We start from the raw sequence: 55636 nt of genomic DNA, 5'->3' as shown, positions 1-55636 counted from the left end.
GCCAGCTTCTCGCGCACTAGCTTGAGGAACTGCATCGAATCGAGTTCTTCCTCACCGCGCGCCTTGCGCTGCGCGTTAAGTGCGCTGCGCAGGAAGTAGGTGTTGTTCACGCCCGGAATCTCGACCGGATACTGGAACGCGAGGAACACGCCGGCCGCGGCACGCTCTTCGGGTTCGAGCGCCAGCAGATCCTGGCCTTGGAATGCGACCGTGCCGTCGGTGACCTCGTAACCGTCGCGACCGGCGAGCAGGTTGCCCAGCGTCGACTTGCCGGCGCCGTTGGGCCCCATGATCGCGTGGACTTCGCCCGGCTTCACGTGCAGCGAAAGACCCTTGAGGATTTCGCGCTCGTGGATGGAGGCGTGCAGGTTGTCGATATTGAGCATGGGTGTCGGTATTCGAAGAAGAGAAAGAGAACCGGCGCGATGACGCTGCGTCGAAGAACAGGTGCGTCGCCGGCCCGTGGGCCGGCCGCGGTGTCAGCCGACCGAACCTTCCAGCGACACGTCGAGCAGCTTCTTGGCCTCGACGGCGAACTCCATCGGCAGTTCGCGGAACACCTGCTTGCAGAAGCCGTCGACGATCAGGCTGACCGCGTCTTCTTCGCTGATGCCGCGCGTGCGGCAGTAGAACAGCTGGTCGTCGCTGATCTTGGAGGTGGTGGCTTCGTGCTCGACGGTCGCACCGGGGTGCTTGACCTCGATGTACGGGAACGTGTGCGCGCCGCACTGCTTGCCGATCAGCAGCGAATCGCACTGGGTGTAGTTGCGCGCACCCTCGGCGCCCGCACCGATTTTGACCAGGCCGCGATAGGTGTTCTGCCCGCGACCGGCGCTGATGCCCTTGCTGACGATCTTCGACTTGGTGCGCTTGCCGACGTGGATCATCTTGGTGCCGGTGTCGGCCTGCTGGCGGTGATGCGTCAGCGCGACCGAATGGAACTCGCCGCTTGAGTCGTCACCGAGCAGCACGCAGGACGGGTACTTCCAGGTGATCGCCGACCCGGTCTCGACCTGCGCCCAGACCACGCGGCTGCGATCGCCGCGGCATTCCGCACGCTTGGTCACGAAGTTGTAGATGCCGCCCTTGCCGTTCTCGTCGCCGGGGTACCAGTTCTGCACCGTCGAGTACTTGATCTCGGCGTCTTCCAGTGCGACCAGTTCGACGACCGCTGCATGCAGCTGGTTCTCGTCGCGCATCGGTGCGGTGCAGCCTTCGAGATAGGACACGTAGGCCTTGTCCTCGCAGATGATCAACGTGCGCTCGAACTGGCCGGTGTGGCCGGCGTTGATGCGGAAGTAGGTGCTCAATTCCATCGGGCAACGCACGCCCTTGGGAATGAACACGAAGCTGCCATCGGAGAACACGGCCGAGTTCAGTGCGGCGAAATAGTTGTCGCCGACCGGCACCACGCTGCCGAGGTACTGCTTCACCAGCTCGGGATGGTCCTGGATCGCTTCGGACATCGAGCAGAAGATCACGCCCTTCTCGGCGAGTTCCTTCTTGAACGTCGTGCCGACCGAGACCGAATCGAACACCGCGTCGACGGCGACGCCGGCAAGACGCGCGCGCTCATGCAGCGGCACGCCGAGCTTGTCGTAGGTGTCGAGCAGTTCCTTGGGCACATCGTCGAGCGAGGCGTACTTCGCCTTGGGCGCGGAGTAGTAGCTGACCGATTGGAAATCGATCGGTGCGATCGACAGCTTCGCCCAGTGCGGCACCGGCATGGTCAGCCAGTGGCGATAGGCGGCGAGGCGCCAGTCGGTCATCCACTGCGGCTCTTCCTTCTTCGCCGACAAGGCACGGACGACGTCCTCGTCGAGGCCGGGCGGAAAGCTGTCGGACTCGATATCGGTGACGAAGCCGGCGTCGTAGCGACGGCCGAGCTGCTCGTGGATTTCTGCGTTCGCAATCGGTTCTGCGATGTCGGTGGCCATGGGGGCTGCCTACTGTCTAAGCGCGGGCGAGACGGGCGTCGATGCGCTTCGTCCCACCGGCGGTGGAAATGGGTTGAGGACGCGGCGCGTCGTCGAGCATCTGCGCCAGGCTCACGGCGCGCAGCGCATCGGCCACCACGTCGTTGATCCGGCGCCAGTTGCCGCGCACGCCGCACTGCTCGGAAATGCCGCATTGACCGTCGTGCAGGCTGCACTCGGTCATCGCAAGCGGCCCTTCCATGGCCTCGACGATCTCCACCAGGCTGATGGCCGCGGCCTCACGTGCCAGGCGATACCCGCCGTTGGCGCCGCGGAAGCCTTCGACCAGACCCGCCTGCGCCAGCGGCTTGAGCAGCTTGCTGACCGTCGGCGCTTCGAGGCCCGATTGTTCCGCCAGATCGGCCGCACTCATCACCACCTGCGGCCGTGCGGCGAGCACGGTCAGAACGACGGTGGCGTAATCAGTGAGCTTGGTGACACGGAGCATTGCGGGCGGGGGCGACCGGGGGAGCGTCGAAGGAAAGCGGACCAAAATTGTACGCTTTTGCGTCCGGCAGCTCAATGTGGTGGGCGGCGGGCGTTCATCGCAAGGCGTTGCCGCGATGCGCCTGCGCTGGCGGCTCGACGGGTTGTTGGACACAATGCGGGCTCACTCTGCCGTGGAATCCGCAATGCCCAAGACGCCGAAGAAGCCCAAGACGCCGAAGAAGATCGAGGCGCGTCTGTCGAGCATCCACGGCAACGGTGTGTTCGCGACCGAGGCCATCGCCAAGGGCGAGCGGATCGTTCGCTACAAGGGTCTGCTGCGCACGCACGACGACGTCGATTCCCAGTACGGCGACATCGACGAGGACGGCCACACCTTCCTCTTCACGCTCAACGATGACTACGTCATCGACGCGAACGAGGACGGCAACATCGCGCGCTGGATCAACCATAGCTGCGCCCCGAACTGCGAAGCGGTGGTACAGGAAGATCCGAAGGAGCGCCGGCACAAGGACAAGGTCTTCATCGAAGCGACGCGTGACATCGCGGCCGGTGAAGAGCTGGCCTACAACTACGGCATCACCCTCGCGGAGCGGCATACGCCGACGCTCAAGAAGCTGTGGGGCTGCCGCTGTGGTTCGAAGAAGTGCACCGGCACGATGCTGCAGCCCAAGAAATAAAGCGGTCTTCCGTCGCAGGCGGAAGACACCAATGCCCCTCCACCTCAGGGAGACGGGAGGACCATCGGCGGATGCCGATGGTGGGGTGAGGGAAGGGGCTTTGCCGAGAGCACTTGCTTTCAGGCTTGGGCTCAGGGGCACGGGCAAAAGCAACCCTCACCCCAACCCCTCTCCCAGAGGGAGAGGGGCTCAAGAGTCACGGCGCCAAAGACACTTCCCGCAGATCCGCCGACGCGATCCGCCATGCGCGTTGCGCGTCGCTGGCGCCGTCGACCATCGCGCGGCGCAGGACGTAGCGTCCTTCGAAGCGGCGGCTGCTGCCGTCGGTCTGTTGGGCGCGGAGCGACACAGGCACTTCGATGAAGCGCGAACCGGCGGCGGCTTCGACTGCGCCCGGTGCGCCGATGTCGACCATCACCACCGAGGTGTCGCCGAAGCCTGCCGCGAACTGTTCGGGCGATTGGCCGCTGGCGCGGCCGCCGTCGGACCACAGTGCGTAGGCGCGCGCGTAGTCGACCGCGTTGATCGCGGCGTAGTAGGTGCGGATCACCGCGGAGGCTTCTTCGGGCGTCGGCTCGGGACCGGCGACGGCGGCTTCGCCCGGTACGCCGGTGAGGCCGGTTTCCGGATTGTCTTCGAGTGGCAGCAGCGCGCTTTCCTCGATGCCGGCTTCGGGCAGCGGCTGTTCGCCGCCGAGCGGAATGTTGCCGGGGCCCGGCTCTCCGCTCAGGCCGGTAACGCCGCCCGCGTTCTGTTGCGGCTGCGGCAGCGGACCGTCGGCGGCCTGGCCGGACGCCGCAGCATCGGCGCGTGCCGCGTCGCGGTCGCAGGCGCCGAGTGCGCACACCAGAGCGAATGCGATCGCCAGCGTGGCGCCGCGACGCACGAAGCCGCGATCAGCGCGCAAGGTGCACCACCACGCGGCCATCGGTGATGTCGACGTTGCCGATGCGCTTGCCGGAAGGCAGCTTCGACAGCAGGTCGTCGTCGAGGCGATAGACCGGTTCGCTGCGCGCGTACTCCGACAGCAGGCTGTTGACGATGCCGCGCGCACCGCCCTTGAGCAGGGCATTCGACCCGGGCAGGTCGAACTGCAGCAGTTCGGGATCTTCGAGATGCAGGCCGCGGGTCGCGGGGTCGTAGCGCAGACCGCTCAGCAGGGCGAGACGGCCCGGGCGATCGTCCGCGGCCACGCCGCCAACGCCGAGATCGAAGTCCAGTCGCAACCGGCGATCGCCCTGCGGAATCGTCAGGCGCGGATTGTCGAGCGTGACCGACACCAGCCCGCCGAGCTTGTCGAAGGTGCGCGGAAACCGCGTGTCGAGCTGGCGCTGCAACTGCGGCGTGGTGAACGCGACCTGGTCGTTGAGCCAGGCCGAGACAACACCCAGCGAGGTACAGGCAGTGACGATGAGCAGCAGCAGGGCTGCGGCGGACAAGTACAGGGGACGGCGCATGGCACGCTCCGGAACGACGATGGAGGCACCCTACGCAGGCGCCGTGAATACGGGATTAGCGGCGCGTCAGTCCGGCGCGGGTGCCAGCGGCCGGCGGTGCGGCTGCAGCCACGCGAGCAATAGGCCGAGCAGCAGCATCGCGATCACGTCGAAGGCGACCTGCTTGAGCGACAGCGCCAGCGGGAACGGCTGACCCGCGTGCGCCAGCAGATGCCAGGGCACGAACGACACCAGCGCGATCGCCAGGCCGAAACGCGCGCCGTGCCAGCGCTTGCTGCGATGGGGCGGCGGCAGCCAGCGGTAGAGCCAGGTCATCGCAAGTCCCAGCGAGACGTAGGCCAGAAGGATCCAGCCGACCTGCGCGTTCGCGTCGGTCTGCGGGCGGAACAGGTGGGCGAGGGCGAGATAGTCGTCTCGCAGCAGCAGACCGTGCACGAAGAAGCCCAGCGCCAACGCGGTGGCGGAGATGGTGAAGCCGCAGATCCAGAACCGTTTGTCCATTGCAGGGTGTCCGAAGAGGCGTTTCGCGTGGACCAGATTAGCGTTGCGCGGGTGACGGATCGATGGACGCCGCGGTGATCCGCCAGGTCTCGCCGTCGCGGCGCAGATCGTAATACCCGCTGTAGCGACGCAGCGGTCCCTGTCCGCCGATGCGCAGATGCACCGGAATGCGCAGCGCGGTAGGGACCGGCGTGGCATCGAGTGGCTGCGGCCGTTCGTTGTCGACGCGCAAGCCGGGCACGTCTTCGAGCGTGCGCAGGTCCGCTTCGCCCTGTGATGCAGGACGGCCGTGGATCCACAACGCGTCGGCTTCGCTGCGGTCGTCCTTGAACAGTGCAGCGAGATAGGCATGCACGGCCGAGACGGCGTCCTGCATCGCGGTATCGTGCGCTGCGCGCAGTTCGGCGTTTCCGGCAGCAATCGCCGCGGCAGGCGATGCGTCGGACGAATCTGGCGCGGTGGCGCCCGGCGCATCCGGCGACGACACGTCGTCCGCATTGCGACGCAGGCCTTCCTGCACCGCCACGGCGATGCCGAGCAACACGATGGTCGCGATGACCAGCCACCACGCGCGATGCGACATCCGGCTCTCCCCAGCGCCGCAAGCGCGGCATCAATCGGATGCTAGCGCGCCGCGTCGCCGTTGTCGGCACTGTGCCCGCGCAACAGCGGCAGCGGGTCGAACGCACCGTCACTGGCGTAGACGCCGTAATGCAGATGCGGTGGCGTGCCGCGTGCGTTGCCGGTATCGCCGACGACGCCGAGGGCATCGCCCGGCCGCACCAGATCGCCGACCTCGAGCAGATCCGCGAAGCCGTCGAGATGCGCGTAGTAATGGCGCTGCCGGCCGGGACCCATGACCCAGACCTGTTTGCCGCCGAGACCGCTTTCGCGCACGCCGACGACGAGGCCCTCGGTCGTGCTGCGCACCGGCGTACCGCGCGGCGCAAAGATGTCGACGCCTTCGTGCTGGCGGTCGCGCCCACGCGGCGCGCCGTAGGTGTCGGCGACGCGCGATGCACGTACGCCATCGACCGGCATCGGCAGCGATTCCGGCGCAGGGGTGGCAGACAGCGTGGCAATCGCGCGCGGCTTGGCCATGAACGGCTGGTGCCAGGCCCAGTAGCCGACGGCCGTGAACAATGCGGCCCAGAACACGAAACCCAGCGTGGCGCGCAGCTGCGGCGTGTAATCGCGGCGCGGCTTACGTGCAGGTTTCGGTGCGGCCGGTGGGGTGGAACCGGGTGTGGGATCGGGCTCGGACATGACGTCAGCGTCGCAGACCGTGCGCGAAGCCGGAGTCAGTGCAGCGGGTCGCGCAATGCAGAACGGCCTGCGATCGGCAGGCCGTTCCGGGCACGCGCAGCAGGATCAACGCGCCTGCGCGTTCTCTTTCACTTCCTGTTCGAGCCGCGTCTTGAGCTCGGGCGCGAGCTTGAGCTGGCGCGCGAGTTCGTCGAGATAGCTGCGTTCCATGAAGCTGGTCTCGTCGGCGACGAGCACGCTTGCCAGATACATTTCCGACGCGATTTCGGGCGTGGTCGCAGCGCTGGCGACTTCGGCAGGATCCAGCGGCTTTTCCAGTTCCGCGTGCAGCCAGCGCTGCACGTCGGCGCCTTCATCGATGCGCTTGAATTCGCCTTCGATGACTTCGCGCTCGCGCGCGTCGATATGGCCGTCGGCCTTCGCGGCGGCGACCAGCGCCTTGAGGATCGCCTGGCTGTGGATGTCGACCTGCGGCGCGGGCAGGCGGTCGACGGTCTGCGGGGCAACGGTGGACGCACCGGCCTGCTGCTTCTGGTAATCGCCGTAGGCCTTGTAGGCCATGACGCCGATCGCGGCGAGACCGCCGTAGGTCGCGACCTTGCGGGTCTTCTTGTTCTTGCCGAGCAGCAAGCCCAGCGCGCCGCCGGTGGCCGCGCCCTTGCCGAAATCCGCATTGAGCAGGCTGCTGCCGGGCTTGCCGCCGGCCTGCGAGGTGAGCAGATGATTGAGGAAGCCCTGGAAGCTCATCGTTCGATATCCATCGGTAGGGAGAAAACGGCGCCGAGCATGCGGCGGCAAACGTTCACCGGATGTGCACGGTTTGCGTCGCCGGGCAAAGCGTTCAGAACCGGGTGAGCATCGCATTCGAAGAAGACGGGGGGAGGCGTCGCATCGCGCACGTCCCCCAACCGAAATCGGGACGGCCCAGCCGTCGAGGGAACCCTGAAACGAAATCGGGACGGCCAAGGCCGTCCCGATCGAAAGACACGTGGCGCCTGGAATCAGGCGGCGGCGTCCTTGAGCTTCTTGAGCGGGCGCACCTTGACCTTGACCGAGGCGGGCTTGGCAGCGAACCACTGCTCTTCCTTGGTGAAGGGGTTGATGCCCTTGCGCTTCGGCTTGGCCGGCACGCTGACCGACGTGATCTTCAGCAGGCCGGGGAGGGTGAACGAACCCGCGCCCTTCTTGCTGACCGAGCCGTGCACGGCGCCTTCGAGCGCTGCGAACACTGCGCGCACGTCCTTCGCCACGACGCCGGTGGATTCGGCGATGTGTGCGACCAGGCCCGACTTGCTCAGGGCTTCCTTGATCGGCTTCGGTGCTGCCGGCTTTGCGGCGGCGGCCTTCTTCGGCGCAGCAGCCTTCTTGGCCGGGGCTTTCTTGGTGGGGGCCTTCTTCGTTGCCATGAGCGTGTGGTTCCCTCGTCGAGTAATGATTGAGTTGTCCGGGCCGAGCGAGCCGGCAAGCGGAATGTAGGGCATCGTGGCACGTGCGCCAATAGGAAACCGCAAAAAAACAGGGCTTTTGCGTTTCCCGGTCCTATCGCGAACTGCGGCGACGTGGCGGCCACAGCATCCAGGCGCCGGCGACCACCACTGCGAGCACGCTGTAGGCGGCGACGAATGTCCACCAAGGCGCCTCGAAAAACAGCACTTTCGACAACCAGTAGGCGACGAAGGACTCGTCATAGGTCTGCTGTCCGGCGCGCGTGCGCAGCCACTGTTCCCAGATCGTCAGCGGGCACAGGCGCCCGAGCCAGGCCTGCACTGCGATCACCACGACCAGCGCGACGTGCAGCCAGCGCAGCCACTTTCGGCGCACCCAGCGCCAGCCGAGCGGGCCGCCGACCAGCAGCGCGAGCGTCATGCCAACAACGAATACCGCGATGCCGACATGGACTGCGAGCACCGCGTCGGCGAGCACGGCGGCGAGGGAGGGTGAGAGTGCCATGGCCGGATCATCGTGCATCCAACGTCCATGCGCAGGTGCTGCGTCGCATCACAGGGACGCGCGCGTAACGGACGGAGGTCCAACATGCACAGTCCAACTCTCGAGGAGCACGCATATGGGTATCGCCCGTCACGCCACCGCCCACTGGACCGGTGATCTGAAGTCCGGCAAGGGCACGTTGTCGACGCCGCAGAGCGGCCTGCTGTCGGATACGCGCTACGCGTTCGGCACCCGTTTCGGCGACGAGAAAGGCACCAATCCCGAAGAGCTGATCGCTGCCGCGCATGCAGGCTGCTTCACGATGGCGCTGTCGGCCAAGCTCACCGAAGCGGGCTTTCCGCCTGAATCGCTGGACACGCGCGCCGACGTCGACCTGTCGATGGACGGTGGTCCGCAGATCAGTTCGATCCGCCTGAAGACGCGCGCCAAGGTGCCGGGCATCGACGCGGCGAAGTTCCGCGAACTCGCCGATGACGCCAAGCAGAACTGCCCGGTGTCGAAGGCGCTGTCGGCAGTGCCGCTGTCGCTGGACGCCGAACTCGAAAGCTGAGTGATGAACGCAGAAACGCCGCGTCGGCTAACCGGCGCGGCGTTTTCGTGTCTGCGGTGTGCTGCCGGCGTGACGGTGCACAGCAGCGCGTGATTCTCAGCGCCAGTCGATCGTCCCGCGCACGACGGTCTGCACGCGACCGCCGGACCAGACGTCGCCGTTGCCGTCGACGTGCAGTTCGATGATCGCGTCGTGGCCGACTTCGCGGCCCTGGCTGATGCGGTAGCGGCCATCGCTGCCGGGGAGGGCGTCGCGATCGGCCAGCCACGCGGCCAGCGTCGCGTTCGCGGCGCCGGAGGCGGCATCCTCGAAATGGCCGGTGGAGCCGACGAAGGCGCGCACTGCGAGGTGATGCACCGGGTCACTGGAGCGCGCAAATGCGCACAGCCCCATGCTGCCGGTCGCCTCGGCGAGTGCGCCGATCGCATTCCAGTTGGGCGTCGCCGCGCGCAGGTCGGCCTCGCTCGCGAGCTCGGCCAGCCACCAGCGGCGACCGCCATCCATCAGCACAGGCGGCAGCGCGCCGAGTGGCATCGCCGCAAGCACGTCGCGCAGGCGCGGATCGTCCGCCGATGCGGTCTCAATGACCGACGCGCGCGGCGTACGCACGGCGATTGTGCGCGTCACGCCTTCGCCGACGACTTCCAGCGGCAGCTTGCCGGCGATACCGTCCTGCACCAGCAGGCCATCGCGTGGCGTCGCGAGTCCGGCTTCGAGCACGACGTGCGCGGTGCCGACGCTCGGATGACCGGCGAACGGGACTTCGCGGCGCGGCGAGAACATGCGGATCCGATAGCTTTCGTCGTCGGACGTGGCCGGGAACACGAACGTGGTCTCGGGCAGACGCGTCCAGCGGGCGATGGCCTGCATCGTGGAGTCGTCGAGGCCGTCGGCATCGAGCACCACGGCCAATGGATTGCCGGCACCGGGCCGGTCGGCAAATACGTCCACCTGGACGAAACGGCGGGTAGTCATGGCGGGGGGCGTCACGCGGCGCGACAGTGTAGCGGTCCGCTCACCACTCGAATGTTCCGCGGATCACCGCCTGCACCGCGCCGCCGATCCAGACCTCGCCGGCCGGGTCGATTTCGACCTCGACACGCCCATCGCGCCCCAGTTCGCGCCCCTGGCTGGCGACGTAGCGGACGACGCGGCCGTCCTCGGCCCGGTCCATGTGCAGCCACGCGGCGATCGCGGCGTTCGCGCTGCCGGTCACCGGATCTTCCGGCACGCCGTCGGCAGGGCAGAACGCACGCACCACGAGCGCGTGATCGGCGGCCTCGCTGCGCCCGCAGACCGCGACACCCACGGCGTCGCTGGCCAGACACAGCGCGGCGATCTCCGCCAGCGGCGGCGCGAGTGCGCGCACAGCGGCGGACGAGCTGAGATCCACGCACCACCAGCGCGGGCCGTTGTCGAGCAGCGCATGCGGCGCATCGATCGCGCCGAGCGCCTGCAGCACGGCGTCGAGCTGGGACTCGATCCCGTCAGGGGAGGCTCGGTGCACGGCGCGCGGGGCGCGCACGCTGGGCAGCGTGTGGCCGTCGCGCGTGTCGATGCGTACCGGCAACAGACCGGCTGCGCATTGCTGCACCAGCGCACCGGAGCGCGGCGTCGCCAAGCCCTGATCCAACGCTGCCCAGGCCGCGCCGACGCTGGGATGGCCGGCGAACGGCAGTTCCTGGCGTGGGGTGAAGATGCGCACGCGATAATCAGCGTTGGCATCGGGCGGCAGCAGGAAGATGGTTTCCGAGAGATTCGTCCAGTTCGCGATGGCCTGCATCGCCCCGGTGTCGAGTCCGTCGGCATCGACGACCACGCCGAGCGGATTACCGGCGCCGGGCCGGTTGGCGAACACATCCAACTGCAGGTAACGGCGATCCATCGGGGTCTCTCGTGCGGCGGGGGGTTGCTTTAGAATCGCCTGTCATCGCGCGCGTTGTCACCGCATGCCGGTCTTCGCGCTGTTTTTCGCCCCATCCGAGACCCCACCTCGATGTCCTCACCCCCTGACGATCGCTGGATCGTGCTCAAGTTCGGCGGCACTTCGGTGTCGCGTCGCCACCGCTGGGACACCATTGGCCGACTGGCGAAACGCCGGGCGCTGGAGCAGGGCGCGCGCGTGCTGGTGGTGGTCTCCGCGTTGTCGGGCGTCACCAACGAACTCACCGCGATCGCCGATGGCGCGGCGGATTCGCCTGCGCGCGTCGCCGCGCTGGTCGAGCGCCATCGCGCGTTCGTCGCCGAACTCGAACTGGACGTCGATGCGGTGCTCGGCTCGCGTCTCGCCGCCTTGCAGGCGCTGGCCACCGACGCACGCGCAGCGACGCGCACGCTCGACTGGCAGGCCGAGGTACTGGGCCAGGGCGAACTGCTGTCCTCGACAATCGGCGCGGCGTATCTCGCGGCGCAGGGTCTGGATTTCGGCTGGTGCGATGCGCGCGACTGGCTGGACGCGGTCGCGCTGCCGAACCAGAGCGACTGGGCGTTGCGGCTGTCGGTGAACTGCCAGCGCGAACCCGATGGCGACTGGCGCGCGCGGTTCGCTGCGCAGACGCCGCGGATGCTGCTGACCCAGGGCTTCATCGCCCGTCATGGCGACGGCGGCACCGCGATTCTCGGCCGCGGTGGCTCGGATACGTCGGCGGCGTACTTCGGTGCGCTGCTCGGCGCACGCCGCGTCGAGATCTGGACCGACGTGCCCGGTATGTTCAGCGCGAATCCGCGTGACGTGCCCGACGCACGTCTGCTCGCACGGCTGGATTACGCCGAAGCGCAGGAAATCGCGACCACCGGCGCCAAGGTGCTGCATCCGCGTTCGATCAAGCCCTGCCGCGACGGCGGCGTGCCGATGGCGATTCTCGACACCGAACGTCCCGATCTGCCGGGCACCGCGATCGACGCGAGCGCCGAGCCGGTGCCGGGCGTCAAGGCGATCAGCCGCCGCAACGGCATCGTGCTGGTGTCGATGGAAGGCATCGGCATGTGGCAGCAGGTCGGCTTCCTCGCCGACGTGTTCGAACGTTTCAAGCGCCACGGTCTGTCGGTCGATCTGATCGGCTCGTCGGAGACCAACGTCACCGTGTCGCTGGATCCCAGCGAGAACCTCGTGAGCACCGACGTGCTCGCGCGATTGAGCGACGATCTGGCGGAAGTCTGCCGGGTCAAGGTCATCGCGCCCTGCGCGGCGATCACGCTCGTCGGCCGCGGCATGCGCTCGCTGCTGCACAAACTCTCGGATGTATGGGCCACGTTCGGCAAGGAACGCGTGCATCTGATCTCGCAGTCGTCGAACGATCTTAACCTGACCTTTGTCATCGACGAGGCCGACGCCGACGGACTGCTGCCGGTGCTGCATGCCGAGCTGATCGACAGCGGCGCGATGCCGGTGCATGACGAGACCGTGTTCGGCCCGAGCTGGCGCGAGATCGCCCACGGCCGCCGCGAACGTGCGCCGCAGTGGTGGCAAGGCGCGCGCGAGTCGCTGTTGGCGCTGGCCGAGCCGGGCCGGCCGCATTACGTCTATCACCTGCCGACTGTGCGCGAACGCGCCGCTGCGCTGTCGAGCGCCGATGCGATCGACCGCCGCTTCTTCGCGATCAAGGCCAATCCGCATCCGGCGATCCTGCACACGCTGGTCGATGCCGGTTTCGGGCTGGAATGCGTGTCGCAAGGCGAGCTCGAACACGTGTTCGCCGTGCTGCCGGATCTCGATCCGTCGCGCGTGCTGTTCACGCCGAGCTTCGCCCCGCGCAGCGAGTACGCGGCCGCTTACGCGCGCGGCGTCACCGTGACGGTCGACAACGTCGAAGCCCTGCGCCACTGGCCGGACGTCTTCCGCGGCCGCGACCTGTGGCTGCGTCTCGATCTGGGTCGCGGCGACGGCCACCACGCCAAGGTCGTCACCGGCGGTGCAGCGTCGAAATTCGGCCTACCATTGGGCGCGTTCGATGCATTCCTGATCGCGGCCGAAGAAGTCGATGCGCGCATCACCGGTATCCACGCGCATCTGGGCAGCGGCATCGAAACCGTCGCGCACTGGCGCGAGGTCTACGCGGAACTTGCAGGCTTCGCCGATGCGGTCGGTACCGTCGACACGATCGACATCGGCGGCGGTCTGCCGATTCCGTATCGCCCCGACGATGTGCCGTTCGACATCCCGGCCTGGGCCGCAGGCCTGGCGGCGATCAAAGCCGAATACCCGCGCTATCGCCTGGCGATCGAGCCGGGCCGCTACCTCGTCGCCGAAGCCGGCGTGCTGCTGACGACCGTGACCCAGGTCGTGGACAAGCTGGGCACGCGCCGCGTCGGTGTCGATGCCGGCATGCACAGCCTGATGCGGCCGGCGCTGTACGACGCCTGGCACGGCATCCACAACCTGACGCGTCTCGATGACACGGTCGAGGCCACGATCGAGATCGTCGGCCCGATCTGCGAATCGAGTGACGTGTTCGGCACGCGCCGCCGCCTGCCCGCCGCGACCCGCGAAGGCGACACCGTGCTGATCGCCGACGCCGGCGCATACGGCTTCGTCATGGCCAATACCTACAACCTGCGGCAGCTGCCGCAGCAGGATGTTCTGGAATGAGTGTTGTTTTCGACCGCAATGCAGTCCGCAGTTTCCGTTTCATCGATTGCGACCTCGACGCCGCCACCGGCGTCGCGCGCCTGCGCTATGCCTTCGACGACGGCCCGGAGCTGATCGAAACCGTCACCGTGCCGGGCGCCCCGTTCGTGCTCGACGGCGCGCGTGCGCAGGCCGCGACGCAGGCGCTGCGCCTGCTGCACCTGATCGCCGGCGTCAGCTACTACAAGGCTGCAGTGCCGGCGGACATCCGCATCGAGGGCTACGCGATCGATGCGCAGACCGCGGCGCTGCTCGAGGACGTGTACGTGCACGGGCTCGGCGAGTTCGCGTATCGCAACGGGCTGGATCTGCACGGGAAGATCCGTTTTCCGCATGACGCAGTCGCGACTGCCGGAGCGCCCGCGCTCGGTCTACGCACGCATGCGTTGGTCGCGATCGGCGGCGGCAAGGATTCGCTGGTATCGATCGAAGCGCTGCGCGCGCTGGGCATCGAGCAGACTGTCAGCTGGATCGGCGGCTCGCAGCTGATCCGCGTCTGCGCCGAGCGCACCGGTCTGCCGACGCTCAACATCGGCCGCCAGATCGCGCCGGAACTGTTCGAGTACAACCGCCAGGGCGCGTGGAACGGGCATATCCCGGTCACCGCGATCAACTCGGCGATCCTCGTGCTGGCCGCGGTGCTGCACGGCGTCGATCAGGTGGTGTTCTCCAACGAGCGCTCGGCCAGCTACGGCAGCCTGATCAAGGACGCGTCGGGCGGCGAGACGCGTGAAGTGAATCACCAGTGGTCGAAGGGCTGGGCGTTCGAGCGCGCGTTCGGCGATCACGTGCAGGCGCGCGTCGCGGCGGACCTGCATTACTACTCGCTGCTGCGCCCACTGTCGGAACTCGCGGTCGCGCGCCAGTTCGCCAAGACCGATCGCTACGACGCGCATTTCTCCAGCTGCAACCGCAACTTCCATCTGCTCGGCGAGAGGCCGGTGAACCGCTGGTGCGGCATCTGCCCGAAGTGCCATTTCGTGTTCCTCGCGCTGGCGCCCTTCATGCCCAAGCCGCGTCTGGTGTCGATCTTCGGACGCAATCTGCTCGACGATGCGTCGCAGGTGCCGGGCTACGACGCGCTGCTCGAGTACCAGGACCACAAGCCTTTCGAATGCGTCGGCGAAGGTCGCGAATCGCGCGCGGCGATGGCGGCGCTGGCGAAGCGTCCGGAGTGGCGCGAGGACGCGATCGTCGCGCGCTTCGCCCGTGAGATCGCGCCGCAGCTCGACGCGGGCGAGCTGGATGTCGCCGGCTTGCTGGCGGTCGAACACGACGCACACCGCATTCCCGAGGTGCTGTGGGACCGCCTGCGTGCGCATCTCGCAGCTTGAGGCGATCGCCGCCAACGGCGGCCGCATCGCGCTGTGGGGCTGGGGCCGCGAAGGCCGCGCAGCCTGGCGCGCGATCCGCAGTCGCGCGCCGGCACTGCCGCTGACTCTGTTCTGCAACCCCGATGAAGCCAGCGATGCGGCGACGCTCGGCGATCCGCTGTTGACCTGCGACACCGGCATTGACGCCGCACGGCTGTCGGCCTGTGCGGTCGTCGTAAAGTCGCCGGGAATCAGCCCGTACGCGCGCGATGCGATGGCGGCCGCGGCGCAGGGCACGCAGTTCGTCGGCGGCACCGCGTTGTGGTTCGCCACGCGCGCCGCGCCGGGCGAAGTCGCGGCCGGCACGGTCTGCGTCACCGGCACCAAGGGCAAGAGCACGACGACCGCGCTGCTCGCGCATCTGCTGCGCGCGCACGGCCTGCGTACGGCACTGGCCGGCAACATCGGTCTGCCGCTGCTGGAACTGCTCGATGCGAACGCCGATGCCTGGGCAATCGAACTGTCGAGCTACCAGACCGGCGATGTCGCCACCGGCGGCGTGCGGCCCGACATCGCAGTCGTCACCAACATCTTTCCCGAACATCTCGACTGGCACGGCAGCGAGGCGCAGTACGTCGACGACAAGTTGGCGTTGCTGAACCGCGCGCGGCCGCGCATTGCCGTGCTCAATGCCAATGATCCACGCCTCGCCGCGCTGGTGTTGCCGGACAGCGGGATCCACTGGTTCGGCACGCCCGAGGGCTGGCATCTGCGTGGCGAGGTCCTGTATCGCGGCGACACCGCCGTGATGGACACCTCGGGCCTGCCGCTGCCGGGCCGGCACAATCGCGGCAATCTCTGCGGTGTACTGACCGCGATCGAAGCCTTGGGCATCGATGCCGCGCCGCTGGCCGCGGCTGCGGTCGATTTCGTGCCGCTGCCGCACCGCCTGCAGCCGCTGGGTACACGCGATGGCGTGTTGTGGATCAACGATTCGATCAGCACGACGCCGCATGCGAGTCTCGCCGCGCTCGATGTCTACCGGGATCGACGCGTCGCCTTGCTGGTCGGCGGCCACGACCGTGGTCTCGACTGGCAGGCATTCGCCGACGCGATGCGCACGGGCGCGCCGCACGCGATCGTGACCATGGGTCAGAACGGTCCGCGCATCTTCGATCTGCTCGCACCGGTCGCACGCGAAGCCGGGTTCGCGTTGTCGGCGGCCGAAGATCTCGAATCGGCGATCGCGCAAGCACGCGCGGCGTTGGACGGCGTCGGCGTGTTGCTGCTGTCGCCCGGCGCGCCCAGCTTCGGCGCCTACCGCGACTACACCACGCGGGGCCGCCATTTCGCGGCGCTGGGCGGTTTCGATCCGGATGCGATCATGGCGATTCCGGGGATCGGAATCGCCTGAGGCGAACTGCTTGGTCGGGCGCCAGGTCCGGTCCGTCGCCGGCGTTTCGTCTTCGGTCGGATTGCTGCATCTGCGCGCTTTCAGACTGCGAGACTGGACGCCGATCGAACAGGACGTCGACATGGATCGCAGCGAACGCAACGCACGCGCTTGGCAGGACCCCGGCAACTGGATCGGCCAGCGCTGGCTCGGTCTTTACCGGTCCGCGGACGATGACCGGCTGTGGGTGCCGAAGGTGCCGCGCGCGCTGGGCTGGACGGTCAATCTCGCCCGGCCGGTCGGCGTGATCATCCTGATGGCGCTGGTGGTCGCGGTGCTTCTGTTGGCCTACGCCGTGGTCGGCGCCTGACGGCGCCATCTCGCATCAGTGCCCGCGTTCGACCGCGTAGCGCGCCAGGCCGCGCAGTGCGGCGACGGCAGCGTTGTCGCCGAGTCCCGCGAGTGCCCGTTCGGCCGCTTCGGCGTACTCGAGCGCGCGGGCGCGGCTGTAGTCGAGGCTGCCGGCGGCGTCGATCGCGGCCAGCACTTCGGGCAGCGCATCGGTATCGCCGGTCTCGACGATGGTCCGCAGACGCGCGCGCACATCCGGCGTGGCCTGCGCCATCGCGTGGATCAGCGGCAGCGTGGCCTTGCCTTCGGCGAGATCGTCGCCGAGGTTCTTGCCCAGCGCGTCGGCGTCGCCCGAGTAGTCGAGCACGTCGTCGGCGATCTGGAATGCGTAGCCCAGCTGCATGCCGTAGTCGTACAGCGCCTGCTGCGTGGCCTCGTCGGCGCCGGAGGCCAGCGCGCCGAGCTTCGTGCCGGCGGCGAACAGCACCGCGGTCTTGCGCTCGATGACGTTGAGGTAGGCGGCCTCGTCGGTGTCCGGATTGCGCACGTGCAGCAGCTGCAGCACTTCGCCTTCGGCGATGCGGTTGGTGGTGTCGGCGAGGATGCGCATCACCGGCATGCGGTCGAGTTCGACCATCAGCTGGAAGCTGCGCGAATACAGGAAATCGCCGACCAGCACGCTGGCCGCGTTGCCCCAGATCGCGTTCGCCGTGCTGCGGCCGCGGCGCAGGTCGGATTCGTCGACCACGTCGTCGTGCAGCAGGGTCGAGGTGTGGATGAACTCGACGATCGCCGCCAGCTGGTGGTGTTCGGCACTGATCGTGCCGGTCGCGCGGCCGGCCAGCATCACCAGCATCGGCCGCAGGCGCTTGCCGCCGGCCGAGACGATGTGTTCGGCGACCTGGTTGATCAGCACCACGTCGGAGGCCAGCCGGTCGCGGATCAGCGCGTAGATGGCGGCCATGTCGCCGGCGGCGAGGGCCTGGATCGCCGGCAGATCGAGGCGGGCGGCCGGGTGGGCGACGTTGTTCATGCAGGATCCGGGACAGGCAGGCCCGGAATTATAGGCAAGGCCCGACGGCGACGTGCGGCTGCCACCCAGCGCCGCATGCGGACCGCGCGGACGGCGGGGGCAGGGCGCTTTATACTGTGATGTCGAAATCCATCACGCCGGCCCTCAAGCTGGCGCAATCCAAGGAATTCCCATGGCCCGCGGCGTCAACAAAGTCATCCTGGTCGGCAATCTCGGCAACGACCCCGACACCAAGTACACCCAGGGCGGCATGGCCGTGACCCGCATCAGCCTGGCCACCACCAGCGTGCGCAACGACAAGGACGGCAACAAGCAGGAGCGCACCGAATGGCACCGCGTGGTGTTCTTCGGCAAGCTCGGCGAGATCGCCGGCGAATACCTGCGCAAGGGCAGCCAGTGCTATGTCGAGGGCGAGATCCGCTACGACAAGTACACCGGCCAGGACGGCGTGGAGAAGTACACGACCGACATCGTCGCCAACGAGATGCAGATGCTCGGTGGCCGTGGTGACGGCGGTGGAGGCGGTGGCGGTGGCAATTACGAACGCGGCAACCGTCCGCAGCGTTCGGCCGGTGGCGGTGGCGACGCCCCGCAGCGCAGCGCCCCGCCGCAGCGTCAGGCACCGCAGCAGCAGCGCCCCGCGCCCATGGACGACTTCTCGGACGACGACATCCCGTTCTGATCGGATATCGCGTCGCCTGATGTGCTGCACGACCCCCCGAGCAATCGGGGGTTCCGCGTTTCAGGGAACGCTGTTCCGGATGACCGCGAAAGGCGCGCCTCAGCGCACCCCGTGCATCCAGCGCCGCACCAGCGGCGACAGTACGAAGTAGGCGATGCCCGAGCCCACCCCGATCCACAGCATCAGCTGGAACAGATCGGCGTAGCGCGTGGCCGCGACCGCCATGTCGAAGGTTTCGCCTTCGAGCACCTCCATCGAGGTCAGCTTGCCGAACTGCGCGGCCAGCACTTCCGAATACGCGGTGGCCAGCCAGAACGCGCCCATCATCAGGCCGACGACGCGCGCGACCGACAGCTGGGTCACCGCGGACAGGCCGATCGGCGACAGGCACATCTCGCCCAGTTCCAGAAGGAAATACGCCAGCACCAGCCACCACACGCTGGCGAGCACGCCGCTGCCGGCGGACTGCGCGGCCAGCATCAGCGGCACGAAGGCGAGGCCGGCGAACACCAGGCCGATCGCCATCTTCGCCGGCTTGCTCGGATTGAGTCCGCGGCGGTCCAGCCACGGCCACAGCCACGAGAAGACCGGGGCCAGCACGACGATGAAGAACGCGCCGAGGAAGGTCAGCGAGCCCGCGGTCTGCGGCACCAGCACGACGTCGTGGGCCAGCGCGATCGCCAGCGCGACGACCATCGCGATGACGGCCGTCTTCGCCAGCCCGCCGTTGCCGCGATCGCTGGCGCGCAGCGCGGTGACCATCAGAAACGGGCTGATGGCGAGCGCGAAGATCGCCCACGGAATGCCCGGCCGGTAATCGCCGGGCGTCAGGCCGAACAGGTCCTTGGTCAGCATGCGGTCGGTGAACGTGACCCAGGAGCCGTAGGTCTGCTCGTAGAGGGTGAAGAAAATCAGAACGCCAATGATCAGCAGCACCAGCGCCAGCATCTGTTGCCGCTCGACTTTCGTGCAGTGGCGCACGAGGAACCAGACGAACCACACTGCGAGCGCGACGGCGATCAGGTGCATCGCGCCATGGACGGTCCAGGTGCGCTGGATCAGCTGCCAGACCAGCAGCGCGCCGACAACGCTGCCGGCATAGATCCACCACTCGCGCGACAGCGGACCGACGCGTTCGCGTAGCTTCGCCGGGTCGTTGGGTTCAGCCAGGCCGTAGAGATACTTCTGGCCCCAAATGAAGACGATCAGCCCGGCGATCATGCCGATGCCGGCCGCGCCGAAGCCGTACTTCCAGCCGTAGGTCTCGCCGAGGAACGCGCACACTAGGCTCGCGAACAGCGCGCCGACGTTGATGCCGGCATAGAACAAGGTGAACCCGGAATCGCGCCGCGGATCCTCCGGCGCGTAGAGCTTGCCGACGATCGTCGAGATGTTCGGCTTCAGGAAACCGACGCCCATGATGATCAGCGCCAGCGACAGGTAGAACACCTGCAACGCGGCTTCGTCGCGAACGACGACGCCATCGACGATGCGCGCCTGCTCGCCCTCGTAGGCCATGCCCAGATGCCCGAGCACCAGCAGCACGCCGCCGAGTACCACGGCCTTGCGCATGCCCAGATAGCGATCGGCCAGCAGTCCGCCGATCACCGGCACCGCGTAGACCAGGCCGCCGTAGGCGCCGAGCAGATCGAAACCCGCGTCGTCGCCGAACAGGTGGTACTTGAGGATGTAGAGCAGCAGCAGTGCCTTCATCCCGTAGAACGAGAAGCGCTCCCACATCTCGGTGAAGAAGCAGACGAAGACGCCTTTGGGGTGGCCCAGGAAATCCGCGTGCGACGCGGCGGAGGAAGCGGTGACAGCGCTCAATGCCGTGATCCGGGCGGGCGAAGGCGCGAGTATAGGCCTGTCCGATCGCCTTGGATCGCTGATCGGCAGCACGCCGATTGCCGGGCGGGTGCCCGCCCGCTACCCTCCGCGCACCGACCACCGGAAGACCGCCTGCGCGGCGTGGTGGGGCCGGTATCCATGGACGCGAAAGGGGAAGGGAATGGGGGTTCGCAAGAGTCTGTTGTGGGGCTGTCTGGCGTTGACGTGTGTCTTTGGCGCGGCCGCGCAAGCGCAAGTCGATCTGGCGCCGTTCGTGCAGGACGACAGCATCCAGAGCATCAAGATATCGCCGACGGGTGAGTACTTCGCAGCCACGCTGCCGAACGAGGATCGTTCGATGATCGCCGTGCTCAACCGCGCGGACCAGAAGATCGTCGCCAGCTTCCAGCTTCCGAAGAACACCCACATCGCCGACTTCTGGTGGGCCAGTGACGACCGCCTGCTGTTCGGACTCGCCGAGCGTTTCGGTGCACGCGACTATCCGCAGCCGACCGGCGAGCTGTATGCGATGAATGTCGATGGTGGGCGCGCGCAGTTGCTGGTCGGCTACCGCGTGGAGACGAGAACCGTCGGCACCAACATCCGGTCGGGTCCGAAAGAGGAACGCGTCTACGCGTGGCCGATTGACATGCTCAAGGACGACCCGCGCAACATCCTCGTGGGTATTTCGCCGTTCACCGGCGATCCCTACACGCGTGTCGACCGCATGGATGTCTACACCGGGCGTCGCACCACGGTCGCGACGGTGCCGGTCACGCGCGCGGACTTTTCAACCGATCACTCCGGCGAAGTGCGTTTCGCGGTGGGGGCGGGCAGCGACAACCAGAGCCAGCTTTACTATCGGACCGGCCGCGGCAGCGACTGGCAGCTGCTGAATCACGAGGGTCAGAGCGGCCGTGTCGAAACGCCCCTGGGCTTCTCGGATGACGAGCGCACCGCCTATCTCCGCGTCACCCGGCCGAGCGGCCCGGACGCGATCGTGGCGATGGATATCGCCACCCGCGCACGCACCGACGTTTCGATCGACAAGGTGCTCGATCCGGAAGTGCTGTACCGGCCGGGCACCGAAGTGCCGGTCGGCGCACGCTATCCCGGGCCCGACGCGCGACAGGCGTTCTTCGACGCGAGTTCCGACGACGCCCGCTTCTACACGATGCTGGACGAGGCGTTTCCGGCGCATGCGGTCGAGGTCGCTTCGTCGACACGCGATGCGCGGCACAAGCTGCTGCTGGCGACCAGCGACGTCGATCCGGGCAGCTTCTACACCTACGACGCGGAGCAGAAGCGTGCGGCGTTCGTGATGGCGCGTCGCAGGACGGTGGATCCCGAGCGCATGTCCACCATGCAGCCGATCGCGCTACAGGCCCGCGACGGCCTTGCACTGCACGGCTACCTCGCCAGGCCACGTAGCGCATTGGCTGGACAGGCATTGCCTCTGATCGTGTTGCCGCACGGCGGCCCGTTCGGCATTGCCGACGAATGGACGTTCGACGAGGACACCCAGTTGCTCACCCAGGCCGGCTACGCCGTGTTGCGGCTGAACTTCCGCGGCTCCCGGGGCTACGGGCGTTCGTTCCAGCAGGCCGGCGCCCGCCAGTGGGGCGGCACGATGCAGGACGATCTGACCGATGCGACCCGCTGGGCGATCGCGCAGGGGCATGCGGATCCGCAACGCATCTGCATCTACGGCGGCAGCTACGGTGGCTACGCCGCGCTGATGGGGGTCGCCAAGGAGCCGGACCTGTATCGCTGCGCAGTCGGCTATGTCGGCGTCTACGATCTGCAGCTGATGCGCAGCGAGGATCGTCGCGGCGGCGCCTGGCTCAGGACGTGGATGGACCAGTGGGTCGGCAGCGATGCCGCCGCGTTGACCGCGGCATCGCCGAACCGCATCGCGGACCGGATCAAAGCGCCCGTGTTGCTGGTCGCCGGCGGTGAGGACGAGATCGCGCCGATAGAACACACGCGGCGCATGGAACGCGCACTGCGGAGCGCAGGCGTTCCGGTCGAGACGATGTACGTCGCCAACGAGGGTCACGGCTTCTACAAGGCGGACAACAAGCGGGCGTATTACACGAAGCTGCTCGACTTCTTCGCCACGCATCTGGGCGGACAACGCGCCGCCCAGTGACGCCCCGCCGGCGCCGCTTTGCCAGCATCGCGGCGCCGGCCTACCATTCGGGCTCTTTGTATGGAGCCCTGCCATGTCCCTGCGCCTCGCGCTGTTGCCGTTGTGCCTGCTCGCCGCATTGCCGGCCGTTGCTCAGGAACGTGAGGCCGCGCGCGGACTCGACGTTCGCGATCTGGTCAAGCTGGATCGCGTCTCCGCGCCGCTGTTGACCGCCGACGGTCGCCAGCTGGTGTTCGCCCAGCGCACGCTGGACTTCGATTCGGGCAAGGCGGAAACCGCGCTGTACACGCGCAACCTGCTCACGCGCGACATGGCCCCGCCGAAGCGTCTGACCCCGGCAGGCTGGAACGTGAATTCGCCGTCGCTGTCGGCCGACGGCCAGACCGTCTTCTTCCTCAGCGGCAAGAACGGCAGTTCGCAGCTGTTCTCGATGCCGCTCGCCGGTGGCACGCCGCGCCAGCTGACCGACGTCGCGGTCGACATCGGCAGCTACCAGCTCTCGCCCGACGGCGCGCGCGTGGCGTTCAGCGCCGACACCTTCGGCGAGTGCGCCGCCGATCTCGGGTGCACCAAGCGCAAGTTCGCCGAGACCAAGGACGCCAAGGCCAGCGGCGTGGTCTATGACCAGCTGTTCGTGCGCCACTGGGATACCTGGAAGGACGGCACGATGAGCCGCCTGTTCGTCGCCGACCTGCCGGCCGCCCGTGCCCGCGCGGTCACGACCGTGCGCGCGCTGGGCCATGCGCTCGACGGCGACATCCCGGGCAAGCCCTTTGGTGGCGCCGAGGACTACACCTGGGCGCCGGATGGCCGCTCGGTCGTCGCCAGCGTCAAGGTGGCCGGGCGCGAGGCGCCGTGGTCGACCAATTTCGATCTCTACCGCATCGACGCGGTGGGCGAGGCGGCGCCGGTGAATCTCACCAGCGCCAATCCTGCCTGGGATACCGGCCCGGTCTTCAGCGAAGATGGCGCAACGCTGTTCTACCGCGCGATGAAACGCCCCGGTTTCGAAGCCGACCGCTACGCGCTGATGGCGATGGACGTCGCCAGCGGCCAGGCGCGCGAGATCGCGCCGCAGTGGGACCGTTCGCCGAGCAGCGTGACCCCGTCCGCCGACGGCAGCGCGCTCTACGTCGCCGCGCAGGATACGGGCGAGTACCCGCTGTTCCGCGTCGATGTCGCCAGCGGTGAGGTCACCAGGCTCATTGCCGACGGCTCCATTTCATCGTTCGCGATTGCAGGCGACACCGTCGCGCTGACCCGCAACTCGATCCAGAGCGGCGACACGCTCTACACCGGTTCGCTGCAATCGCTGGGCGCCGATGCGCAGTTGCGCCAGATCACGCCGACCGCGGCCGAGCGCCTGCCCGATGTCGCGTTCGGTGACTACGAGCAGTTCTCGTTCAAGGGCGCCGGCAACGAGACCGTCTACGGCTACGTGGTCAAGCCGTGGAACTACCAGGAAGGCCAGACCTATCCGGTCGCGTTCCTGATCCACGGCGGCCCGCAGGGCAGCTTCGGCAACGGCTGGAGCTACCGCTGGAATCCGCAGACGTATGCGGGGCAGGGCTACGCGGTGGTGATGATCGATTTCCACGGCTCGACCGGTTACGGCCAGGCATTCACCGACGCGATCAGCGGCGACTGGGGCGGCAAGCCGCTCGAGGATCTGCAGAAGGGTTGGGCCGCCGCGCAGGACAAGTACGCGTTCCTCGACGGCGACCGCGCCTGCGCGCTCGGCGCGAGCTACGGCGGCTACATGATCAACTGGATCGCCGGCAACTGGTTCGACCGTCGCGGCAACGCGCCCTTCAAGTGTCTGGTCAACCATGACGGCGTGTTCGATACGCGCTCGATGGGCTATGTCACCGAAGAGCTCTGGTTCACCGAATGGGAGAACAAGGGCACGCCGTTCGACCAGCCGAAGAACTACGAGCGCTGGAACCCGGTCAACCACGTCGCCAACTGGAAGGTGCCGATGCTGGTCGTGCAGGGCGAGAAGGACTACCGCGTGCCGGTGGACCAGGGCCTGTCGACGTTCACCGCGCTGCAGCGCAAGGGCATCGAATCGAAGCTGTTGTATTTCCCGGACGAGAACCACTGGGTGCTGCAGCCGCACAACAGCGTGCTGTGGCACGACACGGTCAACGCCTGGCTCAAGCAGCACATCGGCGAGTAAGCGGCTCTGAGCGGACGGCCGGCGCATGCCGGCCGTTCGCGTCTGTGCGTCACCGCAACACCAGGAATGGAGGTCCGCCAAGATGGCGATCGAAACCGTCACACCGTCCACCGCGCTGATCACCAGCGACATCGTGCTCTTCGGCCTGATCGCGGCCACCCTGGGTCTCATCTTCTGGCTCGCCAGCGGGCCCACGCCGTTCTGGAAGAAGTTCTTCGCCTGGGTGCCGGCGCTGCTGCTGTGCTACTTCGTGCCGGCGTTCTACAACACCGTCGGCCTGATCGACGGCGAACAGAACAGCCTCTACAACCCGATCGCCAGCCGCGTGCTGCTGCCCGCGGCGCTGGTGCTGCTGACACTGTCGATCGATCTTAAGGGCATCCTCAGGCTCGGACCGAAGCTGCTGTTCGTATTCGTCGCCGGCACGGTCGGCATCGTGCTCGGCGCGATCGTGTCGTTCCAGATCATGGAGTGGGTGCATCCGCCTGCGGTCGCGGGCGATACCTGGAAAGGCATGGCAGCGCTCGCCGGCAGCTGGATCGGTGGCGGCGCCAACATGGTCGCGATGCGCGAGGTCTACGAGGTCGATGCCACGTTGTTCGGGCAGTTCGCGGTCGTCGATGTCGCGATGGCCAGCCTGCTGATGGCGACGCTGCTGTTCCTCGCCAACCGCTCGGCGCAGATCGATGCGCGCAGCGGCGCGGACACCGCGGCGATCGACGAGATGAAATCGCGCATCGCCGCGCATGAAGCCGCGAACGCGCGGATTCCGACATTGAACGACCTGATGATCATCGTCGCGGTCGCATTCGGTTTCGTCGGTCTGGCGCATGCGATCGCCAATCCGCTGTCGGCGTGGTTCGGCCGGTTCGAGTGGGCGTCGCGTTTCAGCCTGGACTCCTCGTTCGTCTGGGTCGTGCTGATCTCCACGCTGGCGGGTCTGGTGCTGAGCTTTACTAAAGCCCGCAGGCTCGAAGACGCTGGCGCATCGCGTATCGGCACCGTGTTCCTGTACTTCCTGATCGCGTGCATCGGCATGCAGATGGATTTCATGCGGCTGTTCGACCGTCTGGAACTGATCGCCATCGGCGCGATCTGGATGCTGGTGCACGTGCTGGTGATCTGGGGCGCGGCGCGGCTGGTCAAGGCGCCGATGTTCTACATCGGCGTCGGCTCGATGGGCAACGTCGGCGCCGCGGCCTCGGCACCGGTCGTGGCGGCCGCGTTCCATCCGACGTTGGCACCGGTCGGCGTGTTGCTCGGTACGGTGGGCTACGCGACGGGCACGCTGATCGCCTATCTGGTCGGGCAGATCCTGCGGGTGATGGCAGGGCAGTAACGGCGCTACAGCCGACGGAATCACGTCCGCCGGCACGCGTCGGCCGGCGAACGGCAGGCCGACTTTGCAGGATCGATGCATGGCGCGCGACGGCGCTTGCGCAGCGGTTCCGCTGTGGCACGATGCCGCCACGCCGTCGCCGATGACGGCGCCCTTGCCGCGGCAGCCGCCGTCGCGGCCTGCGCGCAGCGGGCGGGCGATAGAAGGCGCCGTCCATGGCCGCAGATCCCGCAACGCCGTCGACGGCGCTGATCACCAACGACATCGTGCTGTTCGGCCTGATCGCCGCGACGCTCGCCGCCGTGTTCTGGACCGCGTCGCGTCCGAGCGGCCCGTGGAAGCGCTTCTACACCTACGTGCCGGCGTTGTTGCTGTGCTACTTCATCCCCGGCATCTACAACACGGTCGGCCTGATCGACGGCAGCGCGAGCGCGCTCTACAACCCGGTCGCCAGCCGCGTGCTGTTGCCGGCCGCGCTGGTGCTGCTGACGCTGACCATCGATCTGCGCGGCGTGCTGCGGCTGGGCCCCAAGCTACTGCTGATGTACATCGGCGCATCGATCACGGTGATGATCGGCGCCTTCGCCGCGTTCTGGATCATGGGCGTCCTGCATCCCGAAACCGTCGCCGGCGATACCTGGGCCGGCATGGCGACGCTGGCCGGCAGCTGGATCGGCGGCGGCGCGAACATGGTCGCGATGAAAGAGGTCTTCGCCGTCGACGAAACCACGTTCGGCCAGTTCGTGGTCGTCGATGTCGGCGTCGGTTACGTGTGGATGGCGGTACTGATCTTCCTCGCTGGCCGCGCCGCGAAGATCGATGCGCGCAGCGGCGCTGACACGCGCGCGATCGAAGAGCTCAAGACACGCCTCGCCAGTTACCAGGCCGAACACGAGCGGGTGACCACGCTGACGGATCTGATGCTGATCGTCGGTATCGCCTTCGGCGCAGTCGGCCTGTCGCATGCGATCGCCGGTCCGGCGTCGGCATGGTTCGGCGCCAATGTCGGCTGGGCGCGACAGGTCAGCCTGCACGAGCCCTTCGTCTGGGTCGTCGTGCTGTCGACGTTGATCGGCTTGGGCCTGAGCTTCACCCGCGTGCGCACGCTCGATGGCGCCGGCGCATCGAAGATCGGCACGTTGCTGCTCTACATCCTGATCGCCTGCATCGGCATGCAGATGGACATCTTCGCGCTCGCCGACCGGCCGTGGCTGTTCCTGCTCGGCCTGATCTGGATCAGCATCCACATCGCGCTGCTGTGGGCGCTCGGCAAGGCGCTGCGGGTGCCGTTCTTCTATTTCGCGATGGGCTCGCAGAGCAACATCGGCGGCCCTGCGTCGGCGCCGGTCGTCGCCTCGGTATTCCATCCGTCGCTCGCGCCGGTTGGCGCGTTGCTCGGCGCGTTGGGCTATGCGACCGGGACGGTGCTGGCGTATCTGGTGGGCATCGGCTTGCGGGCGATGGCGGGGCAGTGATCTGGCTTTGAGTGTTGCTTTTGTTTTTGCTTTTGCTCGGCTCCTGTTTTGCTCTGCTTTGGCTTTATGCCTTTGATCTGAATCGAGCCGTAGAGCGAGCCGAGCATCGCAGGGCGGCGGGGTCGAAGAGCAGCCCATGTCTGAGCGCAGCGAGTTTGGGCTGCGTGCCCCGTCGTCCGAGAAGCGCAGGGAACCGGCGCGGCGCAGCCGTGTCAGATCGCGTCCGGCGAAGGGGGGTTTTGGTTCCCTTTTTGGCCCGTCAAAAAGGAACTCGCACGCGTAGCGGGCGAAAGCTCTGCACTTGCTGTTCGCTTCTCAGCCTTGGCTTCGTATTTTGATGGGCCCCAGACGAAGTGCTTGCAAAGCGAAGATCAAGTACAGGGCTTCCGCGCTGTCGCGCGGCTTACTTTTGTCTTGGCAAAAGTAAGCAAAACCGTCTTCGCCGGACGCGAGCCGATGCGATGAAGCCGCATCGGTCCCCCGTGCTCCTCGCCTGACGCGGCACGCAGCCCAAACTCGCTGCGCTCAGACATGGGCTGCTCTTCGGCCTCGCCAGGCTCCGGTGCTCGGCTCTCTTTACGGCTCGATTCAGATCAAGAGCTGGAAGCCAGAGCCGAAGCCGATGCCAAAGCCGAACCCTAAGCAAGAGAAACAAGTTGGGGAGCGTTGAAGAATCCGTCATTCCCGCGCTTTCAGACGCATGTCTGATAAAGCGGGGATCCATTGGTCTCAGACCACCAGACGGAAGAGCACTGGATTCCCGCCTTCGCGGGAATGACGAACAAGAGCTTCAATCAGCGTTGCCCTGCCAGGAGCTGGCTGCTCAGGCCGCCCTCGCGACGGTGATCCCGATCATCTGCCGTGACATAACGGCATCGCCCAAACGAAAACGGGCGGAACCTTGAGGTTCCGCCCGTCGTCGTGTCAAGTATCGTCCTGGATCAGCAGCAACGGAACCCGTTGCGTCCGCCGAAGCGGGCTTCCTGCCGTTCGCGGAAGAACGTCTTGTAGTCCATCGGCTCGCGGTCGGGATGCTTCTCGAGGATGTGGCGCACGTAGTTGTCGTAGTCGGGGACGCCGCAGCACAGCCGCGCCGTCTGGACGACCCTTCGCCACACACGCTTGTGCGTGGCGAAGTACTCGACGGGAACCAGCGCGCCGGCCATCAGGTCCGCACTCCGGTCACGAGCCGCGCCGTCACAGCCAGGCCTGCTGCTGTTCGGGCGTCAGTTCGACGAACGCCGATTCCTTCGCCGTCGGCGCGGGTGCGCGGCGAGCCTTGAGGATGGCGCGGACGGCGAAGAACAGCACGCTGAAGACCACGAACAGGAACAGTGCCGTCAGGCCGGCATTGACGTAGCCGTTGACGATGACCTGACGCATCTGGCCCGCGGTTTTGGCCGCGCCCAGCAGTTCGCCGTTGGCCAGCGCCGCCTGGTAGTGGCGGGCCTGGGCGAGGAAGCCCATTGCCGGCTTCGGGTCGAACAGCTTGATCAGACCTGCGGACGTGGTGCAGATCAGCAGCCATGCCGCCGGCACGACGGTGACCCATGCGTAGCGGTCCTTCTTCATCTTAAAGAGCACCACCGTGCACAGCATCAGTGCGATGCCCGCAAGCATCTGGTTGGCGATACCGAACAGCGGCCACAGGGTGTTGATGCCACCCAGCGGATCCACGACGCCCTGATAGAGGAAGTATCCCCACAGCGCGACGCAGCCTGCGGTGCCGAGTGCGTTCGCACCCCAGTTGTCGGTCTTGCGCAGCACCGGCACGAAGTTGCCGAGCAGGTCCTGCAGCATGAAGCGACCGGCGCGGGTACCTGCGTCGACGGCGGTCAGGATGAAGAGCGCCTCGAACAGGATTGCGAAGTGGTACCAGAACGCCATGGCGCCGTCGCCGGTGCCGGGCAGGGCGTCATGCAGGATCACCGCGATACCGACAGCGAGCGTCGGTGCGCCACCGGCGCGCGAGATGATCGTGCTTTCGCCGATCTGCTGGGCCTTGAGTTCCAGCGCCTCGGGCGTGATGACGAAGCCCATCTGGCTGACCGCGGCCGCTGCGCTCTGCACGTCCGTGCCGAGCACCGCTGCGGGGCTGTTCATCGCGAAGTAGATGCCCGGATCGAGGATCGAGGCCGCGACCAGCGCCATGATCGCCACGAACGATTCCATCAGCATGCCGCCGTAGCCGATGTAGCGGGCGTGGGTTTCGTTGGCGAGCAGCTTGGGCGTGGTGCCAGAGGAAATCAGCGCATGGAAGCCGGAGACGGCGCCACACGCGATCGTGATGAAGAGGAACGGGAACAGGCCGCCCTTCCAGACCGGACCATCGCCGGTGGAGGCGAACTCGGTCAGCGCCGGCATCTTCAGCGTGGTGACTTCCGGGCTGGCGATGACGATACCGATGGCCAGCGCGACGATCACGCCGATCTTGAGGAACGTCGACAGATAGTCGCGCGGGGCGAGCAGCAGCCACACCGGCAGGGTCGCGGCGACGAAGCCATAACCGATCAGCATCCAGGTAATCTGGGTGCCGGTGAAGGTGAAGGCCGGGCCCCAGTAGGGATCCGCGCCGACCTTGCCACCGAACCAGATCGCGGCGAGCAGGGCGATGATGCCGAAGATCGAGATCTCGCCGATCTTGCCCGGGCGGATGTAGCGCATGTAGATGCCCATGAAGATCGCGATGGGCATCGTCGCGATCACCGTGAACATGCCCCACGGGCTCTCGGCCAGCGCCTTGACGACGATCATCGCCAGCACCGCGAGGATGATGATCATGATCATGAAGGCGCCGAACAGCGCGATGGTGCCGGCGACCTGGCCCATTTCCTCGCGCACGAGATCACCGAGCGAACGGCCGTTCCGGCGGGTGGAGATGAAGAGGACCATGAAGTCCTGCACGGCGCCCGCGAGCACCACGCCGACGATCAGCCACAGCATGCCGGGCAGATAACCCATCTGCGCAGCGAGCACGGGACCGACCAGCGGACCGGCGCCGGCGATGGCGGCGAAGTGGTGACCGAACAGCACGTGCTTGTTGGTCGGAACGTAATCGAGACCGTCGTTGTTGACGTGCGCGGGGGTTGCCCGACGCGGATTGAGCCCCAACACCTTCTCGGCGATATACAGGCTGTAGTAGCGGTAGGCGACCAGATAGATCGAGACTGCGGCCACGACGATCCAGAGCGCGCTGATCTGTTCGCCTTGTCGCAGGGCGACAACGCCCATACAGGACGCGCCCAGCAGCGCGACCGCGCCCCAGACTACGTGATTGATGGCACCCTTCATTTTCAGTTAATCCCCGGGAAGACGCGCACAGGGTCACCCCCGGGGCGCGTGGGGTCAATGCGCAATCGGTCGAATGCGGCGCCAGGGTCTTAAGACTTTCGTCGTAGACGCGCGGAGCGCCTGCTAGCATCGCGCTTCCGAATCCCGTGTCGAGCGCCCATGCAGGCTGTCGCGAACGGCCTGCACAGCAGGTCAGCCCCCAGTTTCAACGCGATCGAGAGCGCGACACGATGACCGACGCGGACGACACGCTGACCCTGCGCGGGCAGCTGCAGTCGCTGATTGCGCGGTTGCCCGATGGCGATGTGCAGGTCGGCCCATTGGTCGACGAGCTCGGTACCCAGGGCATGTTGCTGCTGGTGATCCTGCTGACCCTGGTGTTCCTGATTCCGGTATCGATTCCCGGCGTCAGTACCGTGTTCGGCGCGGTGATCGTGCTGATCGGCGTCGCCCGCATGGCCGGTCGCGCGCTGTGGCTGCCCGATGCGGTGCGGCGTCGCACCGTGCCCGCTGGCCGGCTGCGCGGCGCGCTCGATACCGGCCTGACGTGGGTCCGTCGTCTGGAGCGCATCACAAAGCCCGGCCGTCTGTCGCGACTCACCGACGGCCGCGCGATGGGACTGGTCAACGACAGCGCGCTGGTCCTCGGCGCGGTGCTGCTGATGGCGCCGTTCGGCTTCATTCCCTTCAGCAACACGATCCCGGGCGTCGCCCTGATGTGTCTGGCGATCGGCCTGCTGCAGCGTGACGGCCTGATGGTGCTGCTGGGCCACGTCGCCAACGTGCTGACGATGGTCTACTTCGCGATCCTGATCGGCGGCGGCGGTCTCGCGATCCGCGAACTGTTCGTGCGCTTCTGGCCCGCGTGAATGCGCGGCCGCGCGGTTACAGCCAGCGCGCCTTCTTGAACATCCGGTAGAGCACCACCATCACCACGGCCACGCCGCCGATCAGCAGCGGATACGCGTAGCGTTCGTCGAGCTCGGGCATGTCGTGGAAGTTCATGCCGTACCAGCTGGTGATCAGCGTTGGCGCGGCGAGCAGGGCGGCCCAGGCACCGAGCTTCTTGACGATCTCGCCCTGTGTCAGTGTCACCAGCGCCTGGTTGACGCCCAGCGCGGTGCCGAGGATGTCGCGGATCGCGTCGATGGTCTCGTTGATGCGCACCGAGTGGTCGAGCACGTCGCGGATGTAGAGCTTGGCTTCGCTCGGAATCAGCGGGCTGCTGCTGCGCACCAGCTGCGAAAGCACGTCCTGCAGCGGCGTCACCGCGACGCGCATGTAGGTCAGCTCGCGCTTGAGCTGGTAGAGCCGGATCACGATACCGCGATGGAACTGCTCGCTGATGATGTCCTGCTCGAGCGCATTGAGCGTCGTCTTGAAGTCGTCGACGATCGGCAGATAGTTGTCGACGATCGCGTCGAGCACCGCGTACAGCGCCGCCGGTGCGCCCATCGCCATCAGTTCGGGTTCGCGCTCGATGCGCTGCCGCGCCGGCGCATACGACAGCGACGCGCCATGGCGCACGGTCACCAGATAGCGCGCGCCGAGGAAGATGTGCGTCTCGCCATAGGCGATGCGCTCGTCGATGGCCTGCGCGGTGTTGGCAACGATGAACAGCGAATCGCCATAGGCCTCGATCTTCGGCCGCTGGTGCGCCTTGCCGGCGTCCTCGATCGCGAGATCGTGCAGGCAGAATTCCTCCTGCAGCTGCGCCAGCACGTCGGCACCCGGTTCGTACAGACCGATCCACACGAAGCTGCCGTCGTCGATCGCCAGCACGTCACTGATGTCGTCGAGCAGGATGTTCTGCTTGCGGCCATCCGATCCGTACACCGCGCAATTGACCACGCAGGCTGGGTTGGCGGTCTCGGGTGCCACGGCGGGGACTGGATCGGAAGGGGTCTGCATCGCGCCATCGTCCGCCACCTGCGCGGGCGCGACAAGCGCGGAGATGTGTGGGACGACGATGCGCGCCTCCGCCGTGGGCCGGGGACGCGCTGGGCGCTCAGCGTGCGATGAAACGCACCGCCTGGCCACCGCCCGATGCCATCGCGATCGACAGCGTGTCGCCGGCGCCGACGTCGCGCGATTCGATCGCGATCGCATGCGGATCGGTGCGCCAACCCGCGCCGTCGCCGTCGCGGTAGATCTGCGCGGTGTAGCGACGGTCTGGATCGAGGAAATCCAGCGGCAACGCGACCGTGCGCGCGGTGTCGTCGGTCACCGCGCCCAGATACCAGTCGTCGCCACCGCGCTCGCGGCGTGCGATCACCGCGAACTCGCCGACCGCGCCATCGAGCGCGCGCGTCTCCTCCCAGTCCACCGGCACATCGCGGACGAACTGGAATGCCTCGGGCCGCGACTCGTAGTGTTCGAGCAGGTCGGCCGCCATCTGCAGCGGGCTGTAGATCACCACGTACAGCGCCAGCTGCTTGGCCAGCGTCGTCGCCATCGGCGTGCCGGACTTGGTATCCATGCCGAAGATTCCCGGGGTGAAGTCCATCGGCCCGGCGAGCAGGCGCGTGTAGACCAGCGTCGCTTCGTGTTCCGGCGGATTGCCCGGCTGGCCCCAGGCGTTGTACTCCATGCCGCGCGCGCCTTCGCGCGTGACCAGATTCGGATACGTGCGGCGCAGGCCGGTGTCCTTGACCGGCTCGTGCGGATTGACGCTGATGTGCTGCGCCGCCGCGGCTTCGACGACCTTCTGGTGGTGACGCACCATCGCCTGGCCTTCGTGCCAGGCGTAATGCAGTGCGCCGTCGTCGCCACGCACCTTGGCCTGGCCCGCGTCAGCGACGTAACCGGTCTTGACCGCCTGCACGCCGAGACGTCCGTAGAGCGCCATCGCATCGTCAAGCTGGGATTCGTAGTGCGCGGCGTGGCCGGAGGTTTCGTGGTGGCCGATCAGGGTCACGCCCTTGTCGCGCGCGTGGCGGGTCACGGCTTCGATGTCGAAATCTGGGTAGGGCCGGGTGAAGCTGAAGGTCTCGCCGTTGCCGAACCAGTCGCCGTCCCAGCCGACGTTCCAGCCTTCGACCAGCACGCCGCCGAAGCCGTTCGCCGCGGCGAAATCGATGTGCCGGATCGCGTGCGCGGTGGTCGTGCCGTGCTTCGGCCCCGACGCCCAGGTCTTGCGGTCGAGATGCATCTCCCACCAGATCCCGACGTACTTCATCGGCCGCACCCACGACACATCACCGAGCGCGTTGGGTGCATTGAGGTTGAGGATCAGGCCCGACTCGACCAGTCCGCCAGCGCGATCAGCGATCTGGATCGTGCGCCACGGCGTCGCGAACGGCGTGGCCACTTCGACCTTGGCCGCGCCGATGCCCGGCGTCAGCGCGGCGCGGAAGCGGCGACCATCGACGCGCGCGAGGTTCATGCCCGAGTAGTCGACGAGTGCCGCCTCGTGGATCGACAGATGCAGGCCGTCACCGGTGCGCAACGTGATCGGCGTCTGCGCTTGGCCGACCTGGTCGACCGGCGTGCGGTGATAGATGTATTCCTCGCGATTCCATTCGAAAGCGGGAATCCACCACGCGGTGGCGGCATCGGCGATGTCGAACTCGGTCAGCTCTTCGGCGATCGACAGGCGATCGAGCCCGGGCTGCTTCGGAATGTTGTAGCGGAAACCGACGCCGTCATCGAACACGCGGAACACGACATCGAAGCGGCGCTTCGGTCCAGCCGTCTCGGCCAGCGTGACCCGCAACGCGTTGTGGTGGTCGCGCATCTGCCGGCGCTCGCCCCAGGGTTGCTCCCAGCGTTCGTCGTGCGCCTGCGTGTGCTGATCGACGATCGCCAGATTGCGTTCGAACTTGCGCGTGTCGGTAAACATCAGGCCCAGTCGCGACGGCGCGATGACCGGGCGGCCGTCGCGACTGACGGCGTAGCTGGCGCGGCCCTCGTTGTCGGTCGTGACCTCGACAGTGATACGCGCATCCGGCGACGCGACACGCGCGCTGGTGCGCGGTTCGGCAGCGAGTGCGGTGAGGGTGGCGAGCGGCAACAGTGCGGCCAGTAATCCGACGAGACGGTTCGACATCGTGCGGCGCCCTCCCAGACGCGTGCAATCGTGCGTGCGTCTGGATTCTTGCACGCGCATTCCGCGTGGTCGGGGTGCATACGTATGCAGGCGTTTGTGCCTGAGGCACCTTGCGAATGGCGCAGCGATCGAACTCGCGTCAGTGACGAGAAAACCCGTCATTCCGGCAGCTCTCAACAGACGGAGGTCTGGTCAAGCCGGAATCCAGAGACTTTGGTGAGAGCTTGCGGGTCCCCCGACGAAAGACGCTGGATCCCGGCTTTCGCCGGGATGACGATCAAGAGTTGCGCGTGAGACCCGTCGGCCGCCGCCGCAACACCCAGAACAACCCCACATGCACCGGCATCAGCAGCGACAGCCATGCGGCATTGCGCTGCGGCAACACCGGCAGCCAGTGCAGGAAGAGGGCGACGATGCCGCACACCAGCACCGTGGCCAGCACCCAACGAAACAGAGCGCCGGGCGCGCGTCCACGTGCGATGCGCCAGCCGCCGGGCAGCAGCAGCAGGCACAACGGGTTGAACAGCAGCAGGTTGTGGTTGCGCCAGGCGAAGACGTGTTCGCTGCCCAGCCACAGGAACAACATCACCCCGCCGAGCAGGGCACTCAAGGTCCAGAACGGCAGGGCGATCGCGGCCAGGGCACGCGGTGCGAACCGGCCGACGACGAGAATCGCCGCGCCCAGCACGAGACCGGCCACCAGCCACGGCCACAGCAGGCGAGCGCGCTCGGCGGGTTCCGGTGCCTGCGTATGCGGCACGATGATCTGCTCGCCCGACACCAGCGGACGGCCATCGACGTTGCGCACGCTGCGCAGTGCATCGGCCAGGCGCATCGGCACGAACGCGTCTTCCCACAGGGCATTGGGACGATCGGCGGACGGACCCAGACCGATGTCGAAGCCCAGCCACATCCACAGCGCCGGCGAGGCCAGGCGCACCGCGTCGCCGCGGTAGGTGTTGCCGCGCGAGCGGCCCTGCAGCTGGCCGCGCAGCGCGCCGCCGAGCGCGGTGTCGATCGCATCGCGCACGCGCGTGGAGCAGTTATCGGTGAAGTAGTCGTAGCGGTAGTGCGCGTTCTCGGGCTTCGCGTTTTCGGCCAGCGCGCTGGCGAGCTCGCGGGCCTGCGCCGGATCGAGATCCAGCCACTGGATCGACACGCCGCGGCCGACATCGCGGTAGTAGGCGAGATCGTCGGCGAGCGGCAACGCGGCCAGCATGTAGCGCATGTCGCCGCGGATGAAGCGCGGCACGAAGTCCGGCTCGTTCGGGTCGAAGAAGCCGAAGTTGTACGACAGCGGTTCCGGCTGCGCCGGATCGTCGACGACCAGCGCGTTGTGGCCGAAACGTTCGAAGAACACGTCGCCGGGCTGCATCGTCGCCACGCCGATGCGCGGCACGCCCGCGTCCTGTGCGACCGCGAGCAGCGGCCACAGCGTCAGGCACAACAACAGCACGACCGCGCGCGCGAACACGCGCGTCGGCCCGCGCGACAGATCAGGCTTCGGCATGCACGCTGACGTGCAGCGCGTGCAGGCGTCGCGAGTCGGCATCGGTCACCCGGAACGCGAAACGGCCGAGGGTGAGTTCCTCGCCGACCTCGGGCAGATGCCCGATCGCGCCGGTGATCACGCCGCCGATGGTGTCGTACTCGGCGTCGTCGAAATCGGAGCCGAAGCGCTCGTTGAAATCGGAGATCGGGGTCAGTGCGCTGACCGCGAACTGGCCGTCGGCCTGGGCCGCGATCAGGGCGTTCGGATCCTCGGCATCGTCGTGTTCGTCATCGATCTCGCCGACGATTTCCTCGAGCACGTCCTCGATCGTCACCAGACCGGCGACGCCGCCGTACTCGTCGATGACGATCGCCATGTGGTTGCGCGACAGGCGGAACTCGCGCAGCAGCACATTGAGCTTCTTGGATTCGGGAATCAGCACCGCCGGACGCAGCAACTCGTGGATCGAGCCGGGTCCGTTGTCGGCCACCACGCCGCGCAGCAGATCCTTCGCCAGCAGGATGCCGAGGATCTCGTCCTTGTCGTCGCCGTGCACCGGAAAGCGCGAATGGCCGGACTCGACGACCTGCCGCATCAGCTCGAGGAACGGCGCCTCGGCGGGGAGGGCGACCATCTGCGCGCGCGGCACCATCACGTCACCGACCGTCTTGCTGGAAATGCCGAGCGCGCCTTCGAACATGCGCAGCGTGTCGGCATCGATCAGACCGTCTGCGTGGGTATCGCGGAGCAGTTCCACGAGGTCCTCGCGGTTGCTCGGCTCGCCGGAAATGGCCGAGCTCAGCCGCTCGAGCCAGCCGCGGCGGCGCTCCTGGGGTTCGGAGGCGGGGGAGGGTCGACTGTCGTCCTCGGACATGGCGTGGTGCGTGTTCGCGAATCGCCCGGATGGGCCTTGGCGGCAGTCTATCAGGCCGCCGTGGAGGCGCCCGTCAGCGCAGCTCGCCGGCGTAGGGATCCTCGATGCCGAGGCCGGCGAGAATCTCGCGCTCCAACTGCTCCATCGCCTCGGCGTCCTTGTCGTCCTCGTGGTCCCAGCCCAGAAGATGCAGCACGCCGTGCACGGTGAGATGCGCGTAGTGCGCGTTCAAGGACTTGGCCTGCTCGGCGGCCTCGCGCGCGACCACCGGTGCGCAGATGACGAGGTCACCGAGCAGCGGCAGACGCACGCCCTCGGGCAGGCCTTCCGGCAGCTCGGCCGGGAAGCTCAGCACGTTGGTCGCGTAATCCTTGCCGCGGTAATGACGGTTGAGCGCGCGGCCCTCGTCCTCGTCGACGATCCGGATCGCCAGATCTGCCTCGCGGATGCGCCCGGCCAGCGCGGCCGCCGACCACTTCCGGAAACTCGTCGCGGCCGGCAGGCCCCTGCGCGGCAGCGCATAGCCGATCGCGACATCGAGGCGGGTAGGGCCTCGCGTCATCCGCGCGCCACCGGGCCATTGGCCGAATCGCTCGCGTCGCGACGCTCGTAGGCGGTGACGATGCGGGCGACCAGCGGATGGCGCACCACGTCGCGTGCTTCGAAGAACGTGAAGCTGACGCCCTCGACCTCGTGCAGCACTTCGATCGCATCGCGCAGCCCGGACTTCACGTGCTTGGGCAGATCGATCTGGGTGAGGTCGCCGGTCACGACCGCGGTCGAGCCGAAGCCCAGACGGGTCAGGAACATCTTCATCTGTTCGATCGTGGTGTTCTGCGCCTCGTCGAGGATCACAAACGCATCGTTGAGCGTGCGGCCGCGCATGTAGGCCAGCGGCGCGATCTCGATGACGTTGCGTTCCAGCAGCTTGGCCACCTTCTCCACGCCGAGCATTTCGTACAGCGCGTCGTAGAGCGGGCGCAGATAGGGATCGACCTTCTGGGTCAGATCGCCGGGCAGGAAGCCGAGCTTCTCGCCGGCCTCGACCGCGGGCCGGACCAGGATCAGGCGCTGGACCTTGGCCTCGTTGAGCGCTTCGACCGCCATCGCAACGGCGAGGAAGGTCTTGCCGGTACCGGCCGGGCCGACGCCGAAGTTGATGTCGTGGCCGGTGATCTTGTGGAGGTACTTGGCCTGGTTCGCGCCGCGCCCGCGGATCGTGCCGCGCTTGACGCGCACCGAGACTTCCTGCGGTGTGTAGTCCTCTTCGACGTTCGCCGGGCTCAACCGCAAGTTGATCGCGTGGCTGTCGAGCACTTCGGCCTCGCTCTCGGCATAGAGCGCCTTGAGCAGCTTCTCGGTGCGGTCGAGCATCGCCTCGTCGCGCCCGGTAATGCGGAAGATGTTGCCGCGGTTGGCGATTTCGACGCCCAGCCGCAGCTCAATCTGGCGCAGATGGCCGTCGAACGGACCGGCGAGATTGGACAGGCGCTCGGAGTCCGAAGGCTCGAGCAGGAAGGTGCGTTCGGGAAGGGCGTTGGTCATGGCGCGGATTCTATCGAGGGTCGCGACAGGCGGACGTGTAAATCCGTTCCGCGGCGCGGATCAGTCTGTGTCGCGGAGCACGAGGCGGCCACGCAGCGAATTGCTCAGCGCCGCGGTGATCTCGACATCGACGAACTGGCCGATCAGCCGCGCCGGCGCGGCGAAGTTCACCGAACGCATGTTCTCGGTCTTGCCGGTGAGCTCGGCCGGATCCTTGCGCGACGGGCCTTCGACCAGCACGGTCTGCACACTGCCGACCATGCGTTCGGAGATGCCGGCCGCGTATGCATTGATGTGTGCCTGCAGGCGAGACAGGCGCGCGTGCTTCTCTTCCTGCGTCACCGAATCCTCGAGATCCGAGGCCGGCGTGCCAGGACGGCGCGAATAGATGAAGGAGAACGACTGGTCGAAGCCGACATCCTCGATCAGCTTCATCGTCTTCTCGAAATCGGCCTCGGTCTCGCCGGGGAAACCGACGATGAAATCCGAGCTGATCGAGATGTCCGGCCGCACCGCGCGGAGCTTGCGGATCTTCTGCTTGAATTCCAGCGCCGTGTAGCCGCGCTTCATCGCCGACAGGATGCGGTCGCTGCCGGCCTGCACCGGCAAATGCAGATAGTTCGCCAGCTGCGGCACGTCGCGATAGGCCTCGACCAGCGAGTCGGAGAACTCCAGCGGATGCGAGGTGGTGAAGCGGATGCGGTCGACGCCGTCGATCTCGGCGATGGTGCGGATCAACAGGCCGAGGTCGGCGACAGGCTGCTCCCGCGAGCCAAGGCTCGCGTCGGCACCGTCACCCATCGGGCCGCGGTACGCATTGACGTTCTGGCCCAGCAGATTGATTTCGCGCACGCCCTGGCCGGCGAGTTGCACGACTTCGACCAGCACGTCCTCGAACGGACGGCTGACTTCTTCACCGCGCGTGTAGGGCACTACGCAGAACGAGCAGTACTTCGAGCAGCCTTCCATGATCGACACGAACGCGCTCGGCCCGTCGGCGCGCGGCTCGGGCAGGCGGTCGAACTTTTCGATCTCGGGAAAGCTGATGTCGACCTGCGGCAGGCCGGTCTCGCGCTTGGCGCGGATCAGCTCGGGCAGGCGATGCAGGGTCTGCGGGCCGAACACCAGATCCACATAGGGCGCGCGCTTGACGATCGCCTCGCCTTCCTGCGACGCCACGCAGCCGCCGACGCCGATCAGCACCGGCTTGCCGTCCTTCTTGAGCGCCTTCCAGCGGCCGAGCTGGCTGAAGACCTTCTCCTGCGCCTTCTCGCGGATCGAGCAGGTGTTGACCAGCACGACGTCCGCTTCCTCAACGTTGTTTGTCAGCTCCAGACCGTCGCTGGCGGCGAGCACGTCGGCCATCTTGGCCGAGTCGTACTCGTTCATCTGGCACCCGTGGGTCTGGATGTAGAGCTTGCCGCGCGGTGCCGCAGCGCTGGACGCAGTGACGGCGGAGAGGTCGGAAACAGGCGCGTTCGGCGCAGCGGAAGCGGTCTGGGTCATGGCGTGTCCGGGGCGCGGCGTTGAATCCGGGCCGGATGGCTGGAAGAGGGCGGGCAGTGTACCGGGAAGCGCCGCGCCCGCGTCCTCGGGGGCACGCCGGATCACCGCCAGCGACGTTCACAATCAAGCACTTGGCAACCGTCGCCGAACATCGGACACTCCGCATCGTGAAACGGGGATGGGGACTCATCGCGACACTCGGTCTGCTGGCGGCCTTTCCGGTTGCCGGCAGTACGTTGTATCGCTGCGATTCCGGCGACGGCATCCCGCAATACGTCAGCAAGCGTGTCAGTGGCGCCAGTTGCCGGCTGGTCAGTAGCGCGCCTGCGGCGCCGCGTTCCAGCGCCACGCGCGCGTCGCGCCCGGCAGCTGCGACGCCCACGCCGACGACGGCACCCTCGAATGTCGACAGCGGCGCGCCCGCCACCTTCATGGGCGGCACGTCCTCGCCTGCGCCTGCATCCACGACGGCATCGGCCCGGCCGGTCGCCGCCGCGACCGCAGCACCGACGCCGGCGCCCCGGGCGCAGACCGGCAGCAACCAGCGGCGCCTGCAGCAGGGCCAGGTCTATTCGTATGTGAAGGACGGCGTGCGGCACTACAGCAGCAGCCGGCCGGCCGGCAGTGCCCAGGTCGCCGCGGTCCGCACGATCCGCTACAGCTTCTTCGAGACCTGCTATGCCTGCGGCGCCGCGCCGGGCGTGAACTTCGGCAGCGTGCGGCTCAACGAGAACGCCTACCGCGACGAGGTCGCGCGCGCGGCCCGCGAGTTCGGTGTCGACGAAGCGATCGTGCGCGCGATCATGCATGCCGAGTCCGCATTCAATCCCAATGCGCTGTCGCGCGCCGGTGCCCAGGGGCTGATGCAGCTGATGCCGGCCACTGCAGCGCGTTTCGGCGTGGTCAACGCCTTCGACCCGGAGCAGAACATCCGCGGCGGCGTCGAGTATCTCGCGTGGCTGCTGAAGCGCTTCAACGGTGACCTGACTCTGGCCGCGGCCGGCTACAACGCCGGCGAAGGCGCGGTGCAGCGCCATGGCGGGGTGCCGCCGTATGCCGAAACCCAGCGCTACGTGGTCCGCGTCGGCACGCTGGCCGACCGCTATCGCGGCCAGCTTGCCAGCCGCTGAGCCGGTATCTGCCTCCGGCATCTGCAAATCGATTGTCGGTCGATTCAGGCTTCCGCTACACTCGGGCCTCTCTATATGCGGCCATCCGTCCTACATGGGCGAAACGGTCCGCGGCAGCCAGTACGCAACAGCTACCGAAAGAGGGCGGGGTACCGGATGGTCGATGAAGCGGTGAGCGGACCTGGTGGGGATGGTCCAGTCAATGAGGGGCGGCGTCGGTTCCTGACCGCCAGTACCCTCGTCGTGGGAGCGGTGGGCGCGGGTGTGACCGCGATTCCGTTCATCAAGTCATGGAATCCCAGCGCCCGGGCCAAGCTCGCCGGTGCACCGGTGACCGTGGACATCAGTGCGCTCCAGGAAGGCCAACGCCTGGTCGCCGAGTGGCGCGGGCAGCCGATCTGGATCGTCAAGCGCTCCAAGGCGATCCTCGAGGCGCTGCCGACGCTCGACGGCATGCTCAAGGATCCCGAATCCGGGAATCCCGACCAGCAGCCGGCGTACGTGCTGGCGGCGAACCCCGAGCTGCGCTCGATCAAAGCCGACATCTCGGTGCTGGTCGGCCTGTGCACGCATCTGGGCTGCTCGCCGGAGATGGTCGCCGAGATCCGGCCGGCGCCGTTCGACGCCAACTGGAAGGGCGGCTACTTCTGTCCCTGCCACAAGTCGAAGTTCGACATGGCCGGCCGCGTCTATGACGGCGTGCCCGCCCCGACGAACCTGCTCGTGCCGCCGCACTACTACGCCGACGACAACACGCTCGTCATTGGTGTCGATCCGGAAGGAGCCGCCTGATGGCCAACGTCCTCGTCCGCGGCGCCAACGGCGTCTTCAACTGGGTCACCGAGCGGGCACCGGCATTGATGCCGATGTACCGCAAGCACATGACCGAGTACTACGCGCCGAAGAACTTCAACATCTGGTACATCTTCGGCGTGCTGTCACTGGTGGTGCTGGTCAACCAGATCCTGACCGGCATCTTCCTGACGATGCACTACAAGCCGAGCGCGACGGAAGCCTTCGCCTCGGTCGAATACATCATGCGCGACGTGGAGTGGGGCTGGCTGATCCGCTACATGCACTCCACGGGTGCGTCGCTGTTCTTCATCGTGGTCTACATCCACATGTTCCGCGGCCTGATGTACGGCAGTTACAAGAAGCCGCGCGAACTGGTGTGGATCCTCGGCATGCTGATCTATCTGGTGCTGATGGCCGAAGCCTTCCTCGGCTACGTGCTGCCGTGGGGCCAGATGTCGTTCTGGGGCGCGAAGGTCATCATCTCGCTGTTCGGCGCGATTCCGGTGATCGGCAACGGCCTGACCGAATGGATCATGGGCGACTACCTGCCCAGCGACGCCACGCTCAACCGCTTCTTCGCCCTGCACGTGATCGCGCTGCCGCTGGTACTGCTGCTGCTCGTCGTGCTGCATCTGGGCGCGCTGCATGAAGTGGGCTCGAACAATCCCGACGGCGTCGAAATCAAGTACGGCCCGAAGGGCAACCGCTGGTCGCCGACCGCGCCTTCCGACGGCATTCCGTTCCACCCGTACTACTCGGTGAAGGACGGCTTCTACGTCTGCTTCTTCCTGATCATCGCGGCCTTCATCATCTTCTTCGCGCCCGCGTTCGGCGGCTGGTTCCTCGAGCACGACAACTTCACCGAGGCCAACCGCCTCGTGACGCCCGAGCACATCAAGCCGGTCTGGTACTACACGCCGTACTACGCGATGTTGCGCGTGGTGCCGCACAAGCTCAGCGGTGTGCTGGTGATGTTCGGCGCGATTGCGATCCTGTTCCTGGTGCCGTGGCTGGACCGCTGCAAGGTGCGCTCGCACCGCTACCGCGGTCCGATCACCAAGGTCATGCTCGCCCTGCTGGTGGTGTGTTTCGTGTGGCTGGGCAAGATCGGCGCCGGTCCCGGTACTGACCCGGTGGAGACGATCATCGGCCGCGTGCTGACGTTCCTCTACTTCGCGTTCTTCATCACGATGCCGGTCTGGACCAAGCTCGACCGGACCAAGGCAGTCCCGGACCGGGTGACGATGCATGACTGACCACGCCTTCGCCCGCATGTGTTTCGCGCGCATCGCCACCACCGTCGCGGGCCTGCTGCTGTCGTTCGGCGCGCTTGCCGCCGCCGGCGGGCCGGTCGAGCAGGCTGGCACCGACATCGGTGACCGCGCTTCGCTGCAGCGCGGCGCGCAGCTGTACATGAACTACTGCGCCGGCTGCCACTCGCTGAAGTTCATGCGCTACTCGCGCATGGCCGAGGATCTGGGCCTGACCGAAGACGAGGTGATGAACAACCTCAACCTCACCGGCGCGGCTTACGGCGAGCACATCGTGTCGTCGATGACGCCCGAGCACGGCGCGCAGTGGTTCGGCCAGGCGCCGCCGGATCTGAGCCTGATCACCCGCGTGCGCGGCAGCGACTGGGTCTACACCTATCTCAAGTCGTTCTATCTCGACGAGAGCCGTCCGCTGGGCTGGAACAACACGCTGTTCCCGAACGCCTCGATGCCCAACCCGCTCTGGGAGATGCAGGGCCTGCAGCGTCCCGTGCACGGCGAGGTCGACGACACCGGCGAGCCGGTGGTCGCGCATCTGGAGCTGGGCACGCCTGGCAGCCAGGACGCCCGCCAGTTCGACCAGACCGTCCGCGACATCACCACGTTCCTGGAATACGTCGGCGAACCGGCCGCGCTCAAGCGCCAGCAGCTCGGCGTCTGGGTGCTGCTGTTCCTGACCCTGCTGACGTTCCTGGCCTGGCTGTTGAAGCAGGAATACTGGCGCGACGTCCACTGATCGATCCCGTCCCCGGCGCGTGCCGGGGACGGTGTCCGCGTGCCGACCGGCCCATTGCCGTCCGGCTCACGTAAATGCGAGACTCGGGAAACCGCGACAACCGTCTGCGAGCAGCAGTCGGCGTCACCGGGCTGGCGGACTCCAGCCTCCGGACAGGCCGGGCGACGGCCGTGAGTGCATCCATGCGAAACGTGCTGACGCTGTTCTCTTCTGTCGACGACGTACTCTGTCATCGTGCACGCCTGGTGCTGGCCGCCAAGGGCGTGAACTACGACATGGTGCCGGTCGATGCGCAGAATCCGCCCGAGGATCTGATCGACCTCAACCCCTACCACTCGGTGCCGACCCTGGTCGAACGCGAGCTGGTGCTCTACGCCGCGAGCGTGGTCAGCGAGTATCTCGACGAGCGCTACCCGCATCCGCCGCTGATGCCGGTCGATCCGCTGTCACGCGCGCGCCTGCGTCTGGCGATGCTGCGCATCGAGCACGACTGGGTGCCGCAGGTGCAGGCCATCCAGATGGGCAACAAGGCGCAGGCCGAAAGCGGCCGCAAGCGCCTGAAGGAACTGGTGACCTCGGCCGTGCCGCTGTTCAAGGCCAGCAAGTTCTTTCTTAACGCGGAAATGAGTCTGGCCGACTGCGCGGTCGCGCCGATCGTCTGGCGCCTGCAGGCGCTCGACATCCCGCTGCCGAAGGATGGCGCCAAGGCGATCGAGGACTACGGCAACCGGATCTTCCGCAGCCCCGGCTTCGTCCGCAGCCTGACGCCGCAGGAGCGGCAGCTGCGCGCGCTGCCTGATTGAACGGCGGCTGCCGAGCTGTTCAGCCGTGCACATCTGAACGACGGAATGAACAGCTAAACTGTCACGTATGACGGACAGCACGCCCCCGATGACCAGCCATCGCCCGTACCTGCTGCGGGCGCTCTACGAATGGATCGCCGACAACGGCATGACGCCGCACATCCTCGTCGATGCGCGGCAGCCCGGCGTGCGCGTGCCGGCGCATGCGGTCAAGGACGGACGCATCGTGCTCAACGTCGCAGACCGCGCAGTCGGCCGGCTGGAAATGGACAACGACAGCGTGCGGTTCTCCGCGCGGTTCGGCGGTGTCAGCCAGTCGGTGCTGGTGCCGGTAGGCGCCGTGCTTGCAATCTACGCGCGCGAAACCGGGCAGGGCATGGCGTTGCCGGAAGAGATCGTCGGCTCGGGTGAGCTGCGTGACGATGCCGAGGAAAGCGCCCCGTCGCTGCACGCGGTGGAAGACGACGGCACCGCCGAGGGTCCGGATGATCCGCCCGATGGCGATACGCCGCCGGAGCCGCGTCGCGGTCATCTGCGGGTCGTCAAGTAGGCAGAGAGAGCAGTTAGGGCGTGAGTGCGTTAGGGCGTGAGTGCGTCAGGACGTGAGAGCGTCAGCACGTCAAAGCGCGAGGGCGATGACGAGCGCCTTTCGATCTCAGTTGGTCCAGTGGATCGGCACGGCCTGCGGGCGGGTCGGGCCGCTGAAGGCGATCAGCTGTTCGCCGCGCAGCACCAGATGCCCGATGTGGCGCTGCACGCCATCCTCCGAATACTCGAAACGGAAGCTGCGTTCGACGCGCAGACGTCCGTCGTCGCCACGGCGCAGGCGCATCGAGTGCGCGTGTACGGCCTGGTCCAGCCACTGCACGCCTGCGCGTTCGCAGGCATCGCGCCCGAGCTGACCGGCGCGTTCTGCGGCCGCACGCGCACCGCTCCACCACAGGAATGCGGCGAACGCGGCCAGCATCACGAAGATCATCGTCGGAAAGTCGGGCATGCGCGAACTGTGGCGGCGGCGGATGCCGGATACAAGTGTGGATGTGGGGATGGCGTGTTGCGGCTTGCGATCCGCGCGCCTTGAGGGTCGACGTTTCGCTTGCGCGTAAGAATGTCAGTGACGTGAGTGCGTCAGTAAAGCGAAATCGTTAGAGCGGGTTGCGACGCGCGGCGCGATCAGCGCGGCGGCGGGCCGAGTTTCAACGACAGATCGATCGCGCGGACATGCTTGGTCAGACCGCCAATCGACACGCAGTCCACGCCGTCCTCGGCGATCGCGCGCAGGCCATCGAGGTCGACGCTGCCCGAGACTTCCAGCGGAATGCGTCCGTCGTACGGCGCCCCGCGGGCGATGCGCACGGCTTCGCGGCGCGTCTCTGCATCGAAGTCGTCGATCAGCACGCGCGTGCAGCCGGCATCGAGTGCGGCGCGCAGTTCGTCCAGCGTTTCCACTTCGATCACAAGTGGCAGTCCGGGCCATTGCGCCCGCGCCGCCTCGACCGCCGCGGCGATGCCGCCGGCCGCGCGGACATGGTTCTCCTTGAGCATCACCGTGTCGTAGAGACCGATGCGATGGTTGTGGCCACCGCCGACGCGCACCGCGTACTTCTGCGCCAGCCGCAGCCCGGGCAGGGTCTTGCGGGTATCGAGGATGCGCGTGCCGGTGCCGGCTACCGCGGCAACGTGGCGCGCGGTGGCGGTTGCCGTCGCGCTCAGCGTCTGCATGAAATTGAGCGAGGTGCGTTCCGCGCTGACCAGGGTGCGGGCATGTCCGGCCAGGGTCGCGAGCACGGTGCCGGCGGTGACGTGGTCGCCCTCGGCCACGCGCCAGTCGATGCGCATATCGGGATCGAGCGCGCGATGGCAGGCGTCGAACCAGGGTCGTCCGCAAACCACAGCGTCTTCCTTGCACAGCAGGTAGGCGACGTCGTCGTGATCGGGCAGCAGCGCCGCGGTGACGTCGCCGCTGCCGATGTCTTCTGCGAGTGCGGCCGCAACGTTGGCCGCGACCGCCGCGTGCGGAATCTCGAGGCGGTCGGTTCCGCTCATGCCTTCGGGAAGTCGGGGATCTGTGCGGTGCCGATGGCTTCCTCGACCAGCAGCACCGGAATGCCGTCGTCGACGCGGTAGACGCGCTTGCGATCGTGGGTGATCAGCGCCTCGCGCACAGGGCCGGCCTGCGCGGCGCCGTCTTCGCGTCGCGCCGAGCCCGCGGCAATCGCCGCATTGAGCGCGTCGAGGCCCGCTGCATCGAGCAGCGCGAGCGGCTGGCGGCTGGCGGGACAGACGAGAATATCGAGCAGCTTGCGGTCCATGGGCGGTCTTGTGCGGGCAACGGGAGCGGACCGGAAGGGTAGCATTCGGCGATGCGCGGCCGGCATGCAAGCACGATGACGCCGGGGCGGATAAAATGCGTCTTTGTGGCCGGGGACCCCCCAATGACCGCCAGTTCCGTACCGCCGAAGGTCGGCATCGTGATGGGATCGCGATCCGACTGGGACACGATGCAGCACGCCGCGCAGAAGCTCGAGCAGCTGGGTGTTCCGCACGAAGTCCGTGTCGTGTCCGCGCATCGCACGCCCGACGTGTTGTTCGAATACGCATCCAGCGCGCAGTCGCGCGGCCTGCGCGCGATCATCGCCGGCGCCGGTGGCGCCGCCCACCTGCCGGGCATGCTCGCCTCCAAGACCGCAGTGCCCGTGCTCGGCGTGCCGGTGCAGTCGAAGGCGCTCAACGGCATGGATTCGCTGCTGTCGATCGTGCAGATGCCGGCCGGCATTCCGGTGGCGACGTTCGCGATCGGCAATGCCGGCGCCGCCAATGCGGCGCTGTTCGCCGCGGCGATGCTGGCGTTCGACGACCCCTCGGTCGCGGCTGCACTCGCCGAGTTCCGCCAGCGTCAGACCGACGACGTCGCCGGCAACGACGACCCGCGTCGATGAGCGCGACGACGGTCGGCATCCTCGGCGGTGGCCAGCTCGCGCGCATGCTGGCACTGTCGGGCGCGTCGCTGGGGCTGCGGTTCCTGGTGATGGACACCGCCGATGACGCCTGCGCGGGCCAGTTCGCGCCGCTGCTGGTCGGCGACTATCGCGATAAAGCGGCGTTGGCCGAATTCGCCGGCAAGGTGGACGTCGCGACTTTCGATTTCGAGAACGTGCCGGCCGAGAGCGCGCACTGGCTCGCCGAGCGCGTGCCGGTGTTTCCCAATCCCGGCGCGCTGGCGCTGACCCAGGACCGGCTCGCGGAGAAGACACTGTTCCGCGAACTCGACATTCCGGTGCCGGATTTCGCCGATGTCGCGACACGCGCGCAGCTCGACGACGCGGTCGCGCGTATCGGTACGCCTTGTATCCTCAAGACGCGGCGGCTGGGCTACGACGGCAAGGGCCAGTTCCGGATCAAGTCGCCGGCGGACGTTGATGCTGCGTGGGATGCGCTCGGTGCGCAGGCCGAAACGGTCGGGTTGATTCTCGAAGGCTTCGTCGCGTTCCAGCGCGAACTCAGCGTGGTCGCCGTGCGCGGTCGCGATGGCGAGTTCCGCGCCTGGCCGCTGACCGAGAACTGGCACGTCGACGGCGTGCTGTCGGCGAGCCTGGCGCCCGCGCGTGTCGATGCGTCGCTGCACACGACGGCCCTGTCGCATGCGCGCGCGATCGCCGAACGTCTCGGCTATGTCGGCGTGTTCGCACTCGAACTGTTCTGCCGCGATGGCGAACTGCTCGCCAACGAACTCGCGCCGCGCGTGCACAACTCCGGACACTGGACGATCGAAGGCAGTGAGACCTCGCAGTTCCAGAACCATCTGCGTGCGGTGCTCGGCCTGCCGCTCGGCGATACCGCCGTGCGCGGCGTGGTCAGCATGCTCAACTGGATCGGCGAGATGCCTGATGCCGCGCCGGTGCTGTCGGCGGCCGGCGGGCACTGGCACGACTACGGCAAGCAGGCGCGCGACGGTCGCAAGGTCGGCCACGCGACGCTGCGCGCCGACGAGGCCGAGGCGCTGGCACAGCGGCTGGCGGATGTCGGCGTAGCGCTGGGCCGGCAGGCGCAGGTCGCGCCGGTCGTCGCGCGTCTGCGCGAAGGCTGATTGCTGCATCGGAGCGCGCGAGCGCGCTCCCGGCAGATCAGACGCTCACTTGGCCCACGGGTCGTAGCTGCCGAACCACCACAGGTGGCCTTCCGGATCGCGGCAGGAATAGCCGCGGCCACCGTAGGGCTGGTCGGCGATGTCCTGCACGATCTCCGCGCCCGCGGCCTTCGCGCGTGCGTAGTGCGCGTCCGGGTCGGTGACGACGACGCAGGGACTCTGGGTGGTACGGCCACCAATGTCGCGGGGCTGGGTGATCAGATCGCCCCATTCGCTGCCGCGCTGTGTCGAGCCGAGCATCAGCATGCCGCTGCCGAACACCAGCTGTGCGTGGTGGACGGTGTCGCCGTCGGCGTACACGGCCTGGGCCTGGAAGCCGAAGGCGTCGCGCAGCCAGTCGATCATGCGCAGCGCGTCGTCGTAGCGCAGGCAGGGGATGATGGTGGAACCGGCGGGAGTGGGCATCGCGGGTCTCCGGCTTATGCGCGATTGGCGGCGGTAGTTCGATGATGCGCTGGTGGCTTCGCGGCGCCAAGTGGAGCGGGTTCTGGTGCGGCGCGAAGAAGTGCGCCCTCACCCCAACCCCTCTCCCAGAGGGAGAGGGGCTCGAACTTCGCGGGCGACCGGTTTCGCTGACGACTGGCGCGTTCTCGAGTCGGCGTGTGTCGAAAACCGGGCGAACAGGCGGGTCCGCGCCGAACTTGAATCAGCGCGACGGACGCGGATCGTCGCTGACCACCAGCGGCACGCCGCGGGTCGGGTGTTCGAGCACGAGGACCGGCTGCGCGTAGACGCGTTCGATCGTCGCCTGGGTCAGCACTTCGCGCGGGCTGCCGTCGGCGGCGATACGGCCCTGATGCAGCATCGCGATGCGGTCGGCGTAGCCGGCGGCGAGATTGAGGTCGTGCAGGACGACGATCACGCAGGCGCCGTCGTCGGCGAGGCCGCGGGCGATGCGCAGCACGCCTTCCTGGTGCTGCAGGTCGAGCGCAGCGGTGGGTTCGTCGAGGAACACGACCGGAGTCGTCTGCGCCAGCACGCGTGCGAACGCGGTGCGCGAGGCCTCGCCGCCGGACAGCGTCTGTACGTCGCGGCCTTCGAAATGCATGACGTCGGCCGATACCAGGGCGGCGTCGACAATGCGCGCGTCGGTTTCGGGATCCGGCGCATGCGGCAGGCGTCCCATCGCCACGACTTCGCGCACGCTGAAGCCGAAGCGCACTGCGTGGTCCTGCGGCAGCACGCTGCGCTCGCGGGCGAGCGGTCGGGCTTTCCAGTCGCGCAGTTCGGCGCCCGACAACCGCACGCGACCGGCGGCCGGCACGAGATCGCCGCTCGCGACCGCGAGCAGGGTCGATTTGCCGGCGCCGTTCGGCCCGACCAGTGCGGTGAGCGTGCCGCGTGCGAAGCGCAGGTCGACCGCGTCGAGAATCGCGCGGCCGTCGATGCGCACGGTCACGCCGTCGAGCGCGAGTACGTCGTGCGCGGCGTCGTGACTCATGCCGCGCCCTTGCGGCGCAGCACCAGCCACAGGAAGAACGGCGCGCCGAGCGCGGCCGAGAACAGGCCGAGCGGAATCTCAGACGGCGGATCGAGGCTGCGCGCGGCGGTGTCGGCGACGACGATCAGCAGGCCACCGGCGGCGGCCGACAGCGGCACCAGCCAGCGGTGGCCCGGGCCTGCGAGCAGACGCACGAAATGCGGCACGACGAGGCCGACGAATCCGACCACGCCGGCGAACGCGACCGCCGAGCCGACCAGCAGCGCGCAGACCGCGATCAGCATCAGCCGCGCGCGTTTGACGTCCAGACCGATGTGCTGCGCCTGGCGTTCGCCCAGCGCGAGCATATCGAGCGGCGTCGCGAGCGCGCGCAGTGCGACCGCGCCGAGCGCGAAGGCCGGCAGCGCGGCCAGCATCGAGTTCCAGTTCGCCATCGCCAGCGAGCCCATCTGCCAGAACACCAGCGACTGCAGTTCGTCGGCATCGGCGATGTAGGTGAAGAACCCGATCGCCGCGGAACACGCCGCCGCGATTGCGATGCCAACCAGCAGCAGCGTTGCGGTGCCCGTGCCCCGATCCGGACGCGCGAGGACATAGATCAGTGTCGTCGTCGCGGCGCCGCCGAGAAAGGCCGCGACCGGGATCGTCCACGCGCCGAATGCGGTCAGCCCGAGCACGATCGCCGACACCGCGCCGAGCGCGGCGCCATGGGTCACGCCGACGATGCCGGGATCGGCCAGCGGATTGCCGAACAGTCCTTGCAGGCCCGCGCCGGCCATCGCCAGCGACGCGCCGACGATCACCGCCAGCAGCGCACGCGGCACGCGCAGGTTCCAGACCACCGAAATGTCGCGTTGCGTGAGCGCGCCGGCATCGACGAGGCCCAGCTTGTGCGCGATCACGTGCACCACGTCGCCGGGCGGAATGCGCAGCGGGCCGATGCCGAATGACAGCACGATCACGATCACCAGCAGGGCCAGCATGCCGACGAACAGCAGCCCTCCAGGCGGTCGCCGGACCAGGCCGGTGCGTCGTGCAGCTCCGGTCATGCGCCGGGCGCGGTGTCGAGTTCGGCGGCCAGCGTGGTCAGCGCCTGCGCCAGCGCGACCGCGCCGGTGCCGCCACCGATGCTGCTGACCTTGAGCTGCGTGTCGGGCATCACCCAGACGCGGTTGGCGAGGCCTGCCGGCGTCTGCTTCAGCGTCGGATACGCCTTCCACAGACCGGCTTCGCCGCCGAACACGCGCAGGTCGTCTTCGCTGACCAGGATCACCTCCGGTTCGACCGCGACGATGCCTTCGTTGCTGAGCTGCGAATAGTTGGAGACCTTGGCCTCGTCGCCGACGTTGATGCCGCCGGCGAGACGGATCATGCCCGCCGCTGCGGTATCGGCACCGGCCACCGCCGGCGCGCCGCCACCTCCGGTGGCGGAAATGTGGATCACGCGCGGCTTGCGCGTGTGAGTGGCTGCGATGCGCGCGGCTTCGTCGAGCTGCTGCTGCACCTGCGTGGCGAGCTGTTCGCCTTCGTCGGTGTGGCCGAACACGGTCGCGAGCTTGCGCACCTTTTCCGGAATCGGCTGCAGTTCGTCGACGATCACCAGCGTCTGGCCGGCATCGCGCAGCGGCTGCGCGAGCTTGCCGTGGCGGCGCAGGCTGTTGCCGACGAACAGGGTGCCGTCGAGGCTGAGGATGCCTTCGACGCCGGTGGTGCGGTTGAACAGGAAATGGTGCTGCGCCTGGCGGCCGGTCTCCGTGACGGCATTGGTCGGCGCGGCGAACACCTGGTCGGACAGACCCAGTGAATCCATGACCATCACGATGTCGTCGTTGCCGACGATCGTGCGGGCGGTGTCGGTGATGGTGACTTCGACGTCATCGTCGGACCGCACCGTGACCGGCAGGTCCTGCTGCGAGCGTGCGACGCGCGGGATGTCGGTGCCGGCGATCCGCAGCCAGCCTTCCGACAACGCATCCGGCGTGGCTCGTGCATCGGTCGTCGATGCGGCCTCGGGCGGCGCGGACGACGGCGCGCATGCGGCGAGCGCGCAGGCGAGGACGAGGAGCAGCGGGGCGCGGAGGCGGCGTTCGAACATCTTCAATTCCATCGCGGCAAAAAAAAAGCAGCGGCCGGACCGGGGTCCGGCCGCTGCGAGTGCCCATTTTAGAGGGTTTTTCAGTTGGCTTTCGGCGTGATCCGGCGCACGTGGTCGCCGGCCGGGTCTTCCGCGCCGCGCGACTTGTTGACCGAGAACACGTGGCCGCGGCCGTCGGTGGCGACGTGGTTCGGGAACGTGCCGCCTTCGAGGTTGCCCACGACCTGGCCTTCGCCGTTGATCGCGGTGACCGTACCGGCGCCTCGGTTCGGCACGAAGGCCAGGCCCGACTGCGCGTCGAACGCGACATTCAACGCGCCCGCGCCGACGTAGACGTCATGCAGCACGGTGCCGGCTTCGGCATCGACGATCAGCACGTTGTCGCTGCCCTGCGAGGCGACGTACAGACGCTTGTTCGCCGCGTCGAACGCCACGCCCGAAGCGCCATTGGCGTTGGGCAGCGCGAACACCTTCTCGACCGTGCCGTTGGCGCCGTCGATCACCGCGGCTTCGCCGGTCATGCTGACCGTGTAGACGCGGCCGGTGGTTTCGTCGAGGGCGAGGCTCATCGGGCCGAACTTCTCGCCGCGGATCGACGACTGGATCTCGACCGGTGCGAGCGGCTCGAGCGTCTTCGCATCGAACACGGCCAGCGTCGGCTCGAATGCGGCCGAGGCGTAGACGCGACCGTCCTTGGTGTCGACGATGATGTCGCGCGCGTGCGGCACCAGGCCGGCTTCGAACTGCTTGACCAGCGACAGGTCGGACTGCTTGTAGACGGCGACCGTGTTGTCACGGGTGTTGGTGACCCAGACGTGACCGTTGACGTCGTCGACGCCCACGCCATAGACCGCATACACGCGCTCGTCGGTCTGGCCGGCGACCTTGGCCGGGGTGGCGCGCGCGACGATTTCAAGCGTCTGCGGGTCGACCTTGACCAGCTCGGACTGGGTGACCGGCGGACGGCCGACGGCGGAGGTCACGAACAGCGCATCGCTCTTCGCGCTGTAGGCCGACTGGTACAGGCCCTGCACGAGCTTGTTGCTGGCGACGTCGAAGCTTTCGGCGCCCGACAGCGGCAGTTCCTTCGAGATCTTCAGATCGAACACGACGGCGGCATCCGGGTTGGCGGCGCGCACGACGACCGGGTGACGACCGGTCACGGCGTCGGCCGGGATCTGCACATTGCCCTTGAAGCGGCCTTCGGCATCGGCGGTGTAGGGCTGGGCGTTGAGCACTGTTTCGCCGCGCAGCAGCGTGACCGACTGGCCGGGCTGGAAGCCGGTGCCGTTGAGCTCGACCGTGTCGCCGGCCTTGATCACCGGGCTGCCGGCGCGCACGGCGCCCTTGAAGTCGATGGCCGGCTGGCCGAAGCCCTGTGCACCCACGGCGCCGACGGCGGCGCACAGGGCGATGGACAGGGCGGCGAGCCGCAGACGACGCGAGGACAACTTTTGCATGACGAACTCCTGGAGCGTGGATTGGACCGGCGTTCCGTATCGCCGGAAGGACATTGCGTGTAGAGCGGGCACAACGTGTGCTGGGTGGGCGATGGCAGTCATCGCTGCACCTGGCGTAGGGCGGCGGACCCGATCGCCGGCAACAGCGCCAACGCGGGAACGCCCGGAAGCGGAGCGAGTTGACGCGACAGCGCATCGGCTGACGTGTCGCGGCTCGACGGCAGGCAGGCATGCACGAAGCCGGCCCACGTCAGCGCCTGTAGCGCCTGGTTGAGCAGACCTGGCGCGGCGTCATACGGCGCGCGAACCCGCAGTTCGGCGAACGACAGCGGTCCCTGCGCGAGTGCATCGAGCGCAGGCGCGAATAGATCGCGCGCGCCGGTCACCGGCCCGATGCGGGTGTCGAAACGCAGATCGCCGGTGAGCGTGGTCGGCGCGCCGGGCAGGGCGGCGAAGACCAGCGCATCGAGTGCGTCGAGATGCGCGGCGTCGTCGAGCCGGCGCGCGTCGCGCTGGAACAGATCGCGACGCAGGCTCTGGTTACGCGCGAGATCGCGTGCTGTCTCGGCGAGCGGGCCGGGCGGCAGCGTGCGCAGCCGCGCCTGCAGCTGGCCGGGAATCGACAGTGCATCGATGTTCTCGATCGGCGTCGCGCTGCCGAGAAAACCGCAATCCACGCCCGCGAAGGCGCGGATCACATCGGCGACGTGTTGCGGCTGCCAGTGCGCACCGAGGAATTCGTGGGCGATGTAGCCGGCCGGCTCGCGCTCCATTGCGTCCAGCTGGCGCGACGCGCCCGGATGTTCGGCGAAGAAACCCGCGCCGCCATCGGCGAGATCGCGCAGCAACGACAGCGCCCCGGTCACGCGCGCCGGTGCATCGCCTTCGAGATGGCGGCCGGCTTCGTGCAGCAGACGCTGCGCGCCCTGCAGTTGCGAGGCGCCCGGATGACTCATGTAGCCAAGTTCGAGCAGGCCGCCGGGCGCGAGACGCCGTTCGACGATCGCGAGGAATGATGCGCGCACCGCGTCCGACACCCAGGCCCAGAGACCGTGGGAGACGATGAAATCGAAGGACTCGTCGTCGTGCGTGGTGTAGTCGCGCAGATCCGCGTGGACGCATTCGAGATTCGCCAGCCCCGCACGTTCGGCGATGTCGCGCGTTTGACCGATCTGCGCGGCATCGGTATCGACTGCGGTGAAACTGCCCGCAGGATTGCAGGCCGCGGCGACCAGTGCGGTCAGGCCTGCGCCGCTGCCGAGTTCGCACCAGCGGTAGGGCCGGGCGAGATCGGGCGCGCGGAAGCCGAGCGCAGTGGCGGTGGCGTGCAGCCACGCCGGCATCTGTTCGCGATGGAAATGCATCGGGTATGCGGCATCCGCCGCATAGCCGTCGATGTCCGTCGCGCGTGCGTTCACCGGTTGGGATCCACGCCGTCGGCATGACTCGGCGTGTCGCTGTGATCGGCGACGCCGGTGATCGCGTGCAGCGCCCACATCAGCGAGGCGCGGAACATCGGGCCGTGGGTCAGCGCGGGGAACTGGCGGTATTCGACCTGCAGGCCGTCGACTTCGGACAGGCGCTGCGCGAGTTTCTCTGCCGAATCCGGCGGCGCGGCTTCGATGCGGCGCAGATGCACCCGCACGCGCGGATCATTGAGATCGCGGTGCGCGACCTGACGCGTGCGCTCGCCTTCGCCCAGGCCGATCAGCACGCGCGCTTGGCGGCCGGCGTTGTTGGCGACGAAGCGCTGCTCAGGCGCGCCGAGCAATGCGCCATCGCCCCACCACAGCGACGGACTGCC

54 protein-coding genes (2 of these 54 only partly in view) are annotated in these 55636 nt (G+C 67.5%); 20 read left to right on the top strand and 34 right to left on the bottom strand.

Annotation, left to right across the window (positions count from 1 at the left end; all coding sequences use genetic code 11):
• The 3 genes from sufC to LU699_RS02745 form a co-directional block, all read right to left on the bottom strand.
• A protein-coding gene (sufC, locus tag LU699_RS02755) for a Fe-S cluster assembly ATPase SufC (RefSeq protein WP_232134704.1) crosses the window boundary here: on the bottom strand, positions 1-386 show its 5' portion. It extends 379 nt beyond the left edge of the window; the window shows 386 of its 765 coding nt (coding positions 1-386); it begins with the start codon at positions 384-386; its stop codon lies beyond the left edge, outside the window.
• A gap of 93 nt (positions 387-479) precedes the next feature.
• Positions 480-1937 (bottom strand): Fe-S cluster assembly protein SufB, encoded by a 1458-nt coding sequence (sufB, locus tag LU699_RS02750; RefSeq protein ID WP_232134705.1) that lies wholly within the window; start codon positions 1935-1937, stop codon positions 480-482.
• A gap of 16 nt (positions 1938-1953) precedes the next feature.
• Positions 1954-2424, bottom strand: coding sequence for an SUF system Fe-S cluster assembly regulator (locus tag LU699_RS02745; protein ID WP_232134706.1), 471 nt, complete (start codon positions 2422-2424; stop codon positions 1954-1956).
• 184 nt (positions 2425-2608) lie between these two features.
• Between LU699_RS02745 and LU699_RS02740 the strand changes: the two genes are divergently transcribed.
• The gene (locus LU699_RS02740; RefSeq protein ID WP_232134707.1) at positions 2609-3103 is read left to right on the top strand and encodes an SET domain-containing protein; all 495 of its coding nucleotides are present in this window, start codon (positions 2609-2611) and stop codon (positions 3101-3103) included.
• Positions 3104-3299: 196 nt separating this feature from the next.
• Here the strand turns inward: LU699_RS02740 and LU699_RS02735 are convergent, their stop codons facing one another.
• From LU699_RS02735 to LU699_RS02700, 8 genes are all read right to left on the bottom strand, one after another.
• On the bottom strand, positions 3300-4031 hold the full coding sequence (locus LU699_RS02735) for a hypothetical protein (protein WP_232134708.1): 732 nt from the start codon (positions 4029-4031) through the stop codon (positions 3300-3302).
• A complete protein-coding gene (locus LU699_RS02730) occupies positions 4000-4560 on the bottom strand; it encodes a DUF1439 domain-containing protein (protein WP_232134709.1) in 561 nt (186 codons plus the stop codon). The genes LU699_RS02735 and LU699_RS02730 overlap by 32 nt, the downstream gene beginning before the upstream one ends.
• 66 nt (positions 4561-4626) lie before the next feature.
• Complete coding sequence (locus LU699_RS02725; protein WP_232580473.1) at positions 4627-5061, bottom strand: hypothetical protein; 435 nt, start codon at positions 5059-5061, stop codon at positions 4627-4629.
• Positions 5062-5098: 37 nt separating this feature from the next.
• A complete protein-coding gene (locus LU699_RS02720) occupies positions 5099-5644 on the bottom strand; it encodes a hypothetical protein (RefSeq protein WP_232580472.1) in 546 nt (181 codons plus the stop codon).
• A gap of 41 nt (positions 5645-5685) precedes the next feature.
• Positions 5686-6327 carry a M23 family metallopeptidase gene (locus LU699_RS02715; RefSeq protein ID WP_232134712.1) on the bottom strand — a complete coding sequence of 214 codons (642 nt, stop codon included), beginning with the start codon at positions 6325-6327 and terminating at the stop codon, positions 5686-5688.
• A 105-nt stretch (positions 6328-6432) separates the two neighbouring features.
• Positions 6433-7074: a tellurite resistance TerB family protein gene (locus tag LU699_RS02710; RefSeq protein WP_232134713.1), complete on the bottom strand. Its 642-nt coding sequence runs from the start codon at positions 7072-7074 to the stop codon at positions 6433-6435.
• Between the two features lie 254 nt (positions 7075-7328).
• Positions 7329-7733 (bottom strand): HU family DNA-binding protein, encoded by a 405-nt coding sequence (locus tag LU699_RS02705; protein WP_232134785.1) that lies wholly within the window; start codon positions 7731-7733, stop codon positions 7329-7331.
• A 133-nt stretch (positions 7734-7866) separates the two neighbouring features.
• Positions 7867-8277: a DUF2784 domain-containing protein gene (locus LU699_RS02700; protein ID WP_232134714.1), complete on the bottom strand. Its 411-nt coding sequence runs from the start codon at positions 8275-8277 to the stop codon at positions 7867-7869.
• Between the two features lie 115 nt (positions 8278-8392).
• Between LU699_RS02700 and LU699_RS02695 the strand changes: the two genes are divergently transcribed.
• Positions 8393-8827: an OsmC family protein gene (locus LU699_RS02695; RefSeq protein ID WP_232134715.1), complete on the top strand. Its 435-nt coding sequence runs from the start codon at positions 8393-8395 to the stop codon at positions 8825-8827.
• 96 nt (positions 8828-8923) lie between these two features.
• Here the strand turns inward: LU699_RS02695 and LU699_RS02690 are convergent, their stop codons facing one another.
• Positions 8924-9802, bottom strand: coding sequence for a PhzF family phenazine biosynthesis protein (locus LU699_RS02690; RefSeq protein WP_232134716.1), 879 nt, complete (start codon positions 9800-9802; stop codon positions 8924-8926).
• Positions 9803-9842: 40 nt separating this feature from the next.
• Positions 9843-10712 carry a PhzF family phenazine biosynthesis protein gene (locus LU699_RS02685; RefSeq protein WP_232134717.1) on the bottom strand — a complete coding sequence of 290 codons (870 nt, stop codon included), beginning with the start codon at positions 10710-10712 and terminating at the stop codon, positions 9843-9845.
• 111 nt (positions 10713-10823) lie between these two features.
• On the opposite strand from LU699_RS02685, the gene LU699_RS02680 reads away from it, so the two are divergent.
• From LU699_RS02680 to LU699_RS02665, 4 genes are all read left to right on the top strand, one after another.
• The gene (locus tag LU699_RS02680) at positions 10824-13415 is read left to right on the top strand and encodes a bifunctional aspartate kinase/diaminopimelate decarboxylase (protein ID WP_232134718.1); all 2592 of its coding nucleotides are present in this window, start codon (positions 10824-10826) and stop codon (positions 13413-13415) included.
• Positions 13412-14788 (top strand): UDP-N-acetyl-alpha-D-muramoyl-L-alanyl-L-glutamate epimerase, encoded by a 1377-nt coding sequence (murL, locus tag LU699_RS02675; protein ID WP_232580471.1) that lies wholly within the window; start codon positions 13412-13414, stop codon positions 14786-14788. The genes LU699_RS02680 and murL overlap by 4 nt, the downstream gene beginning before the upstream one ends.
• On the top strand, positions 14769-16181 hold the full coding sequence (gene murD, locus LU699_RS02670; RefSeq protein WP_232134720.1) for a UDP-N-acetylmuramoyl-L-alanine--D-glutamate ligase: 1413 nt from the start codon (positions 14769-14771) through the stop codon (positions 16179-16181). The genes murL and murD overlap by 20 nt, the downstream gene beginning before the upstream one ends.
• Positions 16182-16302: 121 nt before the next feature.
• Positions 16303-16530, top strand: coding sequence for a DUF5808 domain-containing protein (locus tag LU699_RS02665; protein ID WP_232134721.1), 228 nt, complete (start codon positions 16303-16305; stop codon positions 16528-16530).
• A 15-nt stretch (positions 16531-16545) separates the two neighbouring features.
• Here LU699_RS02665 and LU699_RS02660 read toward each other — a convergent pair whose 3' ends face one another.
• Positions 16546-17544 carry a polyprenyl synthetase family protein gene (locus tag LU699_RS02660; protein ID WP_232134722.1) on the bottom strand — a complete coding sequence of 333 codons (999 nt, stop codon included), beginning with the start codon at positions 17542-17544 and terminating at the stop codon, positions 16546-16548.
• A 172-nt stretch (positions 17545-17716) separates the two neighbouring features.
• Between LU699_RS02660 and ssb the strand changes: the two genes are divergently transcribed.
• A complete protein-coding gene (gene ssb / locus LU699_RS02655) occupies positions 17717-18226 on the top strand; it encodes a single-stranded DNA-binding protein (protein WP_232134723.1) in 510 nt (169 codons plus the stop codon).
• 99 nt (positions 18227-18325) lie between these two features.
• On the opposite strand, the gene LU699_RS02650 is transcribed toward ssb, so the two are convergent.
• Positions 18326-20053, bottom strand: coding sequence for a peptide MFS transporter (locus LU699_RS02650; RefSeq protein ID WP_232134724.1), 1728 nt, complete (start codon positions 20051-20053; stop codon positions 18326-18328).
• 181 nt (positions 20054-20234) lie between these two features.
• Between LU699_RS02650 and LU699_RS02645 the strand changes: the two genes are divergently transcribed.
• From LU699_RS02645 to LU699_RS02630, 4 genes are all read left to right on the top strand, one after another.
• The gene (locus tag LU699_RS02645; protein ID WP_232134725.1) at positions 20235-22205 is read left to right on the top strand and encodes an alpha/beta hydrolase family protein; all 1971 of its coding nucleotides are present in this window, start codon (positions 20235-20237) and stop codon (positions 22203-22205) included.
• Between the two features lie 73 nt (positions 22206-22278).
• A complete protein-coding gene (locus LU699_RS02640) occupies positions 22279-24384 on the top strand; it encodes a S9 family peptidase (RefSeq protein ID WP_232134726.1) in 2106 nt (701 codons plus the stop codon).
• A gap of 82 nt (positions 24385-24466) precedes the next feature.
• Positions 24467-25723 (top strand): DUF819 family protein, encoded by a 1257-nt coding sequence (locus tag LU699_RS02635; protein WP_232134727.1) that lies wholly within the window; start codon positions 24467-24469, stop codon positions 25721-25723.
• Between the two features lie 215 nt (positions 25724-25938).
• On the top strand, positions 25939-27198 hold the full coding sequence (locus LU699_RS02630; RefSeq protein WP_232134728.1) for a DUF819 family protein: 1260 nt from the start codon (positions 25939-25941) through the stop codon (positions 27196-27198).
• Between the two features lie 941 nt (positions 27199-28139).
• Here LU699_RS02630 and LU699_RS02625 read toward each other — a convergent pair.
• Complete coding sequence (locus LU699_RS02625; RefSeq protein WP_232137855.1) at positions 28140-28364, bottom strand: YbdD/YjiX family protein; 225 nt, start codon at positions 28362-28364, stop codon at positions 28140-28142.
• Between the two features lie 31 nt (positions 28365-28395).
• Positions 28396-30489 carry a carbon starvation CstA family protein gene (locus tag LU699_RS02620; RefSeq protein WP_232150351.1) on the bottom strand — a complete coding sequence of 698 codons (2094 nt, stop codon included), beginning with the start codon at positions 30487-30489 and terminating at the stop codon, positions 28396-28398.
• Positions 30490-30719: 230 nt separating this feature from the next.
• Between LU699_RS02620 and LU699_RS02615 the strand changes: the two genes are divergently transcribed.
• Complete coding sequence (locus LU699_RS02615) at positions 30720-31358, top strand: exopolysaccharide biosynthesis protein (RefSeq protein WP_232137852.1); 639 nt, start codon at positions 30720-30722, stop codon at positions 31356-31358.
• Between the two features lie 16 nt (positions 31359-31374).
• Here the strand turns inward: LU699_RS02615 and LU699_RS02610 are convergent, their stop codons facing one another.
• The 7 genes from LU699_RS02610 to miaB form a co-directional block, all read right to left on the bottom strand.
• Positions 31375-32400, bottom strand: coding sequence for a magnesium and cobalt transport protein CorA (locus LU699_RS02610; RefSeq protein ID WP_232137851.1), 1026 nt, complete (start codon positions 32398-32400; stop codon positions 31375-31377).
• A 97-nt stretch (positions 32401-32497) separates the two neighbouring features.
• Positions 32498-34537, bottom strand: a complete 2040-nt coding sequence (locus LU699_RS02605) for a glycoside hydrolase family 97 protein (protein ID WP_232137850.1) — start codon at positions 34535-34537, stop codon at positions 32498-32500.
• Between the two features lie 277 nt (positions 34538-34814).
• On the bottom strand, positions 34815-36047 hold the full coding sequence (locus LU699_RS02600; RefSeq protein ID WP_232137849.1) for a lipoprotein N-acyltransferase Lnb domain-containing protein: 1233 nt from the start codon (positions 36045-36047) through the stop codon (positions 34815-34817).
• Complete coding sequence (locus tag LU699_RS02595; protein WP_232137848.1) at positions 36034-36903, bottom strand: CorC family transporter; 870 nt, start codon at positions 36901-36903, stop codon at positions 36034-36036. Before LU699_RS02595 ends, LU699_RS02600 begins: the two co-directional genes overlap by 14 nt.
• 73 nt (positions 36904-36976) lie before the next feature.
• Positions 36977-37465, bottom strand: a complete 489-nt coding sequence (ybeY, locus tag LU699_RS02590; protein WP_232137847.1) for an rRNA maturation RNase YbeY — start codon at positions 37463-37465, stop codon at positions 36977-36979.
• Positions 37462-38448, bottom strand: a complete 987-nt coding sequence (locus LU699_RS02585) for a PhoH family protein (RefSeq protein ID WP_232137846.1) — start codon at positions 38446-38448, stop codon at positions 37462-37464. Before LU699_RS02585 ends, ybeY begins: the two co-directional genes overlap by 4 nt.
• Positions 38449-38508: 60 nt before the next feature.
• Positions 38509-39954: a tRNA (N6-isopentenyl adenosine(37)-C2)-methylthiotransferase MiaB gene (gene miaB / locus LU699_RS02580; protein ID WP_232137845.1), complete on the bottom strand. Its 1446-nt coding sequence runs from the start codon at positions 39952-39954 to the stop codon at positions 38509-38511.
• 167 nt (positions 39955-40121) lie between these two features.
• Here miaB and LU699_RS02575 point away from each other — a divergent pair, with 167 nt between their 5' ends.
• From LU699_RS02575 to LU699_RS02550, 6 genes are all read left to right on the top strand, one after another.
• Complete coding sequence (locus tag LU699_RS02575; RefSeq protein ID WP_425491140.1) at positions 40122-41084, top strand: lytic transglycosylase domain-containing protein; 963 nt, start codon at positions 40122-40124, stop codon at positions 41082-41084.
• Between the two features lie 156 nt (positions 41085-41240).
• Positions 41241-41876, top strand: a complete 636-nt coding sequence (petA, locus tag LU699_RS02570) for a ubiquinol-cytochrome c reductase iron-sulfur subunit (protein WP_268738816.1) — start codon at positions 41241-41243, stop codon at positions 41874-41876.
• A complete protein-coding gene (locus LU699_RS02565) occupies positions 41876-43135 on the top strand; it encodes a cytochrome b (RefSeq protein WP_232137844.1) in 1260 nt (419 codons plus the stop codon). The genes petA and LU699_RS02565 overlap by 1 nt, the downstream gene beginning before the upstream one ends.
• Before the next feature lie 16 nt (positions 43136-43151).
• Positions 43152-43886: a cytochrome c1 gene (locus LU699_RS02560; RefSeq protein WP_425491141.1), complete on the top strand. Its 735-nt coding sequence runs from the start codon at positions 43152-43154 to the stop codon at positions 43884-43886.
• Between the two features lie 182 nt (positions 43887-44068).
• Positions 44069-44689 carry a glutathione S-transferase N-terminal domain-containing protein gene (locus tag LU699_RS02555; protein ID WP_232137840.1) on the top strand — a complete coding sequence of 207 codons (621 nt, stop codon included), beginning with the start codon at positions 44069-44071 and terminating at the stop codon, positions 44687-44689.
• A gap of 67 nt (positions 44690-44756) precedes the next feature.
• Complete coding sequence (locus tag LU699_RS02550; RefSeq protein ID WP_232137839.1) at positions 44757-45239, top strand: ClpXP protease specificity-enhancing factor; 483 nt, start codon at positions 44757-44759, stop codon at positions 45237-45239.
• Between the two features lie 105 nt (positions 45240-45344).
• Here LU699_RS02550 and LU699_RS02545 read toward each other — a convergent pair whose 3' ends face one another.
• From LU699_RS02545 to LU699_RS02535, 3 genes are all read right to left on the bottom strand, one after another.
• On the bottom strand, positions 45345-45686 hold the full coding sequence (locus LU699_RS02545) for a DUF3301 domain-containing protein (protein WP_232137838.1): 342 nt from the start codon (positions 45684-45686) through the stop codon (positions 45345-45347).
• 176 nt (positions 45687-45862) lie between these two features.
• A complete protein-coding gene (gene nadC, locus LU699_RS02540) occupies positions 45863-46735 on the bottom strand; it encodes a carboxylating nicotinate-nucleotide diphosphorylase (protein WP_232137837.1) in 873 nt (290 codons plus the stop codon).
• Complete coding sequence (locus LU699_RS02535) at positions 46732-47001, bottom strand: Trm112 family protein (protein WP_232137836.1); 270 nt, start codon at positions 46999-47001, stop codon at positions 46732-46734. Before LU699_RS02535 ends, nadC begins: the two co-directional genes overlap by 4 nt.
• A gap of 123 nt (positions 47002-47124) precedes the next feature.
• Here LU699_RS02535 and purE point away from each other — a divergent pair, with 123 nt between their 5' ends.
• Both purE and LU699_RS02525 read left to right on the top strand, forming a co-directional pair.
• Complete coding sequence (gene purE / locus LU699_RS02530; RefSeq protein ID WP_232137835.1) at positions 47125-47628, top strand: 5-(carboxyamino)imidazole ribonucleotide mutase; 504 nt, start codon at positions 47125-47127, stop codon at positions 47626-47628.
• On the top strand, positions 47625-48776 hold the full coding sequence (locus tag LU699_RS02525) for a 5-(carboxyamino)imidazole ribonucleotide synthase (RefSeq protein ID WP_232137834.1): 1152 nt from the start codon (positions 47625-47627) through the stop codon (positions 48774-48776). Before purE ends, LU699_RS02525 begins: the two co-directional genes overlap by 4 nt.
• A 45-nt stretch (positions 48777-48821) precedes the next feature.
• Here LU699_RS02525 and LU699_RS02520 read toward each other — a convergent pair whose 3' ends face one another.
• From LU699_RS02520 to LU699_RS02490, 7 genes are all read right to left on the bottom strand, one after another.
• The gene (locus tag LU699_RS02520; RefSeq protein ID WP_232137833.1) at positions 48822-49241 is read right to left on the bottom strand and encodes a VOC family protein; all 420 of its coding nucleotides are present in this window, start codon (positions 49239-49241) and stop codon (positions 48822-48824) included.
• Between the two features lie 241 nt (positions 49242-49482).
• On the bottom strand, positions 49483-50277 hold the full coding sequence (locus tag LU699_RS02515) for a heme ABC transporter ATP-binding protein (protein ID WP_232137832.1): 795 nt from the start codon (positions 50275-50277) through the stop codon (positions 49483-49485).
• Positions 50274-51326 (bottom strand): FecCD family ABC transporter permease, encoded by a 1053-nt coding sequence (locus LU699_RS02510; RefSeq protein ID WP_232137831.1) that lies wholly within the window; start codon positions 51324-51326, stop codon positions 50274-50276. Before LU699_RS02510 ends, LU699_RS02515 begins: the two co-directional genes overlap by 4 nt.
• Complete coding sequence (locus LU699_RS02505; protein ID WP_232137830.1) at positions 51323-52372, bottom strand: heme/hemin ABC transporter substrate-binding protein; 1050 nt, start codon at positions 52370-52372, stop codon at positions 51323-51325. Before LU699_RS02505 ends, LU699_RS02510 begins: the two co-directional genes overlap by 4 nt.
• 80 nt (positions 52373-52452) lie before the next feature.
• Positions 52453-53832 carry a YncE family protein gene (locus LU699_RS02500; protein WP_232137828.1) on the bottom strand — a complete coding sequence of 460 codons (1380 nt, stop codon included), beginning with the start codon at positions 53830-53832 and terminating at the stop codon, positions 52453-52455.
• A 98-nt stretch (positions 53833-53930) separates the two neighbouring features.
• Positions 53931-55250, bottom strand: a complete 1320-nt coding sequence (locus LU699_RS02495; protein WP_232137827.1) for a class I SAM-dependent methyltransferase — start codon at positions 55248-55250, stop codon at positions 53931-53933.
• A protein-coding gene (locus LU699_RS02490; RefSeq protein ID WP_232137826.1) for an alpha/beta hydrolase crosses the window boundary here: on the bottom strand, positions 55247-55636 show its 3' portion. The gene runs 648 nt beyond the window's last position; the window shows 390 of its 1038 coding nt (coding positions 649-1038); the start codon falls outside the window, past its right edge; its stop codon occupies positions 55247-55249. The genes LU699_RS02495 and LU699_RS02490 overlap by 4 nt, the downstream gene beginning before the upstream one ends.

Origin of the sequence: Luteimonas fraxinea (genome assembly GCF_021233355.1) — a bacterium.
GTDB lineage: Bacteria > Pseudomonadota > Gammaproteobacteria > Xanthomonadales > Xanthomonadaceae > Luteimonas > Luteimonas fraxinea.
The sequence above is the reverse complement of the archived record's forward strand: the minus strand, read 5'-3'. Positions and strand labels throughout refer to the sequence as shown.

Excerpts from the sequence above, each read along its gene's own strand:
- LU699_RS02500 (WP_232137828.1), bottom strand. The coding sequence starts at position 53,832 with ATGCAAAAGTTGTCCTCGCGTCGTCTGCGGCTCGCCGCCCTGTCCATC.
- LU699_RS02555 (WP_232137840.1), top strand. The coding sequence starts at position 44,069 with ATGCGAAACGTGCTGACGCTGTTCTCTTCTGTCGACGACGTACTCTGT.
- LU699_RS02545 (WP_232137838.1), bottom strand. The coding sequence starts at position 45,686 with ATGCCCGACTTTCCGACGATGATCTTCGTGATGCTGGCCGCGTTCGCC.
- LU699_RS02515 (WP_232137832.1), bottom strand. The coding sequence starts at position 50,277 with ATGAGTCACGACGCCGCGCACGACGTACTCGCGCTCGACGGCGTGACC.
- LU699_RS02550 (WP_232137839.1), top strand. The coding sequence starts at position 44,757 with ATGACGGACAGCACGCCCCCGATGACCAGCCATCGCCCGTACCTGCTG.
- LU699_RS02620 (WP_232150351.1), bottom strand. The coding sequence starts at position 30,489 with ATGAAGGGTGCCATCAATCACGTAGTCTGGGGCGCGGTCGCGCTGCTG.
- LU699_RS02695 (WP_232134715.1), top strand. The coding sequence starts at position 8,393 with ATGGGTATCGCCCGTCACGCCACCGCCCACTGGACCGGTGATCTGAAG.
- LU699_RS02700 (WP_232134714.1), bottom strand. The coding sequence starts at position 8,277 with ATGGCACTCTCACCCTCCCTCGCCGCCGTGCTCGCCGACGCGGTGCTC.
- LU699_RS02685 (WP_232134717.1), bottom strand. The coding sequence starts at position 10,712 with ATGGATCGCCGTTACCTGCAGTTGGATGTGTTCGCCAACCGGCCCGGC.
- LU699_RS02715 (WP_232134712.1), bottom strand. The coding sequence starts at position 6,327 with ATGTCCGAGCCCGATCCCACACCCGGTTCCACCCCACCGGCCGCACCG.
- LU699_RS02720 (WP_232580472.1), bottom strand. The coding sequence starts at position 5,644 with ATGTCGCATCGCGCGTGGTGGCTGGTCATCGCGACCATCGTGTTGCTC.
- LU699_RS02595 (WP_232137848.1), bottom strand. The coding sequence starts at position 36,903 with ATGTCCGAGGACGACAGTCGACCCTCCCCCGCCTCCGAACCCCAGGAG.
- sufB (WP_232134705.1), bottom strand. The coding sequence starts at position 1,937 with ATGGCCACCGACATCGCAGAACCGATTGCGAACGCAGAAATCCACGAG.
- LU699_RS02635 (WP_232134727.1), top strand. The coding sequence starts at position 24,467 with ATGGCGATCGAAACCGTCACACCGTCCACCGCGCTGATCACCAGCGAC.
- LU699_RS02565 (WP_232137844.1), top strand. The coding sequence starts at position 41,876 with ATGGCCAACGTCCTCGTCCGCGGCGCCAACGGCGTCTTCAACTGGGTC.
- LU699_RS02740 (WP_232134707.1), top strand. The coding sequence starts at position 2,609 with ATGCCCAAGACGCCGAAGAAGCCCAAGACGCCGAAGAAGATCGAGGCG.
- LU699_RS02690 (WP_232134716.1), bottom strand. The coding sequence starts at position 9,802 with ATGACTACCCGCCGTTTCGTCCAGGTGGACGTATTTGCCGACCGGCCC.
- LU699_RS02725 (WP_232580473.1), bottom strand. The coding sequence starts at position 5,061 with ATGGACAAACGGTTCTGGATCTGCGGCTTCACCATCTCCGCCACCGCG.
- LU699_RS02680 (WP_232134718.1), top strand. The coding sequence starts at position 10,824 with ATGTCCTCACCCCCTGACGATCGCTGGATCGTGCTCAAGTTCGGCGGC.
- ybeY (WP_232137847.1), bottom strand. The coding sequence starts at position 37,465 with ATGACGCGAGGCCCTACCCGCCTCGATGTCGCGATCGGCTATGCGCTG.
- nadC (WP_232137837.1), bottom strand. The coding sequence starts at position 46,735 with ATGAGCGGAACCGACCGCCTCGAGATTCCGCACGCGGCGGTCGCGGCC.
- LU699_RS02560 (WP_425491141.1), top strand. The coding sequence starts at position 43,152 with ATGTGTTTCGCGCGCATCGCCACCACCGTCGCGGGCCTGCTGCTGTCG.
- LU699_RS02730 (WP_232134709.1), bottom strand. The coding sequence starts at position 4,560 with ATGCGCCGTCCCCTGTACTTGTCCGCCGCAGCCCTGCTGCTGCTCATC.
- LU699_RS02640 (WP_232134726.1), top strand. The coding sequence starts at position 22,279 with ATGTCCCTGCGCCTCGCGCTGTTGCCGTTGTGCCTGCTCGCCGCATTG.
- LU699_RS02665 (WP_232134721.1), top strand. The coding sequence starts at position 16,303 with ATGGATCGCAGCGAACGCAACGCACGCGCTTGGCAGGACCCCGGCAAC.
- LU699_RS02520 (WP_232137833.1), bottom strand. The coding sequence starts at position 49,241 with ATGCCCACTCCCGCCGGTTCCACCATCATCCCCTGCCTGCGCTACGAC.
- LU699_RS02630 (WP_232134728.1), top strand. The coding sequence starts at position 25,939 with ATGGCCGCAGATCCCGCAACGCCGTCGACGGCGCTGATCACCAACGAC.
- ssb (WP_232134723.1), top strand. The coding sequence starts at position 17,717 with ATGGCCCGCGGCGTCAACAAAGTCATCCTGGTCGGCAATCTCGGCAAC.
- LU699_RS02605 (WP_232137850.1), bottom strand. The coding sequence starts at position 34,537 with ATGTCGAACCGTCTCGTCGGATTACTGGCCGCACTGTTGCCGCTCGCC.
- LU699_RS02645 (WP_232134725.1), top strand. The coding sequence starts at position 20,235 with ATGGGGGTTCGCAAGAGTCTGTTGTGGGGCTGTCTGGCGTTGACGTGT.
- LU699_RS02615 (WP_232137852.1), top strand. The coding sequence starts at position 30,720 with ATGACCGACGCGGACGACACGCTGACCCTGCGCGGGCAGCTGCAGTCG.
- petA (WP_268738816.1), top strand. The coding sequence starts at position 41,241 with ATGGTCGATGAAGCGGTGAGCGGACCTGGTGGGGATGGTCCAGTCAAT.
- murL (WP_232580471.1), top strand. The coding sequence starts at position 13,412 with ATGAGTGTTGTTTTCGACCGCAATGCAGTCCGCAGTTTCCGTTTCATC.
- LU699_RS02660 (WP_232134722.1), bottom strand. The coding sequence starts at position 17,544 with ATGAACAACGTCGCCCACCCGGCCGCCCGCCTCGATCTGCCGGCGATC.
- purE (WP_232137835.1), top strand. The coding sequence starts at position 47,125 with ATGACCGCCAGTTCCGTACCGCCGAAGGTCGGCATCGTGATGGGATCG.
- LU699_RS02510 (WP_232137831.1), bottom strand. The coding sequence starts at position 51,326 with ATGACCGGAGCTGCACGACGCACCGGCCTGGTCCGGCGACCGCCTGGA.
- LU699_RS02610 (WP_232137851.1), bottom strand. The coding sequence starts at position 32,400 with ATGCAGACCCCTTCCGATCCAGTCCCCGCCGTGGCACCCGAGACCGCC.
- LU699_RS02535 (WP_232137836.1), bottom strand. The coding sequence starts at position 47,001 with ATGGACCGCAAGCTGCTCGATATTCTCGTCTGTCCCGCCAGCCGCCAG.
- LU699_RS02735 (WP_232134708.1), bottom strand. The coding sequence starts at position 4,031 with ATGGCCGCGTGGTGGTGCACCTTGCGCGCTGATCGCGGCTTCGTGCGT.
- LU699_RS02745 (WP_232134706.1), bottom strand. The coding sequence starts at position 2,424 with ATGCTCCGTGTCACCAAGCTCACTGATTACGCCACCGTCGTTCTGACC.
- LU699_RS02525 (WP_232137834.1), top strand. The coding sequence starts at position 47,625 with ATGAGCGCGACGACGGTCGGCATCCTCGGCGGTGGCCAGCTCGCGCGC.
- LU699_RS02625 (WP_232137855.1), bottom strand. The coding sequence starts at position 28,364 with ATGGCCGGCGCGCTGGTTCCCGTCGAGTACTTCGCCACGCACAAGCGT.
- LU699_RS02585 (WP_232137846.1), bottom strand. The coding sequence starts at position 38,448 with ATGACCAACGCCCTTCCCGAACGCACCTTCCTGCTCGAGCCTTCGGAC.
- LU699_RS02705 (WP_232134785.1), bottom strand. The coding sequence starts at position 7,733 with ATGGCAACGAAGAAGGCCCCCACCAAGAAAGCCCCGGCCAAGAAGGCT.
- miaB (WP_232137845.1), bottom strand. The coding sequence starts at position 39,954 with ATGACCCAGACCGCTTCCGCTGCGCCGAACGCGCCTGTTTCCGACCTC.
- LU699_RS02505 (WP_232137830.1), bottom strand. The coding sequence starts at position 52,372 with ATGTTCGAACGCCGCCTCCGCGCCCCGCTGCTCCTCGTCCTCGCCTGC.
- LU699_RS02710 (WP_232134713.1), bottom strand. The coding sequence starts at position 7,074 with ATGAGCTTCCAGGGCTTCCTCAATCATCTGCTCACCTCGCAGGCCGGC.
- LU699_RS02600 (WP_232137849.1), bottom strand. The coding sequence starts at position 36,047 with ATGCCGAAGCCTGATCTGTCGCGCGGGCCGACGCGCGTGTTCGCGCGC.